Annotated in this window: 43 protein-coding genes and 2 pseudogenes; 27 read left to right on the top strand and 18 right to left on the bottom strand. The window is 65.8% G+C overall.

The window, feature by feature from the left end; genetic code table 11:
- Window positions 1-342 precede the first annotated feature (342 nt).
- Window positions 343-1,632: a glycoside hydrolase family 32 protein gene (locus tag I4J89_RS45740; RefSeq protein ID WP_309238775.1), complete on the bottom strand. Its 1,290-nt coding sequence runs from the start codon at window positions 1,630-1,632 to the stop codon at window positions 343-345.
- Between the two features lie 541 nt (window positions 1,633-2,173).
- Here I4J89_RS45740 and I4J89_RS45735 point away from each other — a divergent pair.
- From I4J89_RS45735 to I4J89_RS45725, 3 genes are read left to right on the top strand one after another with little or no spacing between them, the layout of a single operon-like run.
- The gene (locus tag I4J89_RS45735) at window positions 2,174-3,484 is read left to right on the top strand and encodes an ABC transporter substrate-binding protein (RefSeq protein ID WP_196420509.1); all 1,311 of its coding nucleotides are present in this window, start codon (window positions 2,174-2,176) and stop codon (window positions 3,482-3,484) included.
- A gap of 13 nt (window positions 3,485-3,497) precedes the next feature.
- Window positions 3,498-4,481 (top strand): carbohydrate ABC transporter permease, encoded by a 984-nt coding sequence (locus I4J89_RS45730; protein ID WP_196420508.1) that lies wholly within the window; start codon window positions 3,498-3,500, stop codon window positions 4,479-4,481.
- On the top strand, window positions 4,478-5,425 hold the full coding sequence (locus I4J89_RS45725; RefSeq protein WP_196420507.1) for a carbohydrate ABC transporter permease: 948 nt from the start codon (window positions 4,478-4,480) through the stop codon (window positions 5,423-5,425). The genes I4J89_RS45730 and I4J89_RS45725 overlap by 4 nt, the downstream gene beginning before the upstream one ends.
- 140 nt (window positions 5,426-5,565) lie before the next feature.
- Here the strand turns inward: I4J89_RS45725 and I4J89_RS45720 are convergent.
- Window positions 5,566-6,276 (bottom strand): annotated as a pseudogene (locus I4J89_RS45720) (IS6 family transposase).
- A gap of 18 nt (window positions 6,277-6,294) precedes the next feature.
- A pseudogene (locus tag I4J89_RS45715) lies at window positions 6,295-7,068 on the bottom strand (transposase family protein).
- 610 nt (window positions 7,069-7,678) lie between these two features.
- Between I4J89_RS45715 and I4J89_RS45710 the strand changes: the two are divergent.
- The 8 genes from I4J89_RS45710 to I4J89_RS45675 all read left to right on the top strand — a co-directional run bounded on the left by I4J89_RS45710 (window position 7,679) and on the right by I4J89_RS45675 (window position 13,067).
- On the top strand, window positions 7,679-7,879 hold the full coding sequence (locus I4J89_RS45710) for a hypothetical protein (RefSeq protein ID WP_196420506.1): 201 nt from the start codon (window positions 7,679-7,681) through the stop codon (window positions 7,877-7,879).
- Entirely contained in the window at window positions 7,876-8,037 is a 162-nt protein-coding gene (locus I4J89_RS45705; RefSeq protein ID WP_196420505.1) for a hypothetical protein, read from the top strand. The genes I4J89_RS45710 and I4J89_RS45705 overlap by 4 nt, the downstream gene beginning before the upstream one ends.
- A 26-nt stretch (window positions 8,038-8,063) precedes the next feature.
- A complete protein-coding gene (locus tag I4J89_RS45700; protein WP_196420504.1) occupies window positions 8,064-8,336 on the top strand; it encodes a hypothetical protein in 273 nt (90 codons plus the stop codon).
- 163 nt (window positions 8,337-8,499) lie between these two features.
- On the top strand, window positions 8,500-8,814 hold the full coding sequence (locus I4J89_RS45695) for a hypothetical protein (protein WP_196420503.1): 315 nt from the start codon (window positions 8,500-8,502) through the stop codon (window positions 8,812-8,814).
- Window positions 8,811-9,317, top strand: coding sequence for a GAF domain-containing protein (locus tag I4J89_RS45690; RefSeq protein WP_196420502.1), 507 nt, complete (start codon window positions 8,811-8,813; stop codon window positions 9,315-9,317). Before I4J89_RS45695 ends, I4J89_RS45690 begins: the two co-directional genes overlap by 4 nt.
- Before the next feature lie 340 nt (window positions 9,318-9,657).
- A complete protein-coding gene (locus I4J89_RS45685; protein ID WP_196420501.1) occupies window positions 9,658-10,347 on the top strand; it encodes a flagellar brake protein in 690 nt (229 codons plus the stop codon).
- Between the two features lie 61 nt (window positions 10,348-10,408).
- Window positions 10,409-12,013, top strand: coding sequence for a methyl-accepting chemotaxis protein (locus tag I4J89_RS45680; protein WP_196420500.1), 1,605 nt, complete (start codon window positions 10,409-10,411; stop codon window positions 12,011-12,013).
- Between the two features lie 13 nt (window positions 12,014-12,026).
- Window positions 12,027-13,067, top strand: a complete 1,041-nt coding sequence (locus tag I4J89_RS45675; protein ID WP_196420499.1) for a BMP family lipoprotein — start codon at window positions 12,027-12,029, stop codon at window positions 13,065-13,067.
- A gap of 342 nt (window positions 13,068-13,409) precedes the next feature.
- Here I4J89_RS45675 and I4J89_RS45670 read toward each other — a convergent pair whose 3' ends face one another.
- The 3 genes from I4J89_RS45670 to I4J89_RS45660 all read right to left on the bottom strand — a co-directional run bounded on the left by I4J89_RS45670 (window position 13,410) and on the right by I4J89_RS45660 (window position 16,927).
- Window positions 13,410-14,246, bottom strand: coding sequence for an IS5 family transposase (locus tag I4J89_RS45670; RefSeq protein ID WP_196420498.1), 837 nt, complete (start codon window positions 14,244-14,246; stop codon window positions 13,410-13,412).
- A gap of 480 nt (window positions 14,247-14,726) precedes the next feature.
- Window positions 14,727-15,020 carry an amphi-Trp domain-containing protein gene (locus tag I4J89_RS45665; RefSeq protein ID WP_196420497.1) on the bottom strand — a complete coding sequence of 98 codons (294 nt, stop codon included), beginning with the start codon at window positions 15,018-15,020 and terminating at the stop codon, window positions 14,727-14,729.
- Window positions 15,021-15,718: 698 nt separating this feature from the next.
- A complete protein-coding gene (locus I4J89_RS45660) occupies window positions 15,719-16,927 on the bottom strand; it encodes a tyrosine-type recombinase/integrase (protein ID WP_196420496.1) in 1,209 nt (402 codons plus the stop codon).
- Here I4J89_RS45660 and I4J89_RS51875 point away from each other — a divergent pair, their 5' ends adjacent.
- The 7 genes from I4J89_RS51875 (at window position 16,928) to I4J89_RS45625 (ending at window position 22,808) form a co-directional block, all read left to right on the top strand.
- Window positions 16,928-18,661 carry a radical SAM protein gene (locus tag I4J89_RS51875; protein WP_309238774.1) on the top strand — a complete coding sequence of 578 codons (1,734 nt, stop codon included), beginning with the start codon at window positions 16,928-16,930 and terminating at the stop codon, window positions 18,659-18,661. It begins immediately after the preceding gene.
- Entirely contained in the window at window positions 18,651-19,370 is a 720-nt protein-coding gene (locus I4J89_RS45650; RefSeq protein WP_196420495.1) for an aspartate racemase/maleate isomerase family protein, read from the top strand. Before I4J89_RS51875 ends, I4J89_RS45650 begins: the two co-directional genes overlap by 11 nt.
- Window positions 19,370-20,179, top strand: coding sequence for a hypothetical protein (locus I4J89_RS45645; RefSeq protein ID WP_230860709.1), 810 nt, complete (start codon window positions 19,370-19,372; stop codon window positions 20,177-20,179). The genes I4J89_RS45650 and I4J89_RS45645 overlap by 1 nt, the downstream gene beginning before the upstream one ends.
- Window positions 20,176-20,982 carry a carbohydrate kinase family protein gene (locus I4J89_RS45640; protein ID WP_196420493.1) on the top strand — a complete coding sequence of 269 codons (807 nt, stop codon included), beginning with the start codon at window positions 20,176-20,178 and terminating at the stop codon, window positions 20,980-20,982. Before I4J89_RS45645 ends, I4J89_RS45640 begins: the two co-directional genes overlap by 4 nt.
- An 8-nt stretch (window positions 20,983-20,990) precedes the next feature.
- Window positions 20,991-21,920 carry a nucleoside 2-deoxyribosyltransferase gene (locus I4J89_RS45635; protein ID WP_196420492.1) on the top strand — a complete coding sequence of 310 codons (930 nt, stop codon included), beginning with the start codon at window positions 20,991-20,993 and terminating at the stop codon, window positions 21,918-21,920.
- Window positions 21,920-22,417: a nucleoside/nucleotide kinase family protein gene (locus I4J89_RS45630; RefSeq protein WP_196420491.1), complete on the top strand. Its 498-nt coding sequence runs from the start codon at window positions 21,920-21,922 to the stop codon at window positions 22,415-22,417. The genes I4J89_RS45635 and I4J89_RS45630 overlap by 1 nt, the downstream gene beginning before the upstream one ends.
- Before the next feature lie 82 nt (window positions 22,418-22,499).
- Window positions 22,500-22,808, top strand: coding sequence for a MazG-like family protein (locus I4J89_RS45625; protein ID WP_230860708.1), 309 nt, complete (start codon window positions 22,500-22,502; stop codon window positions 22,806-22,808).
- A 190-nt stretch (window positions 22,809-22,998) separates the two neighbouring features.
- Here I4J89_RS45625 and I4J89_RS45620 read toward each other — a convergent pair whose 3' ends face one another.
- The 5 genes from I4J89_RS45620 to I4J89_RS45600 all read right to left on the bottom strand — a co-directional run bounded on the left by I4J89_RS45620 (window position 22,999) and on the right by I4J89_RS45600 (window position 31,478).
- Entirely contained in the window at window positions 22,999-24,189 is a 1,191-nt protein-coding gene (locus I4J89_RS45620) for a Wadjet anti-phage system protein JetD domain-containing protein (protein WP_196420489.1), read from the bottom strand.
- Window positions 24,176-27,556: an ATP-binding protein gene (locus tag I4J89_RS45615; RefSeq protein ID WP_196420488.1), complete on the bottom strand. Its 3,381-nt coding sequence runs from the start codon at window positions 27,554-27,556 to the stop codon at window positions 24,176-24,178. Before I4J89_RS45615 ends, I4J89_RS45620 begins: the two co-directional genes overlap by 14 nt.
- Window positions 27,549-28,313, bottom strand: coding sequence for a DUF4194 domain-containing protein (locus I4J89_RS45610; protein ID WP_196420487.1), 765 nt, complete (start codon window positions 28,311-28,313; stop codon window positions 27,549-27,551). The genes I4J89_RS45615 and I4J89_RS45610 overlap by 8 nt, the downstream gene beginning before the upstream one ends.
- Window positions 28,306-29,862 carry a DUF3375 family protein gene (locus I4J89_RS45605; RefSeq protein WP_196420486.1) on the bottom strand — a complete coding sequence of 519 codons (1,557 nt, stop codon included), beginning with the start codon at window positions 29,860-29,862 and terminating at the stop codon, window positions 28,306-28,308. Before I4J89_RS45605 ends, I4J89_RS45610 begins: the two co-directional genes overlap by 8 nt.
- A gap of 416 nt (window positions 29,863-30,278) precedes the next feature.
- Window positions 30,279-31,478: a hypothetical protein gene (locus I4J89_RS45600; protein WP_196420485.1), complete on the bottom strand. Its 1,200-nt coding sequence runs from the start codon at window positions 31,476-31,478 to the stop codon at window positions 30,279-30,281.
- Between the two features lie 532 nt (window positions 31,479-32,010).
- Between I4J89_RS45600 and I4J89_RS45595 the strand changes: the two genes are divergently transcribed.
- Both I4J89_RS45595 and I4J89_RS45590 read left to right on the top strand, forming a co-directional pair.
- The gene (locus tag I4J89_RS45595; RefSeq protein WP_196420484.1) at window positions 32,011-34,023 is read left to right on the top strand and encodes an ATP-dependent nuclease; all 2,013 of its coding nucleotides are present in this window, start codon (window positions 32,011-32,013) and stop codon (window positions 34,021-34,023) included.
- Window positions 34,023-35,930: a UvrD-helicase domain-containing protein gene (locus tag I4J89_RS45590; protein WP_196420483.1), complete on the top strand. Its 1,908-nt coding sequence runs from the start codon at window positions 34,023-34,025 to the stop codon at window positions 35,928-35,930. The genes I4J89_RS45595 and I4J89_RS45590 overlap by 1 nt, the downstream gene beginning before the upstream one ends.
- Window positions 35,931-36,473: 543 nt before the next feature.
- Here I4J89_RS45590 and I4J89_RS45585 read toward each other — a convergent pair.
- On the bottom strand, window positions 36,474-36,815 hold the full coding sequence (locus I4J89_RS45585; protein WP_196420482.1) for a histone-like nucleoid-structuring protein Lsr2: 342 nt from the start codon (window positions 36,813-36,815) through the stop codon (window positions 36,474-36,476).
- A gap of 599 nt (window positions 36,816-37,414) precedes the next feature.
- On the opposite strand from I4J89_RS45585, the gene I4J89_RS45580 reads away from it, so the two are divergent.
- The 5 genes from I4J89_RS45580 (at window position 37,415) to I4J89_RS45560 (ending at window position 43,061) form a co-directional block, all read left to right on the top strand.
- The gene (locus I4J89_RS45580; protein ID WP_230860713.1) at window positions 37,415-37,828 is read left to right on the top strand and encodes a HEAT repeat domain-containing protein; all 414 of its coding nucleotides are present in this window, start codon (window positions 37,415-37,417) and stop codon (window positions 37,826-37,828) included.
- Window positions 37,829-38,896: 1,068 nt separating this feature from the next.
- The gene (locus tag I4J89_RS50600) at window positions 38,897-39,367 is read left to right on the top strand and encodes an integrase core domain-containing protein (protein ID WP_309238773.1); all 471 of its coding nucleotides are present in this window, start codon (window positions 38,897-38,899) and stop codon (window positions 39,365-39,367) included.
- Window positions 39,368-39,676: 309 nt separating this feature from the next.
- Entirely contained in the window at window positions 39,677-41,641 is a 1,965-nt protein-coding gene (locus I4J89_RS45570; RefSeq protein WP_196420480.1) for a cellulase family glycosylhydrolase, read from the top strand.
- A gap of 385 nt (window positions 41,642-42,026) precedes the next feature.
- Window positions 42,027-42,239: a hypothetical protein gene (locus I4J89_RS45565; protein WP_196420479.1), complete on the top strand. Its 213-nt coding sequence runs from the start codon at window positions 42,027-42,029 to the stop codon at window positions 42,237-42,239.
- A 300-nt stretch (window positions 42,240-42,539) separates the two neighbouring features.
- The gene (locus tag I4J89_RS45560; protein WP_196420478.1) at window positions 42,540-43,061 is read left to right on the top strand and encodes a DUF998 domain-containing protein; all 522 of its coding nucleotides are present in this window, start codon (window positions 42,540-42,542) and stop codon (window positions 43,059-43,061) included.
- Between the two features lie 312 nt (window positions 43,062-43,373).
- On the opposite strand, the gene I4J89_RS45555 is transcribed toward I4J89_RS45560, so the two are convergent.
- Window positions 43,374-44,051 carry a hypothetical protein gene (locus I4J89_RS45555; RefSeq protein WP_196420477.1) on the bottom strand — a complete coding sequence of 226 codons (678 nt, stop codon included), beginning with the start codon at window positions 44,049-44,051 and terminating at the stop codon, window positions 43,374-43,376.
- 69 nt (window positions 44,052-44,120) lie between these two features.
- The gene (locus I4J89_RS45550) at window positions 44,121-44,675 is read right to left on the bottom strand and encodes a hypothetical protein (protein WP_196420476.1); all 555 of its coding nucleotides are present in this window, start codon (window positions 44,673-44,675) and stop codon (window positions 44,121-44,123) included.
- A gap of 241 nt (window positions 44,676-44,916) precedes the next feature.
- Between I4J89_RS45550 and I4J89_RS45545 the strand changes: the two genes are divergently transcribed.
- The gene (locus I4J89_RS45545) at window positions 44,917-46,041 is read left to right on the top strand and encodes an IS701 family transposase (protein WP_444876228.1); all 1,125 of its coding nucleotides are present in this window, start codon (window positions 44,917-44,919) and stop codon (window positions 46,039-46,041) included.
- 412 nt (window positions 46,042-46,453) lie between these two features.
- On the opposite strand, the gene I4J89_RS45540 is transcribed toward I4J89_RS45545, so the two are convergent.
- The 3 genes from I4J89_RS45540 to I4J89_RS45530 are packed head-to-tail and all read right to left on the bottom strand — an operon-like array spanning window position 46,454 to window position 47,342.
- The gene (locus tag I4J89_RS45540; protein WP_196420475.1) at window positions 46,454-46,672 is read right to left on the bottom strand and encodes a hypothetical protein; all 219 of its coding nucleotides are present in this window, start codon (window positions 46,670-46,672) and stop codon (window positions 46,454-46,456) included.
- A 23-nt stretch (window positions 46,673-46,695) separates the two neighbouring features.
- Window positions 46,696-47,070 carry a hypothetical protein gene (locus tag I4J89_RS45535; protein ID WP_196420474.1) on the bottom strand — a complete coding sequence of 125 codons (375 nt, stop codon included), beginning with the start codon at window positions 47,068-47,070 and terminating at the stop codon, window positions 46,696-46,698.
- Window positions 47,071-47,129: 59 nt separating this feature from the next.
- On the bottom strand, window positions 47,130-47,342 hold the full coding sequence (locus tag I4J89_RS45530) for a hypothetical protein (protein WP_196420473.1): 213 nt from the start codon (window positions 47,340-47,342) through the stop codon (window positions 47,130-47,132).
- 927 nt (window positions 47,343-48,269) lie between these two features.
- On the opposite strand from I4J89_RS45530, the gene I4J89_RS45525 reads away from it, so the two are divergent.
- Window positions 48,270-49,142 carry a hypothetical protein gene (locus I4J89_RS45525; protein WP_196420472.1) on the top strand — a complete coding sequence of 291 codons (873 nt, stop codon included), beginning with the start codon at window positions 48,270-48,272 and terminating at the stop codon, window positions 49,140-49,142.
- Between the two features lie 110 nt (window positions 49,143-49,252).
- Here I4J89_RS45525 and I4J89_RS45520 read toward each other — a convergent pair whose 3' ends face one another.
- On the bottom strand, window positions 49,253-49,849 hold the full coding sequence (locus I4J89_RS45520; protein ID WP_196420471.1) for a DUF6461 domain-containing protein: 597 nt from the start codon (window positions 49,847-49,849) through the stop codon (window positions 49,253-49,255).
- Window positions 49,850-50,445 lie beyond the last annotated feature (596 nt).

Below are 50,445 nucleotides of genomic sequence, written 5' to 3'. Positions count from 1 at the left end.
CCCACTGCCGGCACTCTGGTCTGCCGCCTTGCTGCCGCCGACTGTCCTCACTCCTACCGGCCGGGTAGTCGGCGGCGAGGCGCAACCGGTGCAACAGCCTCGAATCCTCGAACTGGCACCCTTCAGGGCCATCTTCAACGCCCGCACGGTGTTCATCCAGCCGACCCGGGTGACATCGGGCGTCCCCCATCGGGCAGCCACCAGGCGGCTTCCCAGGCGGCGACGTCCCGCTGGCCAGGGTCGGATCAGGCCGGGTCGACATCCGGCCGGTTCCCGCCGACTGGCACCAGCTCTAGCTGAATGTTGACCCGAGAGGCCTTCTCTGCAAGGCCGGTGTTTCCTCTATTGCAGCCCGAGCTGCCAGGCGCTGATGGGCGCGGGCTGCGCGAGCCGCAGAAGCCAACGGCTGGTCATTGTCGGATACGCCCGGGTTGTGTAGGCAGTGGCCGTGCCATCGAAGGTTTCGATCATGGATCCGTCAACTAGGATGCGCGGCGGTACCACGGGGGACGGTGCGAGGTCGACCTCAGCGACCAACTGTTCGTCACCGCCATCGACCAGCCACAGTGTCGCTTGTCGTGCATCGGGGTGCAACTCGATGTCGTAGGCGGTGGCGGTGAACGGCTGATCCGAGGGGATCTGCAGTGCCTCCCGGCGCAACCCGGCGAGTTCGGGCACCGGCCTCGACACCAGCGTGTCACCGAGCAGGGACAACTCACGGCAGAAGGTAAGCGCGCCGGCCCAGCCGGCCCCGGCGATGTCTTCCCGCGTTCGGCCGTGCTCCCAGGACCATGCCCACAGCAGGACCCGGCCGTCATGGCGCAGGACCTGCGGGGCGTAGAAACACGGGCCTCGGTCGAGTTCTCCGCCGCCGACGGGTGTGAAGCGTGGGCCATCCAATCCAATTTCAAGATCACCGATGAGGTGCCTCACCCCGGCTAGGCGCTGGGTGCCGTCGACGTGACGCCAGAGTGAGACGATCAAGATCCATCGGTCATCGAGGGGCAGCAGGTTGGGGCACTCCCAGATATTCGCCGGCGCCGCCTCGGCTGCGATCGGGTTGTCGCTCGATAGGAGCGTTCCCAGCCCTGTCCACGAGGTTAGGTCGTCGCAGCCATAGACGAGTATCCGCGGACTGCCGTGCGTGTGCCCAGCACCTTGAACGGCGTATCGGCGGCCGTCGGCCTCGAAGAGGAACGGGTCTCGTGCGTGACTGATGGCCGGATCGTCCGGCATGCCGGCGGCGGGCTCCCGGTCCTGGTGCCAGCGCAGCATGTCTCGGTCACTCCGGGCGAGCAGCACGACCGATCGGAAGCTTTTGTCGGCAACGGCGCTGTACGCCGCGGTGGGCACGCCGGCATCGTCTGTCACCGAGCCGCTCCAGCACCCGTACTCGTCAAGCTCGCCGGGACGGTTGACCAATGCGATCGGGTGCTGCCGCCAGTGGAGCAGATCCGCCGAGCTGACATGTCCCCACTTGATCCCGTCGTGCACGGGCGCGTCGGGGTTGTACTGGAAGAACAGGTGGTAGCGGCCGTTGATGAACGAGCAGCCGTTCGGATCGTTCACCCATCCGTATTGGGGGCGACCGTGCAGGCTCGGGAAGGCCGGATCCGGGTGCGCGGAATTCACTGTGTCGTCCCGGTGCAGGTCCGGTGCGGCGACACGACTTCAACGGCTTCCGGACGGCGCGAACCAGCGCAGCTTCGGCGGGGGCGTACGCCTGCGCCGACGTCACGCCTGCCGAGGCGGTTCATGCCTCCACGGTAGGCCATGGAGTGTGTCCCGAGCCGTTCGGACGTCCGCGAAAGCGTTGACAGGACATCGCTCAGGCCCGCCCCGCACCAAGCCCTAGCTCGCAGGGCACAGCGATCCCAGCGTTTAACGTCATTACGTTCCTATATGCATCGGCACGCATGTTATCGCCGGCGTGGCCCCGACCGCCGCCGCGATGACGACCGCGTCGAGACACGCGGATGCCCGATGGACTCGCATAGTTCCTCCCCGGAATGCGTCCGCACATCGAGGCAGACGTGCGCCGCCGGGCCGGTCAGGCGAACGGACGTGACGCCGAATCCAGAAGGGAGGGTCCGCAAGGTTGACAGCCTCCCAGAGGGGGCGAAGTGTGTGAGTTGAGTCACGTGATCGACACATCTCGTTCGACGGAGCCGGTATGCACAGGTGGAGGCGGGTGATCCGGGGCGCTGCCGTGGCGGCGGTCGTGGGCCTGACCGGTTCGGCGTGCCTCGCCGAACCCGGAGCCGGCCGCAACCGCGGCGCCGAGGACGACGTGGTCGAGGTGATGTACGGCTTCAGCGGCGACCAGTCGCAGAGCTTCCAGGGCATCGTGCAGCCGTGGGCGGACCGGAACGGCATCAAGGTCCGGCTGTCCTCGACGCCGGACTTCGACAAGCTGATCCGCAGCCGGGTGGCCGGCAACAACCTGCCGGACGTCGCGATCTTCCCGCAGCCCGGCATCACGCTGAACATCGCGCTGTCCGGCCGGCTGATCGACCTCAGCACGGTCGTCGACACCAACCAGTACAACAAGAACAACATGTACCTGTTCGACGCGGCCAGCGACGCCGAGGGCAAGGTCTGGGCGATCCCGATGTCCACCAGCGTCAAGAGCCTGGTGTGGTATCCGAAGAAGGCGTTCGAAGCCAAGGGGTACACGGTTCCGGAGACGCAGCAGGAGCTGCTGGCGCTGACCGAGCGGATCAAGGCGGACGGTACGCCACCGTGGTGCGTCGGGATCGAGAGCCAGGCCGCGACCGGCTGGCCGGCCACCGACTGGGTGGAGGACTACGTCCTGCGGGTCGGTGGCGCCGCCAAGTACAAGCAGTGGACCAGCCACCAGATCCCGTTCAACGACGCGGTGATCCAGCAGGCCGTCGACGAGATCGGCAAGATCTGGTTCACCGAGGGCAACGTGCTGGGTGGCCGCCGGTCGATCGCCAGCACCAACTTCGCCACCGCCGGCAACCCGATGTTCGAGAACCCGCCGAAGTGCTTCCTGCACCGCCAGGCCAGCTTCCTGGCCCAGCCAGGCAACTTCCCGGACCCGATCGTGCAGAACATCGACACCGAGGCCGGCGTGTTCCCGCTGCCCCCGGTGCAGGCGGGCGCCGGCCAGCCGGTGCTCGGCGCCGGCGACCTGGCCGGGCTGTTCAACGACAACCCGGACACTGTGCGGGTACTGGAGTTCATCACCAGCAAGGAGTTCGGCAACCAGCTGGCGCCCGACGGCGGCTTCATCTCCCCGTGGAAGGACTTCGACCGGTCGAAGTACCCGAACGAGACGATGCGCGCCATCGCCGAGATCGCCTACTCCTCCACCGAGGCGGTGTTCGACGGCTCGGACACCATGCCCGGCGAGGTGGGTTCGGGCAGTTTCTGGCGCGGGATGGTGATCTGGGTGACCGGCCAGGAGGACACCGCCACGGTACTCAGGGACATCGACGAGAGCTGGCCGGACTACTAGGAGCTGATCGGTGATGACCGCGAAAGTGATAACCGCGCTGATCTCGATCATAGCCGGGGTAGGCGGCGCGCTGGTGCTCTACTACCTGCTCAACAAGCTCGCCGAGCGGTTGCCGGGGCCCTGGGAGGACCGGATCAAACCGTACGTCTACATCCTGCCCGCGGTGGCGGCGATCGGGTTGTTCCTGATCTATCCGGCGTATCAGACCATCGTCTACAGCTTCGCCAACCGGACCTCCACCGAGTGGGTCGGTCTCGACAACTATCGGCAACTACTGACCTCGGAAGCATTCCTCCAGACGCTGTTCAACACACTGCTCTGGATCGTCATCGTGCCGACCGCCACGGTGATCCTGGGCCTGGCCGTGGCAGTGCTGGCCGACCGGCTGCGGCCGCGCGGTGAGAAGCTGACCAAGACGATCATCTTCCTGCCGATGGCGATCAGCATGGTCGGTGCGGCCACGATCTGGCGCTTCGTGTACGAGGCCCGCCCGGCCGGCCAACCGCAGATCGGGCTCCAGAACGCGATCGTCACGGCGCTGGGCTTCGACCCGGTCGTCTGGCTGCAGCAGGAACGCTTCCACATGAACAGCTTCTGGCTCATGGTCATCCTGATCTGGGCGCAGGTCGGCTTCTCCATGGTGCTGCTGTCCGCGGCGGTCAAGGGGGTGCCGACCGAGACGCTGGAAGCCGCCCGGATCGACGGCGCCACCGAGCGGCAGGCGTTCTTCCGGGTGGTCGTACCGCAGATCTGGCCCACCGTCACGGTCGTGTTCATCACCGTGCTGATCGGCGTGATGAAGGTCTTCGACGTGGTGTACGTGATGACCAACGGCAACTTCAACACCAACGTGATCGGGCTGGAGTTCTACAACCAGCTGTTCACCAACGGCAACGCCGGCTTCGCCGCGGCGATCGTGGTCATGCTGATGGTGGCGATCATCCCGGTCATGATCTATCAGGTTCGCCAGTTCCGAGCCCAGGAGGCAGGACGATGACCGCCGTCAGCCAAGGGCCGCCGCCGACCCCGGTGCCCGGTCCGGTCACCGACCGCAAGACCATGGGCGGCCGTCGTCGGCAGCTCGGCGGGGTAGGCGAGAACGCCGGCAAGGCCAACTGGATCGTCAAGGCCGTCCTGCTGATCATCTGCTTCCTGTGGATCGTGCCGGTGATCGGATTGTTCATCACCTCGGTCCGGCAACCGGACGCCGCCAACGCCACCGGCTGGTGGACGGTGCTGAAATCGCCCCTCGACGCCACCCAGTGGACGCTGGCGAACTACACCGAGGTGGCCACCGAGAGCAACATGTTCCGGGCATTCATCAACAGCTTCGCGATCACGTTGCCGGCCACTCTCATCCCGATCCTGATCGCCGCGTTCGCCGCCTACGCGTTCACCTTCATGGAGTTCAAGGGCCGAGACGTGCTGTTCATCATGATCGTCAGTCTGCTCGTCGTACCCAATCAGGTGGCCCTCGTGCCGCTGCTGCAGCTGTACGGCCAGTTCGGCCTCAACGGCACCTTCCCGGCCGTCTGGCTGGCGCACATCGGGTTCGGCATGCCGCTGGCCATCTTCATCCTGCGCAGCTACATGGCCACCCTGCCCAAGGAACTGATCGAGTCGGCCAAGGTGGACGGCGCCACACACTTCACCACGTTCTGGCGGCTGGTCATCCCGGTGTCGGTGCCGGCGCTCGCCTCGTTCGCGATCTTCCAGTTCCTCTGGGTGTGGAACGACCTGCTGGTGGCCCTGATCTTCCTCGGCCCCGGCGAGAACGAGCCGATGACGGTCAACCTGGCCGGCCTGATCGGCCAGCAGGGTCAGGGCTGGCAGCTGATCACCGCGGGCGGCTTCTTCACGATGATCGTACCGCTGATCGTCTTCCTGTCCCTGCAGCGCTTCTTCATCCGCGGCATGGTGGCGGGCTCGGTCAAAGGGTGAGCCGCTTCGGGGTGGTGGCGGACTCCTGCACCCAGTACGGTTCGTCGTTGCCGGCGAACGCGAGGCCGAGGCCCATCTGGTGCAGCGGCTCCGTTGCGTTGCGAGATCGGCGGACAGGCTGAGCCCCGCCCGACAGGTGGTTAGAGCGCTTGGGCGAGTTCGGTGAACGCTGCGGCGACTCGCAGTGCGGGGCGGGCGTCGACTCCGAGTTCGTAGTGGCCGCGGCGCAGATTCTGCATAAAGGTGGGCCCGGCGATCACGACTTGCGCCCAACGATCAGTCTGGGGTCCACGCATCGGTCTCAGCCGGCGTTTCAGCTGGCCGTGATCGGCTTCTATCGAGTTGTTCGCGTACTGCTCGACGTGGTGCCACGCCGCGGGAACCACCTCCTGCAGTACGCCCGGATAGACCGGCGCGGCGTCGGTGACTACCTGGTTTGGGATCACCTTCAGCGTCCGTAGCGCTCGGGTGAAGAACCGGCGAGCGGCGGCGGCGTCCCGGCGGGTCGAGAGCAGCACGTCGACGACCTGGCCGTGCTGGTCGATCGCCCGGTAGAGGTAGCGTCAGACTCCGTTGACTTTGACGTATGTCTCGTCCACGAACCAACGGTCAGCGGGTGAGTGGCGGGCGAACCGGGCGGCGTCGGCCAGCAGTGGCATGAACCGCTGCACCCAGCGGTAGACGGTCACGGGGTCGACCTGGATGCCGCGTTCAGCGAGCAGTTCCTCGACGTCTCGGTAGGACAAGCCGTAGCGCATGTACCAGCGCACCGCCACCACGATCACCTCGGCCGGGAAGCGGAACCCGGCGAACGCCGACCGAGGACGAGCACAGCGTCGAGACCAACCCACAGACTTCACTGAGCCTTTTCATCCTGCGTAGCGGTCGGCTTCAACGTGCTGCAGAACCAGGATGGCCTGCACGATCACGGTCGCTCGGCGGGGACAGCAGCGCAGCTTGGCGAGTAGCGTCCAGGTCTTCAAGGTGGCGATGGCTCGTTCGCCGCGGACCCGGATCCGGGCGTGCTGGCGGTTGTAGCGCTTCTGCCAGCGCTGGAGCTTCGGCCGGGACCGGTGGCGTTTGAACGGAACCCGGATGGTGCCACCGGCACCTTGGTAGCCCTTGTCCGCGAACGTCATGACGTCCGCGCTGGTCAGGGCGTCGATGATGCCGAGCTGGCGGGCTGCGCTCAGGTCGTGGGTACGGCCGGGCAACGCCACCGAGGCCCAGATCAGCCGGCCGCGTCCGCTATGACCTGCACGTTCACGCCGTGGCGCTTGTGCTTTCCGGAGTAGTACGGTCGTTGGTCGGCGATCCGGTCGATCGCGATCAGGGTGCCGTCCAGGATGGCGAAGGCCAGCTGGCGGATGCGGTCCATGGCGGTGGCCAGGTCGTCTGCGGCGGCGGAGAGCAGGTCGACGGCTTCGCGCACGTAGCGCCAGGCGGTGGCCACGCCGAACCCGGCCGCGAGGCGGGTGTAAGTGTCGCCGTTTTCGCATGTGGGCCAGGACGAGTAATGCCTGCTCACCGGGGTTGAGGCGCCGCCACCGGGAACCGCGTTGGCGACGGTGGACCCGAATGCGGTCGGCGAGGTGGTTCAGACTCCGATTGGACAGCGGAATCTTGGCGGGGTAAGACAGCACGGCGAGGCTCCCGGCTGGGGCATCGGATCTTGGTCGACTGCTGTCTTACCTGGAGCCTCGCCCTCATCGATATCCGGGCCACCCACACCTGCCGTGACCAGCACCGTCAGGTTGGAAAAGGTTCAATGCTGACAGTACGAGCCGGTCAGCCACTCGGCCGCGGGCGTCGAGTGCGGCAAGCCCGTAGATCACGCCTTCGTCTCGGATGGCTGGCATTCGCGACAGCGGCAACGGCAACCGTTTCCCCGGCGCTGGGGAAGAGGACATCCGAGAATCTCGCGGCGTCACCACGGGGATCAACGCCGGAACTACGGCAGCCACGACGCCCACCTCCCCAGCCCATAGGAAGAGGTGCGGCGATTCGCCCCGCTGACGTGTTCAAGCGCGTTTGACCGCTGGTCCGTTGAAAGTCGCACGGATGCTACGCGTGGGGTTCAAGTCCCCCCTCCGGACACAGACTGTAAGCACACCGGTGCTGGCCTTGACTCGGCCAGCACTTTTGCTTTCCCGGATGTGGGTCAGCCGCAGCCCGAGCTGGCGGTAGATCTCGCCCTTGTCGCCAGGATCGGCGTCATGGATCACTCGGATGATGTCGGTCAGCGTGGTTACGATGTGGCGGACCGCGACCCACTTGTCCGTGGACGGATTCACCCACAACGAGGCCCTGGCATTTTTCGCCCAGGCCGTCCCCGAGGTGCCCGTCGGCTCCGATCCGCACGCTGCGGCCCAGATCGCGCGGAGCTGCGGCTATCTGCCCGTGGCCCTCGGCCAGATCACCGGGCACATGCGCAGCACACCCGCTGGACATTGACCGATCACGCCGACCGACTCGACGAACGCCACCACGACCGGCGCCGGGACACCGGCGTCGAACTCGCGCTGCACCAGTCCTACCAGCACTTACCCGCCGACCATCAGCGGTTGCTGGGGCTGCTCGCCCTGCATCCCGGTCAGGACTTCGACGCGTAGTCGCGACAGCCCTGGCCGAGACCGAATTGACCACCGTCCAGGCGCTGCTGCGCTACCTGCGCGAGGACCTTCTGTTCCAGCAGACCGGGCCCGGCCGGTACACCTTCCACGACCTCATCCGTGCCTACGCCACCAGCCGAGCCCACGACGAGGACCGGCCGCCCGAACGCCGCACCGCGCTGACCCGCCTGTTCGACTACTACGTCGCGGCCACGGCCACTGCCGTGAACAATCTGCATCCCGCCGAGGCCCGTTGGCGGCCCGCCGTCCCCGCGTCGGTCACCCCATCCCGCCCATGACCGACCGGCGTGCTCCGCACGGAAAAGGGCGGGGAAGAGAGAGAGGACCAACAGCTCACAGCTCGCTGCCCCGTCGGCGGACGGCTGAGCCGGCTCAGATGCGATGCGTCCCGACCGATCTGACGGGTGAGGTAAGCGCGCGCACAGTCGACGAAGGGTACCGATGGCGGAGCAGAACGCGAGACCGGGCGTCTCGTTGCCTGGTGCGGCGTACGAGTTGCAGAGGCCGACGCTGGCGACTGCCCGGGCGGCATTGCAAGGCTTCTACGGACCGCATTCCGAAGATGTCTGGCGCACTTTGTTGTTCAGTTCCGGCCTCACCGGGGACGAAACCGATCACGCGGCATTCGGCCGGCTGATCACGGCCATGCAGGCGGCCGCGCCGTTGACCCGCCTGTGCGCGCGCGGCCTGTCGGTACGCGCCTCGGTATACGAACGCCTCGTCGAACGACACGTGAAAGACGGGATGACCGCATGAACAGCCACGAGCCAGCGCCTGCCGTCCCGGACCGTCTCGAAGTGATGGCCGGCATTGACCTGGACAACCCGGAACTACGCCACCGGCTGGACCACATCGCCAAACGGACAGCCGATCGGCTCGGCCAGCCTATTGCTCTGGTCAGTATGGTGTTGAACAACGCACAGTTCTTCCCTGGCTCGTACGGATTGCAGGGATGGCTGGATGAGCTGGCTGGCACCCCCATCGAGTGGTCTTTCTGTGTCAACGCCGTCAATTCGGGGACCGCGTACGTCGTATCGGATGCCACCACCGACGTCGACCAGTCGACCAACCCTTTGGTGACCATCGACGGTGTGCGCAGCTATGCCGGTGTCCCTATCGTGGTCAATGGCGCCATTCTGGGCGCGCACTGCGTCCTCGGTTCGGACCCACGCCCGTTCACCGATGCGGACCTGGCTGAGCTACGCCGCGGCGCCGACGAGATCAGCGAACTGTTGCGGTCGTTCGCCCTGCCAGGCTGACTGCGCCGCTGCGCAGCTGAATGGACTCGGACAACAGCACGGCCCGATGTCGCCGGCGTGTTCCGCGATCATGCAGGAGACTCGGCTGGCCGATGCTCTCGAGCAAGCGGTCCGCGGCGATATCCGCTGCTGCCTCGAACTGAGCCCGTGACGCCGGCCCGAGCGACAGCGGCGGGTGCGGCGCGGCCCCGCGTGATAGGCGTCAGCCGTCATTTGCGCCCAGGACTGCACCGGACGGGTCATCTCAGGCTCGTGCCCGGAAAGGCTCACAATCGCCCAGGACGTGCCGATGGGGTAAGTGTTTGGATCCTGCCGTGTAGGGCAGCCACGGAGGCAATTGATGAGCGGTGCGACGGGACGGGTGTCCGTCAGCGGATCGGCGGGCGGCACCACGGCGGGCGTGTTGCCGGAACCGGGCACGCCCGTGTTCCTCGTCCTGGGTGATGGTGTGAACTTCCGCTCGCGGCTGGAGACGGTCGACGGCGACGCTTTCACGGTGGCCGCCCCGCTGGAGACCGCCGGCCCGGCAGTACTCGAGCCGGGCCGCGAATTCGAGATATTCTGGGCTCCGCCACGCACTCGCGTGGTGCTGCCCTGCCGGGTGATCGCGGTGTCCCACGAGGCACCGTACCGGTGGACGCTCGCGCCTACGGCGCCAGCCCGTCACGACAACCGGCGGCAGTTCGTCCGGGGCGGAGCCGGCGCGTTAGTCCGGCTCGACGCCGACATGGCCGGCCAGTCGATCGACGGTGTGCTGCTGGACATCAGCGAGGGCGGTCTGCGCTGCTGGATCGATCAGCCCCTGCCACTCGCCCCTGGCGATCAGGTACGCGCCACGGTGTGGCTGGGTACCGACGAAGCGCAGCTGAACGGCGTTGTTCATACGGTGCGTGCGGCTCCCCACGGAGACCCCGGTCAGCATCTGATCCTCACCTTCGACACCTCGGAGGGCGTCGCGCGGTTGATCCGGCAGTACATCCTCGCCTGGGAGATCGGCGTGCGCCGCGGAGGCGGCCAGCCCAGTTCGTAGGAGTCGAACGCCGGCACACCCGGCTCGAACCCTGGAGTCCTCGACCGGAAGGACGATCCTCGTGCGGCGCTTCACCATCGGCGCCCGGCTGTTCGGCACCTTTGCCGCCGTACTCACGCTGCTGCTCGCCCTCGCGGCGGTTGCCTTTGCAACCATCGTCGCGCAACGCGATGCCGCCACGGAGGTACGGCGCCTCGAACTGCTCACCCGACAGGCCGGCGGGATCAAAACCCACGCCGCGACCCTGAACGGCTGGCAAGCCAGCTTCATCAACGACATCTACCGCCTCGGCGCTGCCCGCGCACTCGGCGGTGACTCGGTCGCCTACAAAGCCTGGCAACAGGAACGCGACGCGTTCCAGGACTTCCTCGACGGCGTCGACGTCGCGAGCATGACCGCCGCCGAGCGGCCGGTCTTCGACGAGCTGAACCAGGAGCTCGCCAACTACGTCACGACCAACGATCGGGTCGTGGCGGGTTACCGACCGGGCACTGCCCAAGCGTTGTGGAACGCCGACCAGATCGCGATGTACGACAGCTGGAACAGCTATTACCGCATCATGGTCTCCGCGCAGAAACTCGCCTCCTCGGTCGACGCCCGCAGCGTAGCCGCGGTCCGTTCCTCCGCGGACAACGCCGCCCGAGCGCAATGGATCATCGCGGCTGCGACGGGCCTCGCCCTGCTCCTCGGTGCCGTGTCGGCCTTCGTGGTGACCCGCAGCATCGTGCGGCCGGTCGGTGCCGCCCGAGACGCCCTGCGCAGGGTTGCTACCGGCGATCTCACCGTCGAGCCGGTCACCGACGGCCGCGACGAGGTGGCCCAGATGGCTGATGCGCTTCGGCAAGCGGTCCTCGCCGTACGCACGATCGTGTCTGACGTCGCCCACCAGGCTGGCGTGCTGACCCAGACCTCAGCCGAGCTCAACGCCGTCTCGGGCGCGTTCGCGAAGGCGGTCGGCGACACCTCGCAGCAGGCGGATCTGGTGGCCGGCGCGGCCGAGGACGTCAATCGCAACGTCGATACGATGGCGGCCGGTTCCGAGGAGATGGGCATCTCGATCGAGGAGATCGCCCGGAACGCGGCCGAGGCCGCCGGGGTGGCAGCCGAGGCCGTGACGGCCGCCCAGACCGCCAACCGGACCGTCGGCAACCTGGGTACCTCCTCCGCGGCGATCGGCGACGCGGTGCGGCTGATCACGTCGATCGCCGAGCAGACGAACCTGCTCGCGCTGAACGCCACCATCGAGGCCGCCCGCGCCGGGGAGTCCGGCAAGGGTTTCGCCGTGGTCGCCTCGGAAGTCAAGGACCTGGCACAGGAAAGCGCCCGCGCGGCCGACGAGATCGACTCGCTGGTGAAAGCCATCCAGACGGACACCCAGGCCGCGACCACTGCGATCGAGTTGATCGGCGACGTCGTAGGCCGCATCAGTGACTACCAGAACAGCATCGCCAGCGCTGTGGAAGAGCAGACCGCCACCACCGGAGAGATGAACCGAGGCGCCGTCGCCGCTTCCACCAGCACCGCGAGTATCGCCGAGAGCATCCGGGCGGTCGCGGCCGCCACCGCCGCCACCTCCGGGGAAGTGGCTCGCTCGCGCGAGGCCGCCGCCGAGCTGAGCCGCATGTCCACCGCGCTGCGCGACGCGGTCGGGCAGTTCCGGTACTGAGGAAGGACCCGAGATGATCAAACGGATCACTGCCGGACTTCTCGCCGGGACGCTCGTACTGGCGCTGGCGGCGTGCACCGCGACGGTGCCCATCTCGCCGACCGACTCCTCCGGCCTGGGCAGTGAGACGATCCACGTCGGGATCGCCTATGACAGCGCCGGCCGCGGCGACTTAAGCTTCAACGATGCCGCCGGCGCGGGACTCGACCGCGCGAAGAAGGAACTACTGGTCCAGGCGACCGAAGCAACCACGGAAGCCGAGAACGACCAAGCCCGCGCGGAGACCCTGCGCGGTCTGGCGCAGGGCGGCAGCAACCCGGTCATCGCCGTCGGATTCCTGTACGCCACGGCCGTCGGCACCGTCGGCAAGGAGTTTCCGGACACCCTGTTCGCCATCATCGACGACGACTCGGTGTCCGCGGACAACGTGGTTTCCCTGCTGTTCTCCGAGGAGCAGGGCTCGTACCTGGTGGGGGTTGCCGCGGCCCGCGCCACTCGGACGAACCGAGTCGGTTTCGTCGGCGGCGTCGACGTCGCCCTGATCCACAAGTTCGAGGCCGGATACACCGCGGGCGTACGCAGCGTCAACCCGGGCATCACCGTGGACGTGCGCTACCTCAGCAAGCCGCCCGATTTCAGCGGCTTCGGCGCGCCTGACAAAGGCACAGCCGCTGCCCGGCAGCTGATCTCCAACGGGGCCGATGTCATCTACGCGGCGGCCGGCGGTTCCGGCAGCGGAGTGTTCGAAGCGGTCGCGGCCGCGCCGGCCAAGGTCTGGGCGATCGGGGTCGACTCCGACCAGTACGCCAGCGCACCGGAAGCCGTCAAGCCGCACATCCTGACCTCCATGCTCAAACGCGTCGACAACGGCGTCTTCCAAGAGATCCAAGCGTTCGCCAAGGGCGATCGCGAAGGCGGCAGCAAACGCTACGACCTGAAGGTCGACGGCGTCGGCTACGCGACGTCCAACACAGCGCTGAACCGATACAAAGACGACATGGAGAAGGCCCGCTACCGCATTCTCAGCGGCGCGGTGAAGGTCCCCAGCAAGTAAGGCTTGCCACCATCAGCGGGTCGGTCGACTACGAGTAGGTGAGGATCTACCGACCCGATCACCGGGGGTATGCGCGGTCAAGCTTCCGCGCCCCGCATTTAGCGGAGGCGGCTGAGCCGGGCGGCACGCAGACGGTGTACCAGGTCGCCGGGATGACGCGCGGTGGCTGCGCCACCCAGGTGAGCAGTCAGCTCGCCGACGTCCCAGCGTACAGGGTGTCGGCATCGACGTCGCCAACGGCGCGGTCACGGTGAGCAGCGACGCCCCACTCGACGACAGCGTTGTCGCCGCAGCGGTGGCTAAGAGGGCGTCTGATTCACGTACTTTGCGAGTTATGCTACTTTAGGTACCTCGCCAGGTTGGGGTGGTTTCGCTGGTGAGGCGCTTGGCGAGGTTGTCGATCATGGCGATGGTGATCATGCTGGCGGAGTTGTCGGGGCGGGCTTCGTAGTCGCGGACGAGGCGGCGGTGCTGCATCAGCCAGCCCAGGGTGCGTTCGACTGCCCATCGCCACTTGACCACGCTGAAGCCTTTGACCTGCGGGTCCTTGGTGACGATCTCGACGTCGATACCCAGGTGGGCGCCGTGCTCGACAACCGTGGACTTGAATCCGGCATCGACCCATGTCTTGGTCAAGGTGGGGTAGGTGGCCGTAGCCCGGTCGAGCAGGTCGATGCCGATCACGTTGTCGCTGACGCTGGCCGCGGTCACGATGATCGCGAGGATCAGGCCGAGGGTGTCGGTGATGATCCCGCGCTTGCGGCCGACGATCTTCTTGCCGGCGTCGGTGCCCTGGGTGGCGGCCGGGACGTTGGTGGAGGTCTTCACGCTCTGGCTGTCCATGATGGAGGCGGTGGGGCCGATTTGCCGCCCGGTCTTGTCGCGGACCAGGCCAGTGAGCTGGTAGTTCAGCTCAGCGAAGATTCCTTCGCTGGTCCAGGCGGTGTAGTAGCCGTAGACGGTGGCCCAGGGCGGCAGGTCGTGGGGCAGATAGCGCCAGGGGATGCCGGTGCGGTTGACATACAGGATCGCGTTGAAGATTTCGCGGAGATCATGGGTGGCGGTCCGGCCGCCGACACCGGCGTCGGTGCGGGCCTGACGCCAGGCGGTCAGCCGCGGCTCGATGAGCGCCCATCGGGCGTCGGACAGGTCAGAGGGATACGTGCGGCGATCGGTCATAACCTCGCAGTACGGTGGCTATACGCGGGCGGCGCGGACTGCGAGTGTGGGTGATACCACCGCACAACCGAACCAGACACGAATGAGGTGGCAAATCGTCCCTGCGGGACGGCTGGAAGCCGCTGTTATCCGGCTTTTCTGGACTGGGAGCGGGTAGCCAAAGGCGCTTGAGCTGGCAGACACCGCTACCGGTAAGCCAACGAACCAGAATCAAACGCCCAGTTAGAAGCTGCCAACAGATCTCTGCTCGGCCCAGTTGATCAAACGGCGCCAGCAGATCAGGACGCAGGCCAGGCTGACAAGCCCGCCATGGACGTCCAAGCGCCGTTCCCAGTGCACGGCGAGCCTGCGGAACCAGGTCGAACGCGGCTTAGCCGGTGCGAATACCGGCGTGTTCTGGCCACCCGGTACGACAAGTTGGGCGCCGACTTCCGGCCACACCTGACTTCGTCGAAATGCTCGACTGGCAGCCGCAAACGGTCAGCCGGCGGTGCCGCCGCGACGCTTGCCGGTCGTGCGCTTCGCCGTGCCCGACGGTGCGGCCTTCACGGCATCCGACCACTTCAGTTCGATCTCGAGTTCCACCTCGTCGCCGTCCACTTCAAGCTCGAGCTCCCACTCGACATGGTCGGCTACCGCGAACTTGATCGAGTCATCGTCGAAGGCCAGCTCCGCCACCGAACCCTCGGTCAACCTCGTGCCCAGGGCGATCAGGCGTTCGCCCGCTTCCTTGCGAGTGAGCCGGGACTTTTTCTTGATCTCCACGTCGGCCATGGGACCCGACCTCTCTAGTCAGCGCCGGACCGGTCCGGCCGCCTCGTTGGCGAAGCGCCGTCTCACCATCCCGGCCATGGCCGGCCCCGTCATCATCCGGGCGGGATGAGCGTGCGCGCTGCGAAATGACGCGGCTAAGCGCCAGCCAGCGCGGCCGCACCGAAGCGACCGCTGGCTGGGCGAACGGTCCTTCGCAGCCGTACCCGCGGCGCTTGAGTCGTGTATCGCACCGAGGCGGGCAGCAGGACTGCCCTACCGTTGATCCCGGCCCGACCACCAACCCGAGCAGCAGGTGGATCCAGCAGAGATTTCCTCGAGCCGCACCACTGTCACCGACACACCACCCCTACGATCGACGTGCATGATTGTCATTTCTGGGCTGCGCGACGGAACCTAGCAGCGTCGGCCAGTTCGAGGTCACCTCAAGATTCATGGCGGGCTCCGCCGATAGTGAGCCCAGAGGCCACATTGGTCGACAGCCCGAGCAACGCCACGACGGCCGCCGCTACGCCGCTGAGAACGGCGCGCCACCAGCGGCGAAGACGTGCTCGCATGCTGCGATAGCGCCACCGATCAGCCAACGACGCTGATGGCGCTGACCGAGGGCACGCCGCGCCCGCAGCCCAACTCGCGCCACCGCCACGACCTGACATTGGCTGCGCCCTACCGCAGCCGCCGGTCACCCCACAGGGCGCGGCTCACCACGACGGCTGAACGGCCGACAAATGGGTGTCCAGGTGCGCTAGCCGATCATGCTCACCGTGGGGGAGTAGGTGTCCGTAGGTGTCGAACGTGGTCTTGATCGACGAGTGCCCGAGCCGCAGTTGAATCACGTAGAGATCCCAGCCCGCAGCGATCAGGTAGGCCACGTGGGAATGCCGCAGATCGTGGAACCTAAGCCGCATGTGCAGCCTGGTGGCACACGAACATGACGAGACGGCGCGTGGACTCACCCAGCCCGACGGTGCCGCCATCGGCGGGTGCCGCCGGCAGCGCTGCGCCGAGGTGACGGCCTGCTGCCAAAGGCGCTGCCGCAGGTTGCTGACGTCCTGCGGCCCGCCGTTCGCAGCGGTGAACACCAGATCCCCGCCCGGCTTGTCCGAGATCAAGCCGGCGAAGAGGCGAGCCGTCACAGGTGTCAGAGTGATCGTGCGCCGCGACCGTGTCGATTTCGGAGTTCCGAAAGTGCCGTCACGGCGTAGGACACGTTCGACGTGCGCGGCCGGCGGCTGCGCGGCGAGATCCACGTCCTTGACCCGCAGCCCCAGCAGCTCGCCTTGCCGCATGCCGGTGCTCAGCGCCGCCAGCACGAGACCGCGTAGCCGAGGTGCGCAGTGCTCGACCAGGATGCGGGCCTGTCCACTGGTCAGAAACGCCGCTTCGAAGGGAACCGGCCGCGGTAGCCCGTTGCCGCGGTGTCCTCGAGGTCGCTCCAGCGGGTTGTCGTCGCGCCATCGCGGGACGACGTCGCGCATGACCTGGCTCAGCACTAGCCAGTATTTGCGGACGGTGGCCGGAGCCGCCTCCCGAGACAGGGCGGCTTTCCACGGATCGAGGTGGTCGTATCGGGTGATGTCACCGACGCGCAGGTCGCCCAGATCCCGTGCCACCCGGGAACGCAGCATGCGCGCGTACTCGGCGTGCGTGCCGGACGAAACGTCGATCTTCATCCGGACCCAGCGTTCGATCCAGTCACGTAGCAGCGGTGTGTTCCTGCGGGCCGGTGCTCTGGCCGAATCGGGGTCGATAGCGGCGTAGACCTGAGCGCTGTCGACCTGGTGCTGCCGCGCTTCGACATACACCTTCGCGGCCTTCGCTTTGGTGTCCGCCGGACCGGCGAACGTGCAGCACGGTTGCCGTCCCGCGTACCGCCAGCGCAAGCAGTAAGACTCTCCTCGTTTGCTCATGTGTGCCATGAATCGAGCGTTTCTCGCGATCAGGCTCGGCGTGTACCGCGTCCGGGGAGGCTCAATCGAACCGGCTACCGTCGCCACAACAGGCTGACGGCAGCCCGTCCCTCGAACGGCGACCCGATCCTGACCGGACCGAGGGCTGTCCGCCGCCGAACCGCTCCGGCGTACGGCCTAGGACGGCGGATCACCGACAACCACAATCCGCTGATCCACAAGGCAACGACTGGCGACAGCCCTCACTGGCGATGCGGTCCGGCGTTCACCTGCGGCCGCTCTGCCACCAAAACCAGGACTCGCAGATCAGCCTGGTCTGCACTGACAGCCGCTGGTGAGAACGTCGATGTGCGCTATGTGACCATTGATGACGTGCGGTGGGAACTCAACGGTGGTCAGCCGTTGACGCCGCCTCCCCAGTCCGATCCGTTGACGTACTCGGCCTCATCGAACCGGCAGAACGCGATCAAGCTCCTGCGGGACGCGGCCACGGTGATCGTCGTGGCCGGGGACGCGGTCCCCTCCGTTCACCTGCATGCCCACAACGGCTCGCTCGACGAAATCATCCGGATCCTGGCGTGCGTGCGAGGACGTCGCGTGCTGCTCGGACCGATGGCCAACCACGTCCTCGCGAACGCCGACGCCTATGCCGGACTGTTCGACGCACTGCACACGCACACGATCACCTCGAAAGACATCGCGGTGGGTAGCCGCGCTGGGGCACCGTTCGAAAAGCTCCGGGCCGACCGGGATTCGTTCATCGATCTTGTCGGCGAACTCGGTTGGGAGCCGGTGGGGGAGATCGAGCTCTACCGCGGCTGCACGCGCCGCCGGTACTGCAGCTTCTGCAACGAGCCGGTGAAGTCGGCCGCCGTCGTGTTCCGCGACCTGCAGGACGTCCTCGACGAGGTGCACCAGCTGTATGTCGCCGGGGTACGGCATCTACGGCTCGGGCAGCAGACCTGCTTCTTCTCCGCGTGGAACCGCGACGTCACGAAGATCGAGCAACTGCTGGCCGGGATCCGAGACGGCTGCCCGGACCTTGAGGTGCTGCACATCGACAACGCGGATCCTCTTGCCGTGGCATCACCCGCCGGAGCGCGGATCTCCGCCCTGGTCGCCCAGTACTGCAGCGAAGGCAACTGCGCGCCGATGGGCATGGAATCGTTCGACCCAGCAGTCATCGAGACCAACGCGCTCACCTGCACACCGCAGATCCTGCGGCGCGCGATCGACAACATCAACGCGGTGGGAACCCAGCGTGGCCCTGCCGGACTGCCGACCCTGCTGCCCGGCATCAACATCATCTACGGGCTGCCCGGCGAAACACACCGGACGCACCTGGCGAACCTGCAAGGCCTGGACAGCCTCATGACGGCAGGCGTCATGTGCCACCGCACCAACGTGCGGCAAGCCCGCGCCTACGCCGGAACACCGCTCGCCGGCATGAACGCGGATATCCCGCCGTCTCAGGAGCACTTCACCACGTGGAAGGCGGACATCGACAGCATCTGGGACCAGCCCATGAAGCAGCGCGTCTATCCGGTGGGACTGCGGCTACGCGGCTTGCACTCGTTCTTCGTCACCGGCCGCGGAACCTGGTTCAGACGGCTGGGTTCCTATCCCATCCAGGTCGTCGAGCGCGACGCCGTGGTGCCGCACTACACCCCGGCAGATCTGACCGTCACCGAACATGCGCCCCGTTTCATCTACGGAGTTCGCGATGCCGGCTGACGCCGTCACCGACACCCTCGCCCTGCTCAACGACACCCACACCCGCCTCCGTGGCCCCGCCCATGTCGGCGTGCTGGTGCCCTGGGGCAACACCATCGTGGAGACGGAACTGCCGCGACTCGGCCTAGACCGGGTGGTGTACCACTACGCCCGCCTGGTACCCGCACGCCGATACCGCGACCCCGACGACTTCCTCGCCGAGATCGCCGCCGCCGTACCCGCCACCCTGCACCAGTTCGCGCGCCTCAGCCTGGCCGGAACCTTGGTCGCCTGCACTTCCACCGGATTCCTCACCCCGGAGGCCTACCAGGACACCGCGGTGGTAGACGCCTTCGGCGCCCTGCAGACCCTGCTGCACGACGTGAAAGCCTCCACGATCATCCTCGCGACCCCGTACCCCACCCGGCACACGCAGATCCAAGCCGCCCGCCTGCAAGAACAAGGGTTCCACGTCATCGCTCACGCCAGCCTGGATCTCGGGCTCCTGGACGACTTCACCGCCGTGACACCCGACCGCATCGCCGGCCTCGTCCACGGCATCGACGCAGAACGACGCTCACGAGCGGACGCAGTGGTGCTGTCCTGCACCGCATGGCCGACGATCGACGCCACCGCGTTGCTGCAGCATGAACTCGGTATACCCGTGGTTTCATCAAATCTGGCTCTTGCCTACAGCGCCGTACGACTCGCCCGAGCCGCGGAGGCATGATGAACCCGCCAGAAACCGACAGCGATTCCCCTCTGCGCCTGACCCGCCTGGTGGCCCTGGCCGCGGGCCAGGACGACGTCAAGACCGACGTGCAAGCCAACCACGACAACAACCAGTGGTGGCCCACCTGGATCACCGACTACCGGATGCGCATGCTCGTCGCCGGCTGGAGCACCCGCATCTCCTACAACATGATCGGCACCTACGCAGGCGTCGTGACACAGTCCGCCCGCATCGGCTTCGACACCCTGACGAGGATGCCGGACGCCGAGGTCGCGGCACTCATCCAGCCGCTCGGCCTGCCCGCCGCCCGCATCGGCTACCTGCGGTCGCTGACCGCCTTCCTCGACAGCCGCGACCGCGACTACCTGCTCGAAGCAGACGCGACCACGGTCATCGCCAACTTCGCCAACGAAGTGGCGCACGCCTCCTACAAGGTCGCGCAATGCTCCCTGCTGTACGCCCGGGGCTACCACTGCGGCATCATCCCCGTCGACTCCGGAATGATCAGCCGCCTGGCACCGGCTCTGGGCCTGAGCCTGTCCTCCGGTGCCATCGCGCACGAACAGATGCGCCTCTACCTCGAGACCCACGCCGACACCCATGGTGACTACTACACGCGGCTGCGGTACGAGCAGCGCGCCGTCGCTTTTCCCGCGCGGGCCACGCCGTCCTGGTGGCTGCATTTGGTGCTGATCTACTTCAAACGCCGCTACCTCAACCAGCCGCACCCGCGGGTCTGCCAACAGCGCCCGTTCTGCGACCAGGTCATGGACTGCGCGCACAGCCCGGCGATGGCGATGGCATGAGCAGGCTCGGGGTCATCGGCAACATCTCCCGCGACACCGCCGAACACCCCGGCCAGCACCGCCACCTCCTCGGCGGTGCCGCGCTCTACATCTCCCTCGCCGCCGCCCGCGCCGGCGTGAGCGCCGCACCGGTCTCGGTCATCGGCAACGACCTCGCCGACGCCCTGCGACTCCCGCAGCTGACCCTGCTCGACCTGACCGCCATCGCGGTCGCCGACCAACCCTCCTGCAGCTTCCACCTGCGCTACGACCGGCAAGGAGCCCTGATCGCCGTAGACGCGATCTACGGGGCGGCGGACCAGCTCACCACCCACGCGCTTGAACACTTGCACCGATTCGAGCACGTGCACGTCTGCTGCCGGCGGCCACTCGACCCGGTCCCCGTCCTCGCCGCCCTCGTCGAGCGCCGCCAACCCTTCAGCGTCGACTTCATCACCGCCAGCGCCGCCGACATGATCACCGCAACCGCGCCCTACCTGCGGCACGCTCGGACCGTCTGCACCGACATCGGCGAATACGCGATCCTCACCGGCGCCGTTCCCGCCGACCACCTTCGCGCGGTCACCGTGACCGACGGACCCCGCCCCGCCGTCCTCTACCGGCACGGCGAGGTGGCAGCCCGCACCCCGGTACAGCCGGCCGTGGTCATCGAAGTGACCGGTGCCGGCGACACGTTCACCGGCACGTTCCTCGCCGCCACCCTGCAAGGCGTACCCGAAACGCTGGCGTTGAGTCGCGCGACGCAAGCTGCCACGAGGCGCATCGCCACCGCCGGCATCACCCTCCACCCCCAACCCCCATAGGAGCGCGGATGTTCTACGTCGCACATCGGCTCTTCGCCGCTCACGACCGCCAGCTCGGTGCCCTGGCCGCCACCGCCCTCGCCGAACGCATCAAACCCGACACCGTCTTCCTGCCGTTCTGCGACACCGACGAAGAAGACCTGGTGGCCGACATCAAGGGGCGCCGGCTGTTCGACCTCGACTGCCAGCGCCTGGCGAACCTGCACGGCATGCTAGCCATCCTGCACGGCCCGAGCCTCGACGACGGCGTCTGCATGGAGATCGGCTACGCCGCCGCCCTCGGCGTCCCGGTCGTCGTGCTCACCACGGACTTCCAAACCTACGGGCTCTGTGAAACCGGCGCCGAACTCGCCTTCGCCGACCCGCTGATCGAAACCGTTGCCACCGACATCGTCCGCGTCCACCGTCTCGGGCCGCCCACCAGCGACACCGACCGCTTCCGTGGCTTCGCCGCCCGCAACGCCACCCAGATCCGCGACGGCATCAATCACGCCGTCACCCGGCTACTCGAACTCGCCACCCCCGGCAAACACGGAAAAGTCACACCCTCAGCCGCAGATACCGTCTTCGTCGAGCCGTCACCGTACGGATCCTCCACCGGCTGGCAACGCCTCGTCCGGCAACACAGCACCAAAACCCAGCGCCGCGACGCCCAACGACTCACCGCACCCAACCCCGTCGAGACCGCCAAAGCCGACTGGGACGCCGCCACCAGCAGCCACACCGTGATCGCCGACCTGAGCGGCCCCGAAGCACCACCCGGCGCCGCCATCCTCATCGGCGCAACCGTCGCCGCTGGCGGCCGCGTCCTCGCCTACTGCCCGAACACCGTCTGGACCTTCGCCCACGGCCGGGAACCCAACTGGCGCAACCTCATGATCCAATACTCGGTCACCCGGCGTCTCACCTCGACCAACCACCAACGCGGCAAACGCTGATGGTCGCCGTCGACTGGACCACCGGCTACGACACCATCGTGTTCGAAGGCTGCGACGGCGCCGGCAAAACCACCCTTGCCGAGACGACCGCCCAGCACCTCAACGCCACACTGATCCACTCGATGCTCACACCACCGGGCACCGACCTGTTCACCACCTACAGCTGCCTGCTCGACCGCACCGGCCGGCTCGTCTTCGACAGATGCTTCCTCAGTGAACTGGTCTACGGGCCCCTGTACCGCGGGCACACCCGGCTCACCTACCAGCACATGGCAACCCTCGTCAGACGCGTCGTTACCCGCAACGGCATCTTCGTGCACGTCACCGCGCCAGCGGCCGAGATCAGACGACGCCTGGCGGCCCGCGGCGAACGGCACCTACCCGACATCGAAGAGATAGCCGTGATCTGTGACCGCTACGACGACGTGTTCCGAGCCGTCCGGACCATGGCACAAGTCCTGCAGATCACCACGGATCACCCAGACGAGGCAGCATGACACGCCGATGACGGGTTACCCCGTGCGCGCTCGCTCGATAGGCTGCCCCGGCTGTAGCTCGCCCGAGACCCGGAGGCCCGCCTTGGAGATCAGGTCCGCCCAGAAGCTGACCTGGGAAAACAAGCTCGCCAAAGGATTCAACACGAGCGAAGTTCCCCTGGAGTTCTGCCTCCTGCAAGGCGAGGTTGCCGAAGCCTTCGACGCCTGGCGCCGCGCCCACGAGAACCTCGGCGAAGAGCTCGCGGACATCGCCATCTACGTCATGTCGCTCGCCGAGATGACCGGCGTCGACCTTCAGGCGGCAATCGAGCAGAAGCTCGCCAAGAACGCCAAGCGCACCTACGTCAAGGACGAAGCGTCCGGCACGCTGGTCAAGATAGATCCGGCCTGAACGGCATGTATCGGCGCCGAGAGGTGGAAATCACCCAGAACCTGGGTGGGCCTCTGGCTACCCAGATTCGCTCGAGAGCCCTTGAATGGTTCTCCCGACGCCAATGAGCAGATGGCGGGCGGCTCCAGACGATGGCGTCGTGGACGGTCTTGCCCGACGTCAGCCCAGGCGGTTGCGGCCGCGGCGCGGATTAGCCCGGGATCCGGCGTAGCTGCTCGAGAAGCAGCGGATACGCGTAAGCCCACGGGATACGCTCCTGCTCGAGGAGTAGGCCGGATTGGCTGCTGTCGGTGTATTCGACCAAATACCGGTACAGGGCTTGCTCGTCATCTTCCAAGTTTGGCAAGGTCCGCCGTTGCGGGCCGGCACCCTCGACTGCGAGGCCGGCGAACTTGTCGAGGGTCTCGCGGTTCATCATCACCGTCGTCGCGGCGATGCCGTAGCCACGCAGATCATTGACGAATTGCAAGCCAGCTGCATCGATATCGCCCCAGTAGACGACTGTTGCCGCGGTGAGGACCCAGTCGATGCGGGCGTAGTGCAGCACGCTGAAGCCCTCGCCGTGCAGGACCACGGTGCCGGCAAGGTCGTCGGTCAGAGCGTAGCCGGTTTCCTTATTCTCGAAGATCATGACAGTGCCGGGTCGGCGTGACCAGGCGTTGAGGTCGTCGATGCTTGCGGCGAAGTGCCGCATGCCGCCGAATTCCGCGCGGATCTGCGGGTCGAGTACGGCTACTTGCACGAGATCGGGCGGGATGCGAAGGCCGAGCCGTCGGTGTAGACGCAGCCGCCGCTGACCGTCGGCCTCCTCCGCTTCCGCCTCGGCGTCCTCATCGCCGAGCATGGACAGGACCAGATGGGCATGACGCATGAGCCATTTGGTGTTGATGCCCTCGATCGGCAGCTGGCGTAGCAGCAGGCCGGAGGTGGGGTTGGCCCTGAGCCACGCAACGGTGTTCACAAGCCGCTCGAAGTCACGCACGTCCAGTTCCGTGATGCGCCGGATCAGCCCGCCGAAGCGGGCGAGAGGAAACTGTCGCTGCAGCGTGACCAGGCGCTGTCCGCAGCGGCGCCACGTCTGCTCCGTTTCGGTGCAGACCGCAGCCACGTCGGCCGGCTCGGCGAAGACCAGGGCGTGCGGCATCGGATGCACGCCGGTCGGAAACTTGAGGTTCTGGTATTGCGTCGTGCCCGGCCCGCGGTAGTCGTGCCACGATGCCGCCCATTCGTGACACGCGATCGGGTCGGCGGATCGTTGGGCGCTGCTGGGTGGCTGCAAGGACACGCGCATCGGCCAGGCGCCGCCGCGGCGCGCCCAACGCGGATAGTCCTGGTCGAATCGGCGGCGCAGCAGCGCGGCGACCTCCTCAGGCCGCCGCACGGATCGTCCCTTCGAGCTCGGTGTCGCGGCGGGCAGCGAGGTCGCCGAACGTCGCGTACGCGGCGTTGGAGTGAGCGCCGTCGGGCATCATCCGTTTCTCCACGAGGACGGCCTGGCCGATGAACGGCTCGACGATTCCGGACATGCGGATCGGTGCCGCGATGATCATTTGGAAGCCGAACTCTTCGAACACTGATAGAGCCTGCGCGGCGTACGTCTCGTCGGATTTGCTGAACGCCTCGTCCAGCATGAGCGGCGCGAACCGGGGCCGGCCGTCGGATTCGTCGTCGGCGAGGTTGTAGCTCAGCGCTGCGGCAAGGCAGAAAGCGACCAGCTTCTCCTGCTCACCGCCGGAGTTGGAGGCGGTGTTGTGGTAGGTGAAGACAGTGACACCGGCGGCGTCCTCCTCGCGTCCGTAGAACGTGTAGCCGGTACGGACGTCGAGCACGTTGGCCCGCCAGCGGCGGGCCTCGCTGCTGGCTCCGGTGAACCGGGCCATCAGGTCCCGGACCCGCCGGAATTGCGCGATCGAAGCGCTGGCGTCGCGGCGTGCGGCGGGGGCGTGGCGTAGCAGGTCGTCAACCGCCTTGCGGAAGTCTTTGACCTCGGTCGGTTGGCTTGCTTTGTATGCGATTTGCAAGTGGGTGCCCGGGTTGAACTCGGCGCGGCGCAGGCCGGCGTTAACCATGTCGATGCGGCGCCTGATCTCTTCGGTGGCTTTCTCGATGGCGCGTTGCAACAGGCCAATCGAGGGAACCATGTCCTCACTGATCATCTGCTGGAACTTGGTCATCGCGTCCGGGAGCCGGCGCTCGGCGATCTCCTCGTAGAGGGCAGCGAACGACGCGCCCGACTGTTCGGCGTCGCCGCTGGTGTCGGGGGCCGTGTCCGACCATCTCTCGAGGAACCGTTCGATCGCGTTCTTGACCTTGGACAGCGCCAGCTTGCGATCCGCGACGGCCCTTTCCTTGCGATGGTCCAGTTCCCGCCGCAACGCGCTTCGGACGGTGCCGATCGTGTCGACGGTTGCCGTGCCGTCCAAGCCCGCCCGGACTTCGTCGAGGTAAGCTCGGTCCTCGGCGTCGTCGACGGTGTGGGGCTTGCGGTCCTCGGCCTCGTAGATCTCGATCAGCCTGTTTTGTTCCTTGCCGTGATCCTCGATGGCTGTCCGGGTCCGGGCACAGGCGTTGACGGCTTCCTTGTACTTTTCTTCCGCGTAGTCACGCTGGACTTCCAGGCGCTGCAAGTCGACGTTGTCGGCCTTCAGCGCCTCGATGCGTTCCTCCAGATCACGGACCGCCCGTACTGCCGAGGCATGGTCCACCTGGGCCCAGGCCGTGTACTCGGCGACCTGGGTCGCCGCGTCGATCATCGCACCCAGTTCCCGGTACCGCTGGTCAAGCTGGCGCGCCTCGTGGCCTGCCTCCGCCGCGTCCTGTCTGAGCTGGTCGACCTCCGCGGCAAGTGCGGCGCGCTTGGCGGCGGTGTTCGCGCCGAGGATGTACGACGACGGGCTGGTGACCTCCGGACGGTCGTCTTTGCGGTAGTGGTTGCCCGGCAGCTTGATCGTTCCGCGAACCGTCACGGCACGCCGGTGAGCTTCGAGTTCGCGGGCGTTGTCCACGCACACGTGATCGAACTGCCGCACGAGTTGTGCCGCCAGCCATTCACCGCTGGGATGGTCACGGTCGACGGTGAGCTTGCCGGCGAGGGTTTGCGGCGCCGGTGGCGGCTGGTGCGCAGATACGGCGGTCACCGTGCTGTGCTCCACGATGGCGCGCATGTTGTGCTCGTCGACGAACCGGCCGACCACGTCCTTGTGGACCTCCGGCACCAGAAGCCGTAGGCCGAAACTGCGCAGAACCCTCTCGGCGGCGGGCCGCCACCGTTCCTGGCCTTCGGCGATGTCGATCAGTTCGGCGGCGTAGGCAAGGTCAGCCACCGGCACACCGGTGCCGACGGCGATTTCCTCCCGTACCCGGATCGGGATCGGCGGGATCAGCGTCCGGGCCGATTGGAGCCCGATTAGTTCCTTCTCTTTCACATCAAGTGCCTGCGTCGCCTGGAGCGCCACACCCAGGGCACGCGTGCGAAGCGGCTCATCGCGCTGCAACTCGATGTCGGCGATCTCCTTGATGCTGTCAAGCTGGCCACGGAGCTGAATGAACGAGCCCTCGTCGTGCGGGCACGGACGCTGCAGGCGGGTCACGTATCCGCTGTAAACGCGGTACGCGTCGCGTCGGCGTTCCGCCTCGAGCCCGGCCAGCTGCAGCTGTGATTCGAGACTTTGTAGCGCGGTGCTGCTCTGCCGGTACTGGTTGTCCAGCGACCGGAACGCAGCGTACTTGCGTTCCTGCTCCTCATTCTCCCGCGACAAACGCTGGTCCAAGTCGGAGATGACCTCGTCGAGATGCTCGAGTTCGGTGTCGATCAGCTGCAGGTGCACGCCGCGCAAGTAGTGCTCGACCGGGGTGCCGAGCAGGTGGGCGGCGCGTTCGCTGATGGTTCCGGACGCGTGGAACAGCTCCCAGTTCGCCGGCACGTCGCGAAGGATCTGCGCCTGCGCGTGGGCCCGGCTCGCGGTCTCGTACGCCTCGTTTAGCGGGGTGAAAGCGTCCACCACGCGTTGCGCCGCGGCGAAGGTGTCCGGTTCGTCGAGCATGTTGTCGCGGATAAAAAGGTTCAGATCACCGACGTTCTTCATCGCCTTGGCCTTGCCCAGCAGGGCTAGGCCCGTCTGCGATGCGCCGAGGCCGACACGTTGCGTCAAGGCGTTCATGTACGAGGTCTGGCTGGGCGGATACTGCGCCGCTGGATACGCGCTCTTCAGCCATCGTGTGTCGAACTCGCGGTCAGCCCATTCCCGGAGCAGGCCGATGTCGAAGTGGCCATCATGCAGCTGATACATCGGCTTGAGGGCGGACCCGTCGTTCTCGACGCCGGTGAACCAGCGTACGACGACTGCGGTGGTCACCGCGCCGATCCCGTTGTCGTAGGTCGCGGCGACCGCCGACCAGGTCGGTTTCCCGCCACGCAGGTACTGGATCTGGGACATGTCATTCTCGTCGCTGGTCTGCGACCATGCGCCGCGTACATAGTCGGCGACGCTTCTCGTGCTCTGTTTCGCGCCGCGGGCGCTCAGGTCGGCCGACGCGTTGAACCGCTGGTCGTGGGTCGGGAGCAGGGCGATCGAGTGGGCATCCATCAGCGAGGACTTTCCCGAGCCTGAAGGGCCGGTCAGCAGAACGCCGCGCTCATCGATCGGCAGGTCCTTGTAGCCGCAGAACGTTCCCCAGTTGACGACCTGTAGTCGCACCAGCCGGAACTGCCCCAGAAACACCGTCCGAGCACTCGACGTCTCAGGCATCGGCGGCCTCGCCGTCGTCCACGCCAGCCGGGGCCTCGCCTCGTGCGATCGCCGTGTACCGCTCGTGCAGCGCCTGCACCTGCTGAGCGTTGAGGATGGAGGTGATCACACCGTAGACGATGTAACGGCTGGTCCCCTTGATCGGTTTGATGATGGCCGCATCGTCGAGAGCGTTGATCGCAGCGCGGACCTTCTTCACGAAGCCGGCCTCGTCGGTGTCGTCGGCGCGTTTGTAGGCCAGCATGTGATCGATCATGTCCGCGGTCTCGACGACAGGTTCGTCCGGCGCGAGCACATACTGCTGATACAGGTAGAGAGCCAGGGCACTGGCCGCCAGGCTCAGCGTCCTCGACCGCAGGATCGTCCGGCTGCGTGGACTCGGATCCTGCGCCTGCCGGGTGAACGCGTACCTGTACTCACGATTGATCTCCAGGATCAGACCCAGCTCGGACAGCCGGCTGCGCAGCAGATCCTCGTACTGCAGCACCGCTGGCCAGTGGTGCTTGTTGCGGTCGCTCAAATGTGGCGCGGCGACCAGTTCCTGCAGCGCCCAGCAGGCCTCGGCGGGCAGGTCGCTGGTGTCGCCGTCGAAGCGAACCGGTCGCTCGCCGCTGTCCACGTGCGCGCCTACCGCCTGGTCGGCCACGTCCGCGAACACCTCCGCAGCGCTCAGCGGAGAATGACCAGCAGGTCCAGTTTCGGCGAACAGCCCGGCGCCGAACACCTCCTCGAACAGCGGCTCCCGGTGGTCAGGCATCGCCGATCCCTTCCAACAGAGCTGGCTGGGCTGACAACAAACGCCGGCGTGACAGGTGCGGCGACGGGTCGGGGATCGGTTCGCCGAACACCAGATAGGGAACACTGACTTCCCGCAAGCCGCGACCAGTGTGCGCCACCACCAGTTCGCGCGCACCGGAGTCCACATCACCGAACCGCGTGGCCAGCGACCACAGCCCGATGATGTCGCCGGTCCGCGGCTGAGGCAGATACCGCAGGACCTCCGGCAACGTCGCGACCCCGCTGTGCGCGTCCATCGCCGCGTGCGCCGCCGCCCGCAGCGCACCCCAGTCGATTGCCTCCCGGCCCGCGAGCGCGGACGGGTCAATGTCGAACTCGTCGCCGGAATCGACGACCGGATCGGCCAGCAGCGGCGTGCCAGGGTCCAGCCGCAAGCGCCCGACCGAACGGGCGTTCACACCGCTCATCGGGACGATGAAGCCAATGTCGCGGCCGCCGTGGCTGTGATGAAACGCCTCAGCCGCGGCGGCCTGAGCTTCACTGACCTTGGTTCGCATACTGCGGTAATGCGCAGCGTCTCCGCCGCGAACGAAGTTGCTGATCCGTCGGAACGCCACCGCCCGAACACCTTCGACCTCTTGGACGCGCCGCCACATCGCCTCGATGAAATCGGTGAGCGACTCGCGTAGGTGGACAGGAAGCCCCGCAACCCGTTCGGTGATCTCGGCGATGTCCGATTCCAGCTGCGAACGCTGCGACGGCGTGGCGATGACGGTCGCGAAGGCCCGGAACGCCAGACCGTCCGCCGACTCGGCGATCACGTCGTGCCCGTCGAACATCCGCTGCAGAGTCTCGGCGAACTGGGCTGGATCATCCGTGAGGCTCTGCCGCAGCAGAGCCGCGGTGTTGGCGTGCATCCGCTCGCCGTAGCGGGCAATATCGGCCGGAATCCGGTCGATCAACTGCGCGACCGCGGCGACCTTATCCACCAGCTCCCGATGGTTGACCGTCAGAGCATCTCCGCGGTCCAGCCCGTCGAGCTGCGCCCGCAACACTGCGATCTGCTCCTGCAACGCGCGCCGGCGAACCGCCGGATCCGGGTTGGCTTCCGTGGCAATCTGACGAATGTCCTGCATCACCATGGCCAGCGCGGACTCGGTGGCCACCGAGCTGTGCCGATGAAGGGTCCGCATCTGGCGCACCGCCTGGCTCGCGCCAGAGGTCAGCTGATACCGCTCGATACGGCTTGCCGGGTCGACGCTGCGATGCACCCAGCCCCGCTTGGTCCACTTCGTCAACAGCTGATCCGCATCCAGCGTCGACGCCTCGGCATCCTCCGACTCTCGAGAAGGCGTGAAGCTGCGCAGCAGCGCGGGGAGATCAGCGTTCATATCGGCCGCAAGCGACTGCCCATCGACGATCTGCCCGTCACCCAGATGCGCCGCCATCAACGAGAGATGAAGCAAGGCATCCTGTGATCGCAACAGCGCCATCGTCACGTCGGCGGTCGCGTTGCTGCGGAACTCGTGAAGCAACTGCTCGGCGCTCCTGCTCGCCAGGGCGTCCACCTCCTCGAACGGACGCCGCAATGAGCCTCGGCGACCATCGGATGGCCGTAGTCGTAACCTCACGCACTGTAGGGCAGGGGTACGACATTGCGATGCCCACCGATGGGACGACCCGGAGTTGGCATCTTCAGGTGACGCCACGGGAGAAACCTGCCGAGGCCAGCATCAGGCTGCCTATAACGCCAACGATGCCGGGCGGCGAGCATGTCGAGCCAGACGGGCTGCGAACGGGCCTGCCATCGCCGGGTCGACAATGGCGCGCTGCCGATGCGGCCCAGACCGGCCGACGACGATCGAGATCAGCTCCTTACGCCTCATCACCCCTCGAAAGCCGGACGGTGGTGCGGCTACCAAGGGGATCGGATCGAGCGGGAGCGGACCGCCGATGTACCCGGGCGGCATCGCCGCTGCGTTGTCTACTGGGAGGCGGGGGCCTCGTCCCCGGGCCTGCCCGGGGACGAGGCCTGTTGCGCTGTTTGGCGCAGAACACGCTGCGCGAGATCGCGAAAGTAGTTCATCAGCTCGGGCTCGTAGGCAAGATAGGGCCGCGCGGCGGCATGCGGATTGAGCCGGATCGCCGCGGTCAGCCAAGCCAGCAGGGCGGAGAAGGTTTGTTCGAGGCGTGCGGAGCCGATGGTGGCATGCACACCGGCGTTGAACCGGTCGATGAGCTCGTCCAGCGCGGAGCCCAGCGCCGCGACTTCGCCGGGCGCAGGCGGGTCCGCAGTCGCGGCCGCCTCGGTCAGGTAGGCCCACAACCTGTTGCGGTATTGCGGTCGGCCGACCTTGCGGCCGTTGACCGGCTGGTCGCGTGCTGGGTACCAGTAGTTGGCTAGGGCTTCTAGGAATCTGCGGCCAGAGAGGGCGGCGTGGGCGAGGTCCTCGCCGGTTTCCGCAGCGGCGATGGCCCGCATCGCTGAGTTCAAGGCATCGAACAGTTCCGGGTGGATCTCCTCGATGACGAGTGCCAGTTCCGACAGCATCGTCTCGGAGGTTCCGTCCAGCTTGGCGGCGATTCGCTGGAAGTATTCGATACGTCGAAAATGGGCTGGATCGGTGTAATGGTCGAAGGCGGTTTTGCGTGCTCCGATGTCCTCGTAGGTGACGGTCATGCCTTCACTTTCGAGAAGTTCGCGCAGCGCCCGGTCGGGGTCTTCGTTGTGCCCGGTGTAGAGCACGGACGCGACGTCGCCCCGGAACCGGATGTACTCGGGCAGCGATTGCCGGAACATTGCCAGTTGGACTGGATCCCCAAACGAGACGTCCATGGCGCCCAGGTAGCCGGACGTAGCCGCGATCGTGGTATCTAGTTCGTCGGCGGCGTCTTCGGTCAGGTTCTGCAGCAGCCAACAGAAGACAGTCGAGTCGACCGTGGCCCGCTCCAGCGACTCGCGCCGCAGCCGGTCAAATCGGGTGGGGAAGTACACCGTGGCGAGGATCTTCGGCACTGGCCAGTCGGGGGTGAGCGTGCGGGTGAGAATGTCGCAGATGGAGACGCGGACGTGCGCCTGCCGACGCTGCAGCACGCCGGTTCGCAGGACCCGTCGCATCACCGCGTCGCCGTAGGTAGACCCGAGGGTCGGATCCGACGCGTCGAAGAGAAGCGCGATGTTCACGATGCTTTGCACCTCACGATGTGTCGGCGCTCGCCGCTGATGCCGCGCGACGTCTTGAGGCTACTGGTTCGCGCATCACCACGGATCGATCACTGATGCTCCGTCCGCCTCCGGAGCTTGGGGTGGCGCGACCACGGCGGTGCGAGGCTCTTGTCGGCATTTCACGGGCCCGCTCGGCGCAAGGATCTGCTACACCGCTCCTTACCAAGCAGCCTTCGGCGGACGCCGCAACGACTCGCGGGTTCAGCCAGCGCCCGACAAAGTCGTGAAATTGGCCGTCTTGAGTTGACCAAGGTGGATGCGCTCCTGTCGATGGCGGCAAGACGGGTCCCACCGGTTCGGGAGGCCATCGGAGTTCTTCGCCACGATGGTCAACCCGTTGTCGGTCATCCCGCCCAGAGATCGCACCGTGTGTGCGACGGGTATGCCCGTCGCGGGCAGACAGTTCTAAGGAGGGCTCTCTATGGCCGTGCGCCCTGGAGCCCGCGGAGAGCGGCTGAACAAACCCTGCGTTCAGGAACGATGAGGAAATATGTCTCTTCCGCTCGACCCCAGCAGCGCATCGGCTCGCGCTCTCGTAGAGCGGCTCCCTGGGAGCTCGGAATCTTCGCGGGCACCCCACTTCTTCCTGAAGTCCCTCCAGGTCCAGAACTTCCGCGCGATCCGCGACACGATCTTCACGTTCCAGCCCGGACTCAACGTCATCATCGGCGCGAACAACGCCGCGAAAACCGCTGGGATCGACGCCCTGCGGCTGCTCCTTGGGCTGGGAAGCTTTGAGAAGCGCGAGGACAACATTCGGCTGCGGCCGACCGACGCCTGCCTCGACGACCCTAACGACAGAAGCCCGCGCCAGGTCAGCTTCACCGCGACCTTCCTCGGCCGAAGCGACTCCGACCTACCTGCCCAATTTCTCGAGCTGACGTGCATAAACGACACCATCAAGCTCGGGGACCCACCGGTCGAATACACCGCCTTCAAGCTCTGCTACCGCGTGACCTTCGAATACAACACAGCCAAGGGCCGCTACGAGCCGGGCCGAGGGGAACTCCGCGGAGGCCCAACCCTCTCCAACCCTGTGCCGTACGACGTCATGGACTCCATGAAGGCCGTCTACCTCGCTCCGCTGCGCGACCTCATCAACGACCGCGCCCGGGTCGGCGCCGAAATCGAACGACTGATCATCAGCCACACCGCCGACACCATGGTCGACAAACGCAAGGGAATCCCCGACGAACTCCGCAAGCTACTCGGACAGCTCATCGGAGAAGTCACCGAGGGACGACACCACAGCGCGGCCAGCCGAAATCTAGCCGCCTACGCCAAGCCCTACCAGCTTGGCGACGAAAGCCTCACCTTCCAACCCCAAGGCATCTCCGACGAGCTGTTCCGCACCATGGCTCCGGTCTTCGCGCACTCCTTGCACGGCGACGGAGGGCTGCCGCTCAGCAGCAACGGACTCGGCATCAACCAGCTCATCTACGCCAGCATCGTGTTGTCACGACGTGGCGACGCCCAGGTCGACCAGCACATCCACCGCTTCTTCCTGATCGAGGAACCCGAAGCCCACCTGCACCCCCAACTGCAGGACTCCTTCTTCCACGCGCTCAACCAAATCACCGACCACCAGATCTTCGTCACCTCCCACTCGCCGACCATCACGGCCAAGTCCGACCTCGACAAGATCATCGTGATGCGGCGAGGAACCAACGACGGCCCCGCCACACCCCTGCACCTCAGCGAACAGTTCCGCGGCCGTGACGACGACAAGCGCTACCTGCACAAGTTCCTCGACGTATCCCGCTCCCAGCTACTGTTCGCCACCGGCGCGGTCTTCGTCGAAGGCGTCACCGAAGCCATGCTGATGCAACGCTTCTCCGAACTCATCGGGCGCAGCCTGCGCGACCGCGGCATCGAAATCGTCGTCCTCGGCTCCGCCTGGGGCTTCGACCACTTCCGGCCCCTGTTCGCCGGCACCGACGGCCCCTACCACCGCGCTGTCTTCATCACCGACGGCGACGAGGACCCGCGCAAGGTCGCCACAGACCAGGCGTTCTTCGACGACACCCCCTCCGCGCTCGATCGCGGCATGGACATCGACGGTCAAACCGCTCTCGCCATGGGCTACGGCACGCTCGAGTTCGGCCTGCTCCGCACGGCCAGCGCCGGCACCCGCAACGCCGAAATGCTCGCGGTTCTGCAAGACGCTCTCCGTAAGGCCGCCCCCAGCAATGTGAACGACGGCAACATGGACGCCTACCTGAAAGACTTCCTCGACGCAGACCGGCCGTCCCTTGCCTACCAAAAAATGAAGGAGAACACCCGCGGCACCTGCGTGGCCGAAGGAGATTGGTACGCCACCTGGCACACCAACGAACCGTTCAAGAAGGTCAAGTCCGAGTTCGCGTTCCACCTTCACGAAGCGCTCTCCGCACTACCCGACGACGAGGCCAAACGCCGCTTCACCGTGCCCAAGTACATCCGCGACGCCATCGAGTTCGTCACCGGACCTGCCCACCGCGGCCCAGCACAGGCGGGCAACTGATGAGTCTCAACGCAGAACAACGTGCCGCGCTGTGGGACAGCGACGGCCAGCCGATCCGCAGCCACCGGATCCTGTCCGCACGACCAGGCACCGGCAAGACGACCACCCTGACCAGCTACTGCATCGACCTGGCCGAGCGCTGGCCTCAATGGCACAAACCATGGCAAGGCATGGCGACGCTCTCGTATACCAACGTCGCTAAGGACGAGCTTCAGCACAAGATCCGCAAACTCGGAAAGGCCGCGTCCCTACTGCAAACCCCACACTTCGTGGGAACGGTCGATGCCTTCGTAAACCAGTACCTGTTCCTTCCACATGCCGCCGCGGCAATGGGCACGACCACCGACCGGCCTACGCTGGTCGGCGAGCCGTACCAACAGTGGAAAAACCAATGGAATCTGGACAAGACCAAGCCGAATGACGCCTACTCGACAATGTGGTTCGACTGCTACTCGATCGGACTCGATGGCCGCCCCATCCGAATCGATGGGAACCCGCGGCCACGGTTCGGCTCGGCGAAGAAGGTCACGGACGCAAACGCCACCAAGATCCTCGCCATGAAGAGGCACGTCTGGGCGAGCGGACTCGCACTACAGGCCGATGCCAACTACCTGGCCCACCAGGCACTGCTCTCGTCGCCGGCGCTGACCAAAGCGATCATCCGCCGGTTCCCTGCCTTCATCGTCGACGAAGCCCAGGACCTTACCGAGGTCCAGCACGCCATCCTCGACCACCTCGTCGCAGCCGGCCTCAACCACGCCGTAGTCGTCGGTGATGAGAACCAAGCCATCTACGAATGGAATACTGCGCGGCCCGAGCTCTTCATCGCGAAAGCCACGTCCGGGCCTCCCTGGACGCGGGCCGTACTCACCGAGACGTACCGCTGCAGCCCTGCCATCTGCACCACCTTGACCAACCTGGCCGACGACGGCACACGCCTTGTGCCCGCCGACGACGGCAAGAACAAGGCTTACGCCGCGCCAGTCACCGTCCGAGCAATCAGCGACAACGAGCCCGCCGAGGTCGCAGCCGCCGTCGAGGAACTCGCCGCCGTACTTACCGGCGAGGCAGCCCACGACGGAAACGACGACAACACCAAGTCGCTTCTCGTACTGACTCGCGGAGCAGACCACGCACGCCGGCTCGAAGCCGGCTACTCCGGGATCACAGCCACAGCCACAGAGCGCACGGTCTGGGAGGAACCGCTCACCCGCGACTTCCTGAAAGTCATCTACCTTCTCTCCGCGTCGGACGAATATCGCGCCTTTGAGGCCTACGAATCGCTGCTGCGAAAGCTCGGCGGATACGTATCCGCGAATGACATGCGCGCTGCCATCCGTCGTGAATGGGGGCTGGCCGAGGATGCAGAGACGCTTTACCGCGTCGCTCTGTTCGGTGATCTGAAAGTACTCAAAAAGATCGTGCTGGCGAAGTCATGCGCAAGGATCTCCGATGGCGTTGCAATGTGCGATCTGACTCTGCGGGCCGTTCGATCCGATCGACTCGCGAAGTTCAAAAGGGACTGCGCCAGTTTTCGTGGCGACGCCAAGGAGAAACAAAACCAGCTCTTATCATCGATTTTCAGTGCCCGAGAAGCGCGGACCTGGAAGACGCATGACCGCTATCCCGACGTGCGAGTTGGATTCGCGACAGCCCACGCATCTAAGGGCGAAACCCATGACGCAGTTCTCTTGGTAACAAAAAGCAGGGCGGGGTCTTGCGGATGCCCGCAATCGGCAGCCGCTTGGCCCAAGATCTTCAAGCATTCAATGGCTGAATGTGAAGCGAAACGGATCGTCTACGTCGCAATTTCCCGCGCCGCGCAGCACCTCACCATCCTGGCTCCCGCCGGAGTAGATGGCGACTGGCGCGCCATGACGCAGGAAAGTGATATTGTCAAGGCGTAGCGGCGAAGGCGCGAGAGCACTTCCGGCGACGGGCTGAAGCGTAGCTCTCATGGGCGGTCAAGTGGTCGCTCAGGGCGAAGCGCAAGGTAATGATGGATTGTCTGCGAGCCGCATCTGCGTGGCCCCGGCGCAAGGCCGCAAATCCATCGTTCATAGCCGCGTAGAGAATGCCTACGACTCGAATGGCATGCGCCGCACTTGATTGGCCGTGGTCACACGCCTGGTCACAGCAATGATCAACTTCTTGAGAATTGGAAGATATCGGGCGGCACGACGATGTCGTTCTGTCCGATTCTGCGTACATAAAGACACGTGCTGACACTGCTTAACCGAATTGTAATACGACTGGGGGTCAAGGGGTCGCGCGTCCCTGCCCGGGTAGCGGGGTGGCGTCCGTCGGCCTGTTCCGCGTGGCGGCTGCGCACCGCGTCCCCCGCGCCGGGAGGGGGTTCGAACAATTGGTGTCATACCTGACGATGCCGCCTCGGACGTTTCTCAGTACGGGTCCGGAGGTGGCATCGTGACGCGAACGACTGCGGTCTTTTAGCGGCTGTTGTAGGCCGCTAGGACCTTAGCCGGAATGCGGCCGCGCTCCGACAACTCGTGGCCGTTGTTGCGTGCCCACTCGCGGATCGCCTGGTTCTCCCCGCGAGTCGATGGGCCGGCGCCGGTACCCCGGCCCGGGCTTCGACGGGCCAGCGGGTTGCTGCGTCCTTGGCGGGTGCCCGCTGAAATGAACGGGTCGAGCGCCTTACGCAGCTTCCCTGCGTTCGTCTCGGACAGGTCGATCGTGTAGTTGACCCCGTCCAGGCCGAACTCGATGGTCCGGTCGGCCTTCTTGCCGTCGAGGTCATCCGTAAGAATAGTGACTATCTGCTTCGCCATGAGGGTGATACTCCGTTTTCGCCGAAATGTTGCACGATTGAGGCGGCCAACGCCCGACTATAACCTTTCTCGCCGCTCACCGGTGAATCGCTGCGCGTCCCGTCCGCTGGTGGTGGGTGGCACCTTTTGCGATCCGTAGCTGCGACGTAGCAGCGCTGCTGCGGAACGCCGATAGCTGTCTTGGTATCGGATCTGTTCGAACATGCCCGTCACAGGTATGGCCGCAGCCTTCACCTAATGCGGCAACCGTACAGCCCGCAGGCTCGGCACATCTAGAGCTGCGGTCCTCGGGGGCTCGATCACCGTGACGCAGAGGAGGTGGACTGCCACTGGAGCCGGCTTGCTAAATCCACCAACGAGGTTGCCAATCCGCCTGCAGGGATGGTTCGAGAAACTGCCGGGGTCAGCAGCGACACGTGCCCGCATCGCTGGCAGTACCAGCACCCATTCCATAGCCATCGGGCTCGACGAATGGTCTGGCCTGTGATGCCGGCGTTGCGGCGCCGCGACCAGACGAGCGCACCGCAGATCCCGGCCATGCCCATGAGAGTGACCGCCGCGGGCCATACCGCTGAGCCTGTTCCGGTGGTCAACGCCACCTGGACGACAACCGTGGAGAACAGGACCGCCGAGCCGCACAGGACGGCCGGCACCGCGACCGAAGGCGCGAACGCGCCACCGACGACAACTGGGTTGTGCGGCAGGCGGCGGTGCGGGCGATCGCGGCTGGCTGGGCCGACGATCCGGGCACCCTGGCCTGGCTGCGCGAACGCGCCACCACCGACACCGACGACGATGTGCGGCAGACGGCGGCGCAAGCGATCGCGCGGACCGTTGCGGGATTACCGCGGACCGCGGTGGTGACCGAGCTCGGGCAGGTGGCCGCGGTACCGGTACCGGACTTCCTCGTTACCGGCTGGGGCGGACGCGCCGGCGGTCACGCTGCGCACGTTGCAGCGGACGTTCGAGCGTCAGATGACCCCGGCGGAGCTGGCGGCGTGGCGTACCGGTGAGGCGCGGCGCGGGGGACGAGCGTCTACCTGACGCGGCCGGCGACCGGGGGCAACATGGTGCGGGAGCCGGACCACAAGCAGCTGCCGGTGCTGGTGCTGCCGCCCCGCGGCCCGGCGGTGTGCCCGTGGCTGACCAGCGGCGTCGACGATGGCACGAGGGCGCTGGTCGGGTGGGCAATCGTTGCGCACCGAATGCCGTATCCAACCGCGCGGGCGCGACAACGGCGCTGATCATCGGACAGACCCAACCCAGGTTCCTAGGATGGCTAGGCATGGTGGCTCGGGTTACCGTGCCGACGCAATCGGCACGTAGTAGCAGCTCGATGCGCCGCCGCGCGATTGGCCGACGGCATCACGGACGCCCGCAGATGTCTCAGCCGGTTCAGTCGCCGTAGCCCGTCGGGTGCCACTTCAGGGTGATGGCTCTGGCCTGGGCAGATACGGGTCGGGCAGGCTCGGTGGTGTGGTGGTTCATACGGTCGCGTTGTTGATCGTTCGGCGGTTTCTAGGGGTGTTGGGCTGCGGCCCGACCCGCAACGCGGATGCGGTGGAGATCGCTGTGCTTCGGCACCAGTTGGCAGTGCTACACCGCCAGGTTCCGCGTCCGCGTTACCGCCCGACCGATCGGATGCTGTTGGCTGCGCGGGCGAAGCTGCTGCCGCGGGAGCGGTGGCGGTCTTCCTGGTTACACCGTCGACGTTGCTGCGCTGGCATCGGGAGTTGATCGTCCGCCGGTGGACCTATCCGTCGGCGGGTCGTGACCGGCGCGGTGTGGACGAGGAGGTCGTCGCGATGGTGGTTCGGCTGGCGCGAGAGAACCCCCGGAGGGGTTATGTGCGGATCGTGGGAGAGTGCCGCGCCCTCGGCGTGCGGGTGTCGGCGACTTCGGTGCGGCGGATCCTACGCCGGCATGGTCTCGGGCCGGCACCGCGGCGAGGCGGCCCGACTTGGACCCAGTTCCTGCATACTCAGGCCAGCGAGCTGCTGGCGACGGACTTCTTCACTGTGTAAACCGTTGGTCTGACTCGGCTGTACGTGCTGTTCGTTGTCGACGTCCAACGACGCTGGGTGCATCTGCTGGGGATCACCGCCAACCCCACCGGAGCGTGGGTGGCGCAGCACGCCCGGAACCTGCTGATGGACTTGGATGAACAGGCGCACCGGTTGCGGTACCTGATCCGGGATCGGGACGCGAAGTTCAGCGCCGCGTTCGACGCGGTCTTCGCGGCGGCAGGCATCGACGTGGTGAAGATTCCGCCCCGGACGCCTCGCGCGAATGCGTACGCGGAGCGCTGGGTGCGCACCGTTCGGTCCGAGTGTCTGGACTGGACGCTGATCTGGAACGAACGCCAGTTGCACCGGGTACTGATCGAGTACCTGCGCCACTACAACACTGTCCGATCGCACAGAAGCCTGGAACTGCAACCGCCACGTCCGGCCCGTCCGCTGACCCTTGTCGAGTCGGCCACCGCACAGTCGCTGGTGGAACGGGTCGACGTACTGGGCGGGCTGATCCACGAGTACCGTCGCGCCGCTTGAGTCTTCCTGAGCCCGCGCCGCTGTGCTCATAGCGGCCCTGCTGCTACCCGAGGCGGTTGCGCCGCGCCGAACTGCGCGCACCGGGCCGCGACCTTCTGAGGCAAGTCCCCGCCACGCCCGAGAACCGTGAAACCGCAAACTGGCACCCTTCAGGGTACGCAGGGACTCAGAGGGCGGGGAGAATGCCCTCTTTTCGGAACTTCGACGTTCATTGATGGCTAAGGGTTGTGTTTTGTGTCCGGGAGATCACAGGATGTCATGGGAGCGCTCCCGCGCTCTCGTCCCCGACCCCCATGAAGGAGTTCGAGCGTGTTCGACAGGCAAGCAAGGAGACGCCTGGCCGCCGCAGCTGCCGGGCTTGCCCTGGCACTGACCGGCGGCGTCACCGCGCCAGCCGTGGCCGCGCCCGGGGCGGCAGCGGCCGTGCCAGCGTCCGACTGGCTCCACGTGCAGGGCAACCAGATCGTCGACGAAGCCGGTAATCCGGTCTGGCTTACTGGAACAAACTGGTTTGGCTTCAACGCCTCGGAGCGGGTCTTCCACGGCCTGTGGTCAGGCAACATCACCGAGATCACCAGATCGATGGCGAACCGCGGCATCAACATCGTGCGCGTACCGATCTCCACTCAGCTTCTGCTGGAGTGGAAGGCCGGGACCTTCGGTACGGTCAACGTCAACACGTACGCCAATCCCGAGCTGGCCGGCAAGAACAGCCTGCAGATCTTCGACTTCTGGCTGCAGCTCTGCGAGCAGTACGGCATCAAGGTCATGCTCGACGTGCACAGCGCCGAGGCCGACAACTCCGGGCACATCCACCCGGTCTGGTACAAGGGCGCGATCACCCCTGAGCTGTTCTACCAAGGCTGGGAGTGGGTGACGAACCGTTACAAGGCCAACGACACGATCGTGGCGATGGACATCAAGAACGAGCCGCACGGTACGCCGAACGACACCACCCGCGCCAAGTGGGACGGCACCACCGACATCGACAACTGGAAGCACACGGCCGAGACCGCAGCCAAGCGGATCCTGGCGATCAACCCGAACGTCCTGATCCTGGTCGAAGGCCAGGAGATCTACCCGCGGGAGGGTGAGACCTGGTCCTCGCCGAACACCGACCCCGACCTGTCGCCGAACTACTACTACAACTGGTGGGGCGGCAACCTGCGCGGCGTTCGCGACCACCCGATCAACCTGGGCGCCAACCAGGACCAACTGGTCTACTCGCCGCACGACTACGGCCCGCTGGTGTTCAACCAGCCGTGGTTCGACAAGCCGTTCGACAAGACGACACTGACCAACGACGTGTGGCGGCCCAACTGGCTCTACCTGCACGAGAACGGCACCGCACCCCTGCTGATCGGTGAATGGGGCGGCCGACTCGGGCAGGACCCCCGCCAAGACAAGTGGATGACCGCCCTGCGCGACCTGATCGTCGAGCACCGCCTGCACCAGACGTTCTGGGTACTCAACCCCAACTCGGGCGACACCGGCGGCCTGCTGCTCGACGACTGGAAGACCTGGGACGAGCAGAAGTACGCGCTGCTCAAACCAGCCCTCTGGCAGCACGGCGGCAAGTTCGTCGGCCTCGACCACCAGACGCCGCTCGGCGGCGCGGGCAGCACCACCGGCATCAGCCTCGGCCAGCGATACGGCGACGGCGGCGAAGGCGGCGACACCACCGCACCGACCGCGCCCGGCCAGCCCGCCGCGAGCAACGTGACCTCCACCGGCGCCACGCTCACCTGGACGGCGTCGACCGACAACACCGGCGTCACCGGCTACGACGTGCTGCGGGCCACTGGTTCCGGCGCGGCGAGCGTGGTGGCCACGGTCTCCGGCACGACCTACGCCGCCACCGGGTTGACGCCGTCCACGGCGTACACCTTCAGCGTGCGCGCCCGCGATGCCGCCGGCAACGTCTCGGTGACGTCCGCCGGCCGCGCCGTCACCACCACCGCAGGTGGCGGAGGCGGCGAGGACCGGGGCTGCTCGGCCACCTACAAGACAATCAGCGCCTGGACCGGCGGATTCCAGGCCGAGGTCACGGTACGCAACACCGGGACGACCGCCAGCTCCGGATGGTCGGTCAACTGGACCTATCCGAGCGGAACCACCGTCGGTTCGGCGTGGAACGGCGTGCTCGGCACCCCGGCTGTGACCGTGCGCAACGTGGCCCACAACGGCGCCCTGGCCGCCGGGGCCAGCACCTCGTTCGGCCTGATCGGTTCCGGCGCGGCGGCGACACCGACCCTGACCTGCTCCGCATCCTGACCCACCCGTACCCGAAAGGTCTGGTGTGCCGGCGGCGGAATCTCCCCGCCGGCCGCCAACCCGGTCGTCCTCAACAGCTCGAGCGGCTCAACCTGCCGTCGGAACGATGGATTAAGGCGGGTTCGTGGCCGACGCAACCGACCCGCACGCTGACCTCCCGCGGTCATCAGCGCGGCTAACGCGACGAAACGGCGGCGACCCGAAGGTCACTCGCCGTCTCGCCGGTCGTGGTGCCAGGCCGGTACTCGCAGAGAGATCTCAGCCCGTCCTCGGCGATGGTGCCGCGGGCGTCGTGCGGATGTTGCGGTAGATGGTCACCTCGACAACGCCAGCGACGACCTGCTCGCGGTCACCGCGTTCCCGCGCGAGCTCTGGCGCGGGCTACTTGTTCGACTTCATCGTCGACGGCTCGCCACAGGCGTATGCCGACTGGGCGGCGGACTACTTCGAGGGTGATGTTGATGAGGGCGCGGTGGCGGCAATCCTAGCTGGAAAGCCCTTAACGCCGGAATTGGTGAGATCACTACGTCAGACGACAAACTTCGACGCCATTGCGTCAGAGGCAACCAGCATGGGGTACCCGGTCGCCCAGCCGTAGATGAGCAAGGCCGCGTGCGGAACGTTCAAGCGACTGAGGCAGCAAATCGGCAAGTACCTGCACTACGCCGCCTCTTCGGCAACCTCGATGCCGGGCCGTTCGTCCGAGGAGAAGACGCCCCGTTTGCCTGCCTCGCTGGGGCGTGAGGTGAGGGGTCTGCGCTGAGCCCTCGCGCGTTGTCGGCGGCAGAAGAGGAAGCCGGTATCGAGCAGTAGCCGGCATGGTTCACCGTGAGCCCGCCAACCGCAACCCGTCAACCAAGGTTGACGCATGAATTGTGTGTCAACTACAGTTGACACCATGACGACCTTGACAGCCATCGCTGTGGCTGCCCCTAGGCGGCTACCTTCCCACCCGAGCCGGCTTCTCGTCGCCGGCCTCCTCGTCGGTCCTCTCTTCACCGCGGGATACCTGACGCAAGGCGCTTTCCGTGGCAACGGGTACTCCCAGCTTCGTCATCCAGTCAGCTCTCTTGCTCTCGGGCCGCAAGGTTGGGAGCAGATCGCGAACTTCGGAGTCTGTGGACTGCTGGTGATGCTGTTCTCGATCAGCCTGCGCCGTACTCTGCGCACCGGCCCGGGCGCGCTGGCTGTGCCGCTGTTGGTGGCGGTATGGGGTATAGGGCTGATCGGTGCGGGAATCTTCGTCACCGACCCCGTGGGTGGTTATCCGACGGCGGCCAGTCACGTCACCTGGCACGGCCAAATGCACGACTTGGCCTTCTCCCTGCCCGCCTTCGTTGCGCGGACCCTCGCCATGCTGACCGCGGCTGTCGCGTTTGCGCGCGTCGAGAGGGCTGGTTCGCGCTGTGTTCGGCGCTGAGCGGGGTCGCATTCGCTGCGCTGTTCGCCTTCGCGGAAATGGCTTCTCCGGCATTGACCCGTGGGCTTCCGCTGCGGGGTTGTGGCAGCGACTGTGCGTGTCTATCGGCTGGCTCTGGCTTGCCCTCCTTGCTCTGAACTGCCGCCGAGCGGCCCGCTGAACCGCCGGTCGTGCGCCATGTCATCGGCAGAGTCGGATGTCAGCGCCCCCTGCCGCCGCCACGAAGCGTGACGCGCTCGGCAGGGCGGCGCGCACGGACAGCGGCATGAGAGCTCGACATCACCATGCCGATGAGCAGAACCCCAGGAATTTTCATGGCCGTTGATCAATCCCGCGAAGCTGGGCCAGCAGAACGCCGCCTTCCCGGTCCGTTGACCACAGCGAAGTCGGCAGGTCGGATTGGTTCCATAGCGCCGCAACGACCTCACGCAGCGACCCGAGGTCCCGGGCAGATATCCACCAATCACATTGGCCCGGCGCATCCCACAGCATGATCTTTGCGTCTCGATGCTCGAAGCGGTGCACTGTATGGCCAGGCCAGCCCCTTGTCGTAGGAATTGGCGTGAATCGCTGGCGAAGGGCGTCGAGCGTCGCTGCTTCCAGCTCAATCGCTTGGGCCTGAACCAACGGCTGTTGCGATAGGCATGACGCATCCCATCGGCGTGCCGCTACGAACCCAGCCACGTTCGGGCTGTACTCGGTGGTGCCACGGACCCATCCGGTGCGCTGCCAGATCTCGCCGCCGACCAGTACGACGGGACTATCTGCGCCGTCGAGCGGCACGCCCCAGGCGCATACGCCCTGGTTCTCGACGGCGATAACCAGAACCGCTCCCGGCCACCCGGGGAACCGTCGGTCCGCCGATTCCGGCCTGTCTATCAGCACACGCTCGGGAAAGATGACCTGGTCGGTGTAGGGCTTCGCGATCTCGCGCGCGACGTCGTCAGTCACCAGACGCAGAAGATCGTGGGGAACGTCGATCAGGCTCATGACCGGTGTATAGCAGGCACTCCTCACCCAACCACGAGCTGCCACAGCGCTCGGTCAGCGGCATGAGAGTCAATCGTGGATCGCCCAAGCGCCCCTCGGCAGCCAGTGGGTGAGATCATCAAGCGCCTCGGCGGGGTAGAACACGGGCCGCGTCAAGAGGCGGTCCCCTTCCCGTTGCACGTTGATCGTCACGCCCAAGGACTCCGAGGCAGGCACGCCCGCACTCACATACACGAGCTCGGTCTCGGGCGGCCGCGTCTCGGCTCGATCGACCAACCATTGCTCCAGGACCGAAGGCACCCGGCCGACCAATGTCGTGCCCGCCACCGATACCTGCGGCCCGCACAGGGCATCGACTACAACGCCCGCAAGCCCCTCATCCCGGTAATAGAGATGCAAGCCGAATGTTCGGTAGACGCCCTCCACGACCGTGGAGACATTCGAATTCGCAGGCCAACAATGCTGACGCCTCTCCACCTCCGCAGTGACGGCGACCATCGCGTCCGCCACTTCTTCGGGACTCATTCCGAAGCGCAGCGGCCCCACCGCCACTAACGGCTCCAGCGTCCACTGCTGCCGCTCTTCGTCCGGCAGCACATGCCACCACCCCTTGAACATGATCACGGAGAATACGACAGTGAGAGGGAGGCTGAAGCACTGCTACGGCGCTTCCTACACATCACACAGCCGGACGCACTCATCTCGGCAAAGTCGGATGTCGAGCTCCAGAGACCCGGCTACGTTCCGTGACATGCTCGTTGGCGGCCAGCGCGCACGGACAGCGCAGATGCGGATGCGTCGGAATTAGTACTGCAACGGCACTCAGCAGGCAGAACGAATCGATGATCGGCTCGTTGTGTGATGCGTGACGGCGATCGAGGTTGATCAGTGGTCCGGCGAGCTTGACCGGTTGCATGCCCGGTTCGCGGACCGGTTCACCAGGTCAGAACCGCGGCGGAGGGCCCGGCAGTATCTGTCTGGGCTGGTCGCCGGGCTTGACCGTAAGAACGGCTGGATTCTCGCGGAGCAGGCCGGTGACCTGACGCCGGACGGGATGCAGCGGTTGCTGCGGTGGGCCGACTGGGACATCGACGCCGTACGTGACTACGTCATCGAGCACCTCGGCGACCCCCGAGGTGTGCTGATCATCGATGGCACCGGCTTCCTGAAGAAGGGTGTGAAGTCCGCCGGCGTTGCCCGGCAGTATTCGGGAACCGCCGGGCGGATCGAGAACTGCCAGATAGGTGTCTTCCTGGCCTACCGCTCGACGCGCGGGCACGCGTTGATCGACCGGCAGTTGTATCTGCCGCAGGCGTGGACCGATGACCGTGACCGCTGCCGGGTGGCCGGTGTCCCGGACGAGGTCGGCTTCGCCACCAAGGTGCAGATGGCGCGGGAGATGCTGACCCGGGCGTTCGCCGCGGGAGTGCCGGCGGCGTGGGTGACGATGGACGAGGCCTACGGGCAGTCGAAGTCGTTGCGGGTCTGGCTTGAGGACCACGACCAGCCGCATGTGGTCGCGACTTGTTGCAACGATGACGTGGTCACCACGAGCATGGGCCGGGCCCGCGTCGATGAGCTGATCGCTTCGCTGCCGGGCCGGGCCTGGTCGCGGATCTCGGCCGGTGCGGGTGCTCACGGACCTCGCAAGTACTGGTGGGCGCGGGTGCCGATCCGGGTGTTCTGGCGGCCCGGCCGCGGGCACTGGCTGCTCGCCCGGCGCAGCATGAGCACCGGGGAGCTGGCCTACTACGTCTGCTACGGACCGCGGAAGACCAGGCTGCTGGACCTGGCCCGTATCGCCGGGACACGCTGGGCGGTCGAGGAATGCTTCCAGCAGGCCAAAGGTCAGGCCGGCTTGGACGAGTATCAGGTCCGGGACTGGCGAGCCTGGTATGCCCACATCACCTTGTCGATGGCCGCTTACGCCTGGCTCGTCGTCGCCCGCGCCCTGACCGCGACAGAGCAAACAGCAGCCATGGCGACATGATGATCGGCTACACGGTACCGGAGATCCGGCGCCTGTTAGCCGCACTGTTCGTCCGCCGTCACCAGCCCAAACACATCTGGTGGTGGTCACGCTGGCGACGACGACGCCAGCAACAAGCCCGCCTCAGCCACTACAAACGCCGCGGCTACGCACTCTGCTAAGTGCCGTTGCAGCACCAGTGAGGCTTCGCCTCGGACCGCCCAGTTTCGGGCACAGCGTCACCCAAGGACCTGCGGCCTGATCATGACCGGCCGCGGTCACCCGCTGCGCCGAGGTCCGACCGCGCCGCGGTCGATCTGCCACTCCTGAAGTGGCTGGTCAGGCAACATGCCTGCGAGATGGAGCGGGCATCCCCACGCTACGCCGAGCGGAAACTTGTCTCAATCATGAAGAACTCAATGACCAAAGATCGTTAGGAGGGCCGATACAACTTCGCTACGTCATGGCGATACCGGATAGCCGCCTCGACTCGTACTGCGCTGCCGACGAAGACCAAGAGGCCGGCGAAGTAGTAGCCCCTCATCGGGATGCCGTCGCCTACGAAGCCGATGGCGGTGATCAGGAGACCGATGATCACAGCGAAGGCTCCGAAGGTCCGCGCTGCCTCGCCTGGCTGTTCATCGATGCTCATGGCCGACAGAGTACGGACTGTGGTCAGCGGGCCAGTGACACGGTCAGGTAAGCGGTCTCGCACTGCTTGTACCAGCGACGACACGGGTCCGGGTGCTTCGGATGGCCTGCTGGGCGCGCAGGAAGGCGATCCCGCCGGGCGTGGCGACGGTGACGGCGTTGACCGCCCGTGCTCAGCCGATCATCGCAATTTGGGCGCATCCCGGCCGCGACGGCAGCCACGGTCGCTGCTGCGAGCAGCACATTCGGACGAGGCGCAGCCGGGATGGCCATCACGATGGCGCAGCAGAGCAGCGTTGCCGCGGCCGCACCAATCGCGAGCTCTGCGGTGCCGGAGGCCTTGTCGATCCGGTCGAGGCCGACATCGACTGCCAGCCAGGTACAGCCATCGACCAGCACGCCGTACGTTGCCCAGCGGCCGCCACGGGCGAGCACGTCAAGCCCGAGGACCAGAGCGATCAGCGCAGCTCCCGCGCCCAGTACGTGTTGTTCTCGCCGAAGAAGTCCGGGCCTGTCGGCTCGCTCAGCGGCTGAAGCACGGTCACGCCAAGCGCCCACACCACCGCTGACACGGCCGCAAGCGTCACCATCACGAGCCGTCCCGCCGCCACCCACCATCGGGCCGAACCGGTGACAGCGCCGACGAGGGTACGGCGGTTAAGAAACCCCATGGCGGCAGACGCTCCCGAAGGTGATGAGCAGACTCCGAGTCACACCGAAGCCTGGAAATCCGAATCGATGATGTGCCAGAAGGCGGGCGAATCCAGATCGAGCGGCGGGCGCGCTCAGTGATCGACACCGGGCACGACGCCACGCCGACAGCCAAAGATCAAATCAACGACTCAATTTCGGTAGCCGGGAACCCAGGCGGTGGCGGCAGTTCAAGTCTAGAACCCTCAACATTCCTGGCTAGCTGCCCGCTTCCCACGTCGAGCCATCGCCTCGCGCAAGCCATCCAGTCCTGTACCCGCGTAACGAGCAGCGGCCAGGCATGGCGAAATGTCTCAATAGACGTTGCCATTACCAAATGCACACACTACGGGCAAGGCTAAAAACATGTGACTTTTGTTCCATCGCATTGAGGTTGATCGATCAAACTCGGCCAGCGAGGATCAGGATTGCGAGAATGTGTCCGGATTGATCAGTGATCGGGGAGACGAGCTTTGGTAGGAAATCGATCAAGGACCAGGAAATTTGGCCTAGTGATAGCCGTGCTATTTTTTCTAGCCAGCCCCACTGCCGCAGCGGCAGCAGAGCCGTCGGGCGACTTACCTCCTGGCGTTATCCTTGCCCCCACCCCGGATGCCCGAGGGGAGCATCCTGAGGTAATGTCGGACGCAGTCTCTAATTCCGTAGCACCAAGCTCAAGCTGCAGCAATGTGCGCAAGAGACTCGACCAATATCGTAAGCAAGGGAAAAAATCCGTCCTTTGCGTAGAGACACCTAAGGCCAGCAAGGTAGAGGTGAATCAGACCTCTCCTCGCGCCGCCGCCCTTTGGTGCGATGGCATGAATGCGAATGTATGGTATAGGACACGTACTTCACTATGCATGTCAAGCTGGGAACGGGGCTGGACAACCTACCGACCGTCTGACGGCGTGATTCTCGGAAAAGCGCGCATCGCACTTTCTCAGCACATCGAGCTGAACACCACCAATACTAGATTCAGCCAGACGTTCTCGTTCACCATTAAGGAAGCATGGGGAGCGCTGGCTTCTTTACGCTATAACTTCGTCCCGAGCTGCAGTTCCGGGTGTACAGCTAGTGGCGGCATCACATCGCCGTTACTTAACGTGGGGTCGTCATGGTCAGGCACCTTCACGGGATATTCGGTCAACGCCGCTTCAACAACATCTTTCTCCCCGAACGTTACGATAACACTTATCAATCCCGCAGGACAGCCAGGAGGGGCGACCACCTTCACCGTAAATCCCGACCATCCGATACGTTGCGACAGCCAGGTTGGCTCTTATCCCGGATGCGTCATACCGACCGTAATTCCAACGCTCTATATATCCGTCGCGGAGTCGGGTGCAGCCGCACACAATATCCTCTTCGCGCAGACCTATCTGCCGGACAAGTGGGGCAAGTCTAAGCCACTGCGCCGACTCGCGGATACGGGAATCCAGGATACAAACCGGAGAGCCATTTGCGACGCAACATTCGTCCCTGACCCCAGCGTAGTAGGCGGCGACAGCTGTGATGAGTTCGCTTTCGCCGCCTCATACCAGAGCGGCAACATGCTGGGCGTCAAAGGTTCGTCCTGTGCCGAAATCAAGCCGTACATCGACCAAACCACGGGAACTTGGATGATCGCGCCGGCGGGACGCGGATGGAACGGCAGTGAACGGTGTGTGCGCGGCCACGTCGCGCTAGCCGACAACACTAGCGTCGGGTCGCGCCTTGGATCATTCACCAGTGCCTTTCGAGTGCTCGACTATGACGAATACTGGGTATCAGTCATTGATTGACGAAGCACCGGCGGCTACCATCGAAGGATGGTATGGCAACTCGAACGGGGTGATCCATCCGGCGGGATTGGACCACCCCGTTCTCCCCAGAAGGGTAGGACGGTGCCACTCTAATCATCCATCCACGAGCCTTCCGCGGATATTTCGACACTAAGCAAAGGCCCTTCTACTGCTGCGCCATCGAGCATGATTCCCAATTCCAGTGTCGCGAGCGCCAAGGTGGCGGTCACCACATCAACTTCTGGGTCGACTGAGCCGTCTCGCACCAAACCGACCTGGACCATGGCCTCGGCAAAGCGATCAGGGTCGGCACCTCGGCGCCACATCGGCATTAGAGGGTCGAAGGAGGTAACTACCTCGCCGTCCTCGATAAGAGTAAAGACCGAAGTTCCGTCCGCTGTTCGGAGCATCGAGACGACTTGGGTGCCGACTGACAACTCTCGGATTAGATCCTGATCGCTCCCAAGGCGTCCGAACTGCTCAAAGACGAATCCCCACCTCGGGATAGTCCCCGTACGTACGACTGGGAGTTCAGCGCCGAACTCGGCGCCAGCCTCAAGCATCGTCATGACCTCTGCATCGGCAGGGTCTCCGCCCAGAGCGCGGAGCATGTCGGTGGCCTCACGACCTTTGACGAATATCAAGCTGAAGCCGAGAGAAGCGTACCGGGATACCCATGCCCACCTTGCACGGATTTCTTCATGCATGCACTGAAGATAGCCCGGCTTCGACGTCGTGTCATCCGCGCGCAAGTAGGCCCACGCCCGTCAGCCCGCGCTGACGTTTCGGCGCGCGGTATAGCCGCCGCGAGAGGTGGCGTCTTGCCCTCTGCAACGCCGTCACGCCGAGCGGTTCCACGGAGAAGAATGGCGCGACTGTCGGCGTACGGCTTCCAGTGGCTCTGGCAAGATTTCGTAGCGAAGATCGCTTAAAGCCGACGTACGAGACGCTGTCCATATGTGACGTTGAGCTGCGCGAACTGCTGCCCTACCCGACCACGGTCATGGGTCCATGATCTCAAGCGCTGAGCAGGCCCAGAGCGCCGTGTCGGGATTGCTTCCGGTCCGTTTCTCTGGGCCTCTCGCCGAACCGGACCTGCGTCTCTCAACGCCATCCGGCTCTCCACGGTCTCTGTCGTCAGGCGTGGACGGTTGCAACGGCCAGCTGGAGGCTGGTCAGCGCGGAGAGCTGACTGAAGGTGAGATGCACTTTTGCCGCTTGCGCCGCGTTAACAGCGGACCTGTGCGGGTGCTCGGATCGCGGCATGAGCGGACGTCCAGAGGGCGGCGATAGACATGTCCTG

Source organism: Actinoplanes aureus, from assembly GCF_015704865.1.
Classification (GTDB): Bacteria; Actinomycetota; Actinomycetes; order Mycobacteriales; family Micromonosporaceae; genus Actinoplanes; species Actinoplanes aureus.
The sequence above is the reverse complement of the archived record's forward strand: the minus strand, read 5'-3'. Positions and strand labels throughout refer to the sequence as shown.

Coding starts and splice junctions, on each gene's coding strand:
- I4J89_RS45735 (WP_196420509.1), top strand. CDS start 2,174: ATGCACAGGTGGAGGCGGGTGATCCGGGGCGCTGCCGTGGCGGCGGTC.
- I4J89_RS45730 (WP_196420508.1), top strand. CDS start 3,498: ATGACCGCGAAAGTGATAACCGCGCTGATCTCGATCATAGCCGGGGTA.
- I4J89_RS45725 (WP_196420507.1), top strand. CDS start 4,478: ATGACCGCCGTCAGCCAAGGGCCGCCGCCGACCCCGGTGCCCGGTCCG.
- I4J89_RS45710 (WP_196420506.1), top strand. CDS start 7,679: ATGTGGCGGACCGCGACCCACTTGTCCGTGGACGGATTCACCCACAAC.
- I4J89_RS45695 (WP_196420503.1), top strand. CDS start 8,500: ATGGCGGAGCAGAACGCGAGACCGGGCGTCTCGTTGCCTGGTGCGGCG.
- I4J89_RS45690 (WP_196420502.1), top strand. CDS start 8,811: ATGAACAGCCACGAGCCAGCGCCTGCCGTCCCGGACCGTCTCGAAGTG.
- I4J89_RS45685 (WP_196420501.1), top strand. CDS start 9,658: ATGAGCGGTGCGACGGGACGGGTGTCCGTCAGCGGATCGGCGGGCGGC.
- I4J89_RS45675 (WP_196420499.1), top strand. CDS start 12,027: ATGATCAAACGGATCACTGCCGGACTTCTCGCCGGGACGCTCGTACTG.
- I4J89_RS45670 (WP_196420498.1), bottom strand. CDS start 14,246: ATGACCGATCGCCGCACGTATCCCTCTGACCTGTCCGACGCCCGATGG.
- I4J89_RS45665 (WP_196420497.1), bottom strand. CDS start 15,020: ATGGCCGACGTGGAGATCAAGAAAAAGTCCCGGCTCACTCGCAAGGAA.
- I4J89_RS45660 (WP_196420496.1), bottom strand. CDS start 16,927: ATGAGCAAACGAGGAGAGTCTTACTGCTTGCGCTGGCGGTACGCGGGA.
- I4J89_RS45650 (WP_196420495.1), top strand. CDS start 18,651: ATGCCGGCTGACGCCGTCACCGACACCCTCGCCCTGCTCAACGACACC.
- I4J89_RS45645 (WP_230860709.1), top strand. CDS start 19,370: ATGAACCCGCCAGAAACCGACAGCGATTCCCCTCTGCGCCTGACCCGC.
- I4J89_RS45640 (WP_196420493.1), top strand. CDS start 20,176: ATGAGCAGGCTCGGGGTCATCGGCAACATCTCCCGCGACACCGCCGAA.
- I4J89_RS45635 (WP_196420492.1), top strand. CDS start 20,991: ATGTTCTACGTCGCACATCGGCTCTTCGCCGCTCACGACCGCCAGCTC.
- I4J89_RS45630 (WP_196420491.1), top strand. CDS start 21,920: ATGGTCGCCGTCGACTGGACCACCGGCTACGACACCATCGTGTTCGAA.
- I4J89_RS45615 (WP_196420488.1), bottom strand. CDS start 27,556: ATGCCTGAGACGTCGAGTGCTCGGACGGTGTTTCTGGGGCAGTTCCGG.
- I4J89_RS45610 (WP_196420487.1), bottom strand. CDS start 28,313: ATGCCTGACCACCGGGAGCCGCTGTTCGAGGAGGTGTTCGGCGCCGGG.
- I4J89_RS45595 (WP_196420484.1), top strand. CDS start 32,011: ATGTCTCTTCCGCTCGACCCCAGCAGCGCATCGGCTCGCGCTCTCGTA.
- I4J89_RS45590 (WP_196420483.1), top strand. CDS start 34,023: ATGAGTCTCAACGCAGAACAACGTGCCGCGCTGTGGGACAGCGACGGC.
- I4J89_RS45585 (WP_196420482.1), bottom strand. CDS start 36,815: ATGGCGAAGCAGATAGTCACTATTCTTACGGATGACCTCGACGGCAAG.
- I4J89_RS45560 (WP_196420478.1), top strand. CDS start 42,540: ATGACGACCTTGACAGCCATCGCTGTGGCTGCCCCTAGGCGGCTACCT.
- I4J89_RS45555 (WP_196420477.1), bottom strand. CDS start 44,051: ATGAGCCTGATCGACGTTCCCCACGATCTTCTGCGTCTGGTGACTGAC.
- I4J89_RS45540 (WP_196420475.1), bottom strand. CDS start 46,672: ATGAGCATCGATGAACAGCCAGGCGAGGCAGCGCGGACCTTCGGAGCC.
- I4J89_RS45530 (WP_196420473.1), bottom strand. CDS start 47,342: ATGGGGTTTCTTAACCGCCGTACCCTCGTCGGCGCTGTCACCGGTTCG.
- I4J89_RS45520 (WP_196420471.1), bottom strand. CDS start 49,849: ATGCATGAAGAAATCCGTGCAAGGTGGGCATGGGTATCCCGGTACGCT.